At 44.5% G+C, this 41,619-nt stretch carries 40 protein-coding genes (1 of these 40 cut by a window edge); 15 read left to right on the top strand and 25 right to left on the bottom strand.

Annotated features, from left to right (window positions below):
• The 5 genes from NI455_RS09300 to NI455_RS09280 form a co-directional block, all read right to left on the bottom strand.
• On the bottom strand, positions 1–90 hold a 90-nt coding region (locus NI455_RS09300), incomplete at its 3' end, for a GTP-binding protein (RefSeq protein ID WP_072292276.1).
• Between the two features lie 92 nt (positions 91–182).
• Positions 183–2,318 (bottom strand): elongation factor G, encoded by a 2,136-nt coding sequence (gene fusA, locus NI455_RS09295; RefSeq protein WP_005251123.1) that lies wholly within the window; start codon positions 2,316–2,318, stop codon positions 183–185.
• Positions 2,319–2,446: 128 nt separating this feature from the next.
• On the bottom strand, positions 2,447–2,917 hold the full coding sequence (rpsG, locus tag NI455_RS09290; protein ID WP_004279240.1) for a 30S ribosomal protein S7: 471 nt from the start codon (positions 2,915–2,917) through the stop codon (positions 2,447–2,449).
• Positions 2,918–3,097: 180 nt separating this feature from the next.
• A complete protein-coding gene (rpsL, locus tag NI455_RS09285) occupies positions 3,098–3,472 on the bottom strand; it encodes a 30S ribosomal protein S12 (RefSeq protein WP_002050319.1) in 375 nt (124 codons plus the stop codon).
• Between the two features lie 156 nt (positions 3,473–3,628).
• A complete protein-coding gene (locus NI455_RS09280; protein ID WP_253113789.1) occupies positions 3,629–5,113 on the bottom strand; it encodes an EcsC family protein in 1,485 nt (494 codons plus the stop codon).
• Between the two features lie 273 nt (positions 5,114–5,386).
• Between NI455_RS09280 and NI455_RS09275 the strand changes: the two genes are divergently transcribed.
• Together NI455_RS09275 and NI455_RS09270 are read left to right on the top strand one after the other, a co-directional pair.
• Complete coding sequence (locus tag NI455_RS09275; RefSeq protein ID WP_004730606.1) at positions 5,387–6,616, top strand: beta-ketoacyl synthase N-terminal-like domain-containing protein; 1,230 nt, start codon at positions 5,387–5,389, stop codon at positions 6,614–6,616.
• A gap of 23 nt (positions 6,617–6,639) precedes the next feature.
• Positions 6,640–7,092 carry a CopD family protein gene (locus NI455_RS09270; RefSeq protein ID WP_004279237.1) on the top strand — a complete coding sequence of 151 codons (453 nt, stop codon included), beginning with the start codon at positions 6,640–6,642 and terminating at the stop codon, positions 7,090–7,092.
• 57 nt (positions 7,093–7,149) lie between these two features.
• Here NI455_RS09270 and NI455_RS09265 read toward each other — a convergent pair whose 3' ends face one another.
• The 4 genes from NI455_RS09265 to NI455_RS09250 form a co-directional block, all read right to left on the bottom strand.
• The gene (locus tag NI455_RS09265) at positions 7,150–8,580 is read right to left on the bottom strand and encodes an amino acid permease (protein ID WP_253113784.1); all 1,431 of its coding nucleotides are present in this window, start codon (positions 8,578–8,580) and stop codon (positions 7,150–7,152) included.
• Positions 8,581–8,749: 169 nt separating this feature from the next.
• Entirely contained in the window at positions 8,750–9,115 is a 366-nt protein-coding gene (locus NI455_RS09260; protein WP_253113781.1) for a RidA family protein, read from the bottom strand.
• A gap of 48 nt (positions 9,116–9,163) precedes the next feature.
• Positions 9,164–10,276 (bottom strand): alanine racemase, encoded by a 1,113-nt coding sequence (gene alr / locus NI455_RS09255; RefSeq protein ID WP_253113778.1) that lies wholly within the window; start codon positions 10,274–10,276, stop codon positions 9,164–9,166.
• 34 nt (positions 10,277–10,310) lie between these two features.
• Positions 10,311–11,570: a D-amino acid dehydrogenase gene (locus tag NI455_RS09250; protein ID WP_004646103.1), complete on the bottom strand. Its 1,260-nt coding sequence runs from the start codon at positions 11,568–11,570 to the stop codon at positions 10,311–10,313.
• Between the two features lie 140 nt (positions 11,571–11,710).
• Between NI455_RS09250 and NI455_RS09245 the strand changes: the two genes are divergently transcribed.
• The gene (locus NI455_RS09245) at positions 11,711–12,178 is read left to right on the top strand and encodes an Lrp/AsnC ligand binding domain-containing protein (protein ID WP_004279232.1); all 468 of its coding nucleotides are present in this window, start codon (positions 11,711–11,713) and stop codon (positions 12,176–12,178) included.
• A gap of 87 nt (positions 12,179–12,265) precedes the next feature.
• Here the strand turns inward: NI455_RS09245 and lysM are convergent, their stop codons facing one another.
• From lysM to NI455_RS09215, 6 genes are all read right to left on the bottom strand, one after another.
• Positions 12,266–12,760, bottom strand: a complete 495-nt coding sequence (gene lysM, locus NI455_RS09240) for a peptidoglycan-binding protein LysM (RefSeq protein WP_191112326.1) — start codon at positions 12,758–12,760, stop codon at positions 12,266–12,268.
• A 185-nt stretch (positions 12,761–12,945) separates the two neighbouring features.
• Positions 12,946–13,182, bottom strand: coding sequence for an acyl carrier protein (acpP, locus tag NI455_RS09235; RefSeq protein WP_004646101.1), 237 nt, complete (start codon positions 13,180–13,182; stop codon positions 12,946–12,948).
• An 83-nt stretch (positions 13,183–13,265) separates the two neighbouring features.
• Positions 13,266–14,000, bottom strand: a complete 735-nt coding sequence (gene fabG, locus NI455_RS09230) for a 3-oxoacyl-ACP reductase FabG (protein ID WP_004279229.1) — start codon at positions 13,998–14,000, stop codon at positions 13,266–13,268.
• Positions 13,997–14,983, bottom strand: a complete 987-nt coding sequence (gene fabD, locus NI455_RS09225; protein WP_253113775.1) for an ACP S-malonyltransferase — start codon at positions 14,981–14,983, stop codon at positions 13,997–13,999. Before fabD ends, fabG begins: the two co-directional genes overlap by 4 nt.
• A 223-nt stretch (positions 14,984–15,206) precedes the next feature.
• Positions 15,207–15,389, bottom strand: coding sequence for a 50S ribosomal protein L32 (rpmF, locus tag NI455_RS09220; RefSeq protein ID WP_004279227.1), 183 nt, complete (start codon positions 15,387–15,389; stop codon positions 15,207–15,209).
• A 77-nt stretch (positions 15,390–15,466) separates the two neighbouring features.
• Complete coding sequence (locus NI455_RS09215) at positions 15,467–16,024, bottom strand: YceD family protein (RefSeq protein ID WP_004279226.1); 558 nt, start codon at positions 16,022–16,024, stop codon at positions 15,467–15,469.
• 97 nt (positions 16,025–16,121) lie between these two features.
• Between NI455_RS09215 and NI455_RS09210 the strand changes: the two genes are divergently transcribed.
• The 3 genes from NI455_RS09210 to NI455_RS09200 all read left to right on the top strand — a co-directional run bounded on the left by NI455_RS09210 (position 16,122) and on the right by NI455_RS09200 (position 17,819).
• Entirely contained in the window at positions 16,122–16,784 is a 663-nt protein-coding gene (locus NI455_RS09210; protein ID WP_144724282.1) for an elongation factor P hydroxylase, read from the top strand.
• 87 nt (positions 16,785–16,871) lie between these two features.
• On the top strand, positions 16,872–17,489 hold the full coding sequence (locus tag NI455_RS09205) for an L-threonylcarbamoyladenylate synthase (RefSeq protein WP_004646095.1): 618 nt from the start codon (positions 16,872–16,874) through the stop codon (positions 17,487–17,489).
• Positions 17,490–17,534: 45 nt separating this feature from the next.
• On the top strand, positions 17,535–17,819 hold the full coding sequence (locus NI455_RS09200; RefSeq protein ID WP_153566864.1) for a hypothetical protein: 285 nt from the start codon (positions 17,535–17,537) through the stop codon (positions 17,817–17,819).
• Between the two features lie 81 nt (positions 17,820–17,900).
• Here NI455_RS09200 and NI455_RS09195 read toward each other — a convergent pair whose 3' ends face one another.
• On the bottom strand, positions 17,901–18,380 hold the full coding sequence (locus NI455_RS09195; protein WP_253113772.1) for a hypothetical protein: 480 nt from the start codon (positions 18,378–18,380) through the stop codon (positions 17,901–17,903).
• Positions 18,381–18,883: 503 nt separating this feature from the next.
• Here NI455_RS09195 and NI455_RS09190 point away from each other — a divergent pair.
• Genes NI455_RS09190 through rluB form a run of 3 tightly spaced genes read left to right on the top strand, consistent with a single transcriptional unit; the run spans position 18,884 to position 21,359 of the window.
• Positions 18,884–19,678 carry a segregation and condensation protein A gene (locus NI455_RS09190; protein ID WP_253113769.1) on the top strand — a complete coding sequence of 265 codons (795 nt, stop codon included), beginning with the start codon at positions 18,884–18,886 and terminating at the stop codon, positions 19,676–19,678.
• Entirely contained in the window at positions 19,675–20,265 is a 591-nt protein-coding gene (gene scpB / locus NI455_RS09185; RefSeq protein WP_180087408.1) for an SMC-Scp complex subunit ScpB, read from the top strand. Before NI455_RS09190 ends, scpB begins: the two co-directional genes overlap by 4 nt.
• A 41-nt stretch (positions 20,266–20,306) precedes the next feature.
• A complete protein-coding gene (gene rluB / locus NI455_RS09180) occupies positions 20,307–21,359 on the top strand; it encodes a 23S rRNA pseudouridine(2605) synthase RluB (protein WP_005107723.1) in 1,053 nt (350 codons plus the stop codon).
• Between the two features lie 55 nt (positions 21,360–21,414).
• Here the strand turns inward: rluB and NI455_RS09175 are convergent, their stop codons facing one another.
• Genes NI455_RS09175 through NI455_RS09150 form a run of 6 tightly spaced genes read right to left on the bottom strand, consistent with a single transcriptional unit; the run spans position 21,415 to position 30,881 of the window.
• Complete coding sequence (locus NI455_RS09175; protein WP_253113764.1) at positions 21,415–23,151, bottom strand: ABC transporter ATP-binding protein; 1,737 nt, start codon at positions 23,149–23,151, stop codon at positions 21,415–21,417.
• Between the two features lie 10 nt (positions 23,152–23,161).
• Positions 23,162–24,313, bottom strand: a complete 1,152-nt coding sequence (locus NI455_RS09170) for an ABC transporter permease (RefSeq protein ID WP_253113759.1) — start codon at positions 24,311–24,313, stop codon at positions 23,162–23,164.
• Between the two features lie 7 nt (positions 24,314–24,320).
• On the bottom strand, positions 24,321–25,259 hold the full coding sequence (locus tag NI455_RS09165) for an ABC transporter permease (protein WP_004279216.1): 939 nt from the start codon (positions 25,257–25,259) through the stop codon (positions 24,321–24,323).
• A 12-nt stretch (positions 25,260–25,271) separates the two neighbouring features.
• On the bottom strand, positions 25,272–27,278 hold the full coding sequence (locus NI455_RS09160; RefSeq protein ID WP_253113756.1) for a M3 family metallopeptidase: 2,007 nt from the start codon (positions 27,276–27,278) through the stop codon (positions 25,272–25,274).
• A 20-nt stretch (positions 27,279–27,298) separates the two neighbouring features.
• Positions 27,299–29,101: an ABC transporter substrate-binding protein gene (locus NI455_RS09155; RefSeq protein WP_253113754.1), complete on the bottom strand. Its 1,803-nt coding sequence runs from the start codon at positions 29,099–29,101 to the stop codon at positions 27,299–27,301.
• Between the two features lie 22 nt (positions 29,102–29,123).
• Positions 29,124–30,881: an ABC transporter substrate-binding protein gene (locus NI455_RS09150; RefSeq protein WP_253113798.1), complete on the bottom strand. Its 1,758-nt coding sequence runs from the start codon at positions 30,879–30,881 to the stop codon at positions 29,124–29,126.
• Positions 30,882–31,607: 726 nt separating this feature from the next.
• Between NI455_RS09150 and NI455_RS09145 the strand changes: the two genes are divergently transcribed.
• The 5 genes from NI455_RS09145 to NI455_RS09125 all read left to right on the top strand — a co-directional run bounded on the left by NI455_RS09145 (position 31,608) and on the right by NI455_RS09125 (position 36,940).
• Positions 31,608–34,274, top strand: a complete 2,667-nt coding sequence (locus NI455_RS09145; RefSeq protein WP_253113751.1) for a TonB-dependent receptor — start codon at positions 31,608–31,610, stop codon at positions 34,272–34,274.
• A gap of 148 nt (positions 34,275–34,422) precedes the next feature.
• Complete coding sequence (locus tag NI455_RS09140; protein ID WP_253113748.1) at positions 34,423–35,124, top strand: energy transducer TonB; 702 nt, start codon at positions 34,423–34,425, stop codon at positions 35,122–35,124.
• A gap of 36 nt (positions 35,125–35,160) precedes the next feature.
• On the top strand, positions 35,161–36,060 hold the full coding sequence (locus NI455_RS09135) for a MotA/TolQ/ExbB proton channel family protein (RefSeq protein WP_253113744.1): 900 nt from the start codon (positions 35,161–35,163) through the stop codon (positions 36,058–36,060).
• A 16-nt stretch (positions 36,061–36,076) separates the two neighbouring features.
• On the top strand, positions 36,077–36,502 hold the full coding sequence (locus NI455_RS09130) for an ExbD/TolR family protein (protein WP_005247138.1): 426 nt from the start codon (positions 36,077–36,079) through the stop codon (positions 36,500–36,502).
• 21 nt (positions 36,503–36,523) lie between these two features.
• On the top strand, positions 36,524–36,940 hold the full coding sequence (locus NI455_RS09125; RefSeq protein WP_004279208.1) for an ExbD/TolR family protein: 417 nt from the start codon (positions 36,524–36,526) through the stop codon (positions 36,938–36,940).
• Positions 36,941–36,995: 55 nt separating this feature from the next.
• Here NI455_RS09125 and ftn read toward each other — a convergent pair whose 3' ends face one another.
• Positions 36,996–37,460, bottom strand: a complete 465-nt coding sequence (ftn, locus tag NI455_RS09120; protein ID WP_004279207.1) for a heteropolymeric bacterioferritin subunit Ftn — start codon at positions 37,458–37,460, stop codon at positions 36,996–36,998.
• Positions 37,461–37,802: 342 nt separating this feature from the next.
• Here ftn and NI455_RS09115 point away from each other — a divergent pair, with 342 nt between their 5' ends.
• Complete coding sequence (locus NI455_RS09115; protein ID WP_253113741.1) at positions 37,803–38,870, top strand: SDR family oxidoreductase; 1,068 nt, start codon at positions 37,803–37,805, stop codon at positions 38,868–38,870.
• Between the two features lie 70 nt (positions 38,871–38,940).
• On the opposite strand, the gene ligA is transcribed toward NI455_RS09115, so the two are convergent.
• Positions 38,941–40,980, bottom strand: a complete 2,040-nt coding sequence (gene ligA, locus NI455_RS09110; protein ID WP_253113737.1) for an NAD-dependent DNA ligase LigA — start codon at positions 40,978–40,980, stop codon at positions 38,941–38,943.
• 109 nt (positions 40,981–41,089) lie between these two features.
• On the bottom strand, positions 41,090–41,619 hold the 3' portion of the coding sequence (locus NI455_RS09105; protein WP_253113733.1) for a cell division protein ZipA C-terminal FtsZ-binding domain-containing protein. The gene runs 436 nt beyond the window's last position; 530 of the gene's 966 nt are visible here — the last part of the coding sequence; the start codon falls outside the window, past its right edge; its stop codon occupies positions 41,090–41,092.

Genomic DNA, 41,619 nt, shown 5'->3' with positions numbered 1-41,619 from the left:
AGCTGTTAAAGTTGTTTTACCATGGTCAACGTGACCAATTGTGCCCACGTTAACGTGTGGCTTATTACGTTCAAACTTAGCCTTAGCCATGAGATCTTCCTTTTTAAACTACTCATGCAGGATCACTGCATGAGCACTTGGGTTTAACTATGAATTAGTTTGGGCTTATAGTAATCGAAAGATTACTCGTCGTCACCTTTTTTACCGCCAGATTGGAACTTAGAAATGATGCCTTCAGCCACGTTACGTGGAGTTTCAGCATATTTAGCAAATTCCATAGAGTAAGTCGCACGACCTTGAGACATAGAACGCATATGAGTTGCGTAACCAAACATCTCAGCCAATGGAACTTCAGCACGAATGGCTTTAGTACCACCAGGAAGATCGTCCATACCCTGAACCATACCACGACGACGGTTTAAGTCACCCATGATATCGCCCATGTAGTCTTCTGGAGTTTCTACTTCAACTTTCATGATCGGTTCAAGAAGGATAGGATCCGCTTTCATGAAACCATCACGGAAGGCATAAGAACCCGCCATTTTGAACGACAATTCGTCAGAGTCGACGTCATGGTAAGAACCATCAAACAATGTCGCTTTAATGCCAACTACTGGGTAGCCAGCCAAAACGCCATTCTTCATACGTTCTTGAATACCTTTGTCAACCGCGCCGAAGAATTCTTTAGGTACAACACCACCTACAACTTCTTCAACGAATTCGTAATCTTTTTCAGATTCAGGATCCATCGGTTCTAAACGTACGTATACGTGACCGAATTTACCTTTACCACCTGTTTGACGTACGAATTTACCTTCTTGCTCAACAGACTTTTTGATCGTTTCACGGTAAGAAACCATTGGCTTACCAATGTTCGCTTCAACACCGAATTCACGCTTCATACGGTCAACAATGATGTCAAGGTGAAGCTCACCCATACCAGCAATAATCGTTTGACCAGATTCTTCGTCTGTACGAACGCGGAATGATGGATCTTCTTTCGCCAAACGACCTAAAGCAACAGACATTTTTTCTTGGTCAGCTTTAGTTTTAGGCTCAACTGCAAGTGCAATTACTGGCTCTGGGAATTCCATACGCTCTAGTGTAATGATGTGGTTTTCATCACATAATGTATCACCAGTAGTCGTATCTTTAAGACCTACACATGCCGCGATGTCGCCCGCACGAATTTCTTCGATGTCATGACGATCGTTTGCGTGCATCTGTACGATACGGCCAACACGCTCACGCTTCATTTTTACTGGGTTATAACACGGGCTACCCGCTTTAAGAACACCAGAATAAACACGTACGAACGTTAAGTTACCAACGAATTTGTCGTTCATGATTTTGAACGCTAACGCAGCAAACGGTGCTTCGTCAGACGCTTCACGAGAACCTTCAGACTCAGCTTTGTCATCAAGGATACCCTTGATCGCTTCAACGTCAGTCGGTGCTGGCAAGAATTCAATTACTGCATCCAACATACGTTGAACACCTTTGTTCTTGAACGCTGAACCACAAAGCATTGGTTGGATTTCGTTCGCTAATGTACGCTTACGGATACCGCCAACGATTTCTTCTTTAGTAAGCTCTTCGCCTTCTAGGTACTTGTCCATGAGTTCTTCTGATGCTTCCGCAGCAGCTTCAACCATGTTAGTACGCCATTCTTGAGCTAGCTCAAGTAATTCAGCAGGGATTTCGCCATATTCGAACTTCATACCTTGAGATGCTTCATCCCAGATAATCGCTTTCATTTCGATTAGGTCAACAACACCCTGGAAGTTTTCTTCTGCACCAATTGGAACAACGATTGGCACTGGATTACCGCCAAGACGTGTTTTAACTTGTTCAACTGCACGGAAGAAGTTCGCGCCAGTACGGTCCATTTTGTTAACGAACGCAATACGTGGAACTTTATATTTATTTGCTTGACGCCATACAGTTTCTGACTGCGGCTGAACACCACCTACAGCACAGTAAACCATGCACGCACCGTCAAGAACACGCATAGAACGCTCAACTTCGATCGTGAAGTCAACGTGTCCCGGGGTGTCAATTACGTTAATACGGTGTTGTTCGAACTGGTTGCCCATACCTTTCCAGAAGCATGTTACAGCTGCTGAGGTAATGGTAATACCGCGTTCTTGCTCTTGTTCCATCCAGTCCGTAGTTGCCGAACCTTCGTGAGTTTCACCAAGTTTATGGCTCTCACCTGTGTAGAACAAAATACGTTCAGAAGTGGTTGTCTTACCTGCGTCGATGTGCGCAGAAATACCAATGTTACGGTAACGAGAAATTGGGGTTTGACGTGCCATGATTTCTAGCATTCCTAAATTTTGTTGTTTAAAACAGGACGCTTTAAGCTGCATAGCAACTTAAAGCGCTTTGGTGACAGAACCATGACGGTCTTGTCACCCTCCTGAATAGGGCCTGTTTTATCTGCTTAGAAACGGTAGTGAGAGAATGCTTTGTTGGCTTCAGCCATACGGTGCACATCTTCACGTTTCTTAACCGCAGCGCCTTTGCCTTCAGATGCATCAAGCAACTCGCCAGCAAGACGTAAAGCCATAGTTTTTTCAGAACGCTTAGCAGCAGCATCTACTAACCAACGCATCGCTAGAGCAGTACGACGGGATGGGCGTACTTCCATAGGAACTTGGTATGTAGCACCACCAACACGGCGTGCTTTTACTTCGACCATAGGACGAACTTTTTCAAGAGTAGTCTCAAAAAATTCAACTGGGTCTACTTTAGATTTTTCTTGAACGCGGTCTAAAGCACCGTAAACGATACTTTCAGCAATAGATTTTTTACCATCTTGCATTACGTGGTTCATGAATTTAGCGATTGTTTGGCTGCTGAACTTAGGATCCGGAAGGATTTCACGAGCAGCGACTACGCGACGTCTTGGCATTTTAAACTACCTATAAAGATGACACTTCAGGTTTATCCAGCATGAGTACAAAGTGTCATGTACTACTCGCTGGCCTTACTATACGTCGCTTGGAATTTTCACAAAATTAATGCAGAAATCAGACAAGCGAGACGATAAAGGATTGCGGTTCTACGTTCTTAAAATTTAATTCTTAACGAATTATTTCTTAGGACGTTTAGTACCGTATTTAGAACGAGACTGGTTACGATCTTTAACACCAGCACAGTCTAAAGAACCACGAACGGTATGGTAACGTACACCTGGTAAGTCTTTAACACGACCACCACGGATAAGAACAACACTGTGCTCTTGTAGGTTATGGCCTTCACCACCGATGTAGCTAGAAACTTCGAAACCTGAAGTTAAGCGAACACGGCAAACTTTACGCATTGCTGAGTTAGGTTTTTTAGGTGTAGTTGTGTAAACACGTGTACAAACACCACGGCGCTGTGGACAAGCCTTCAACGCAGGAACTTTAGATTTTTCAACTAAAGTCGTACGACCCTTGCGGATCAACTGATTTGTTGTTGCCATTTGGCAATTCTCCCGTTAATAAAAAGCCCCAAAAAACTACTACTTTTTGAGGGCATGCAATTGTAATTCAAGATGCAAAATTGGTCAACCTACTCAAGCCAAGCAAATGCCGTTTCTCACGACATTTGCTTGCTTTTATTTACCTTCAAAATTCGCTTATTTTTTTGAATTTTTACCAGCTTTTTTGGTCACGTCTTGAGCTTCAGATTTAGTTTCCGAGTTTTCTTGATCCTCTGCACCCTGCTGTGAAGTCTCTGTAGCAGCTTCCGCCTCGTCAGCAGCTTCTGGATGCAGTTCAGCTTCGATTTCCGGATCAAATGAAGTTTTGGATAAAGCCGGTTGTTGCGACTGCTTATCTGCCGCAGGTTCAACCAACTCATCGTTGAGTGCCTCCAGCCCTTCACTCACCTTTTCATCTTTCTTCACTTCTGCTTCTTCAGAGCTTAGATCATTCTGCTCTTTTTTGACCAGCTTGACTTGGGTAATCGTGTTATTGCCTTCAATCGCAATATCTTTATCCATGATCAGATTATCTTTCGCAGGCTCAACTTCGTGAGAGGCACCATTTAGGAGTTTCGGAGTTGCCTGTTGCAACAAACTGACTGCTTTTTCATAGGCAGCATAAGGAGACAATTGCGAATCCTGATGCTGAATCAGGTATTGGCGTGCATGCGAGAATGCTTCCTGAGCTTTCTGATTTACATCCTCGACAAAACGATGGCTATATACAGCACCAATACCAGCACTCGCCAGAGGCGTCAGTTTGGTTAATCGCTCCAGAATCGAAATTTTTGGCAGATGATTCATCCATTCCCATTTAGCCTCTCCCTCATGACGACTTAACCATTGCTTGATGGCGCTGACATCATTATCAGAACCTAGCATAGCTTGGAGCTGGGAGATATCATGAGTTTTAAGCGTATTACTTAAAGCTTTTAAACCTAATAATAAGGTTTGCTTTTCCGCAATCAGGCTCAAGTCAATCTGTCTAAAGATATGCTGGACGATTTCCTGATCATCTTCTTTACTCAGGTCAAAACCATAAGAGCGACCGACTTGATAAATGGTACGCAATGCCATCAGTAAAGAAGCGGGAATATCGATCGCGGTACCAAGCATCCCTGAAGCCCCACTTACTGCCCCCTGAACCGTCGCAATCCATTTGTTTTGTTCACCCAAAGCCTGTGAAATTCGCTTGGATCGATCGACGTCCTGAGTGAGTTCCTCTAAATCTTTCGCTCCCGCTTCATTCAGAATGGCATCAACCGAACTGGTTTGATTACTAAATTGATTCAGACGATCATAAAAGTAGTTAGACACTTTTTCGGTTAAATCGGGAGAAACAAAATGCGCGACATTATTCACGGTATTAAAACGGCGTCCGAGAAGTTGGCGCGATACATTTGGAAGATGCTCGCGAAGCATTTGCTGAGGATTGTCATATTTTTTAGCTGAAAAAGCGCTTTTCGTCTTCGCCGAACCATCAATCACCTGATCGGAGCTGGAAGGCTTCAGTGCTTTAGTCACCGAATCCGGCGCAACATGATTCAATAAATCCAATCCGGTTGAACTGAACTTTTTCGCCACTCCAAAGGCATTCGAAATCAGACCATTAGATTGTTTATTATTAGCATTTACCATTTTTTACCTCAGCATTCATGTGCTTGTATTTGGTATAAATACTAGGTGTAGTCAGCGTTTATCTCAACTTTATTCTGTTTCATTTAGTAAAACCCCTACACGCCGACTCACAAAGTCAACCGACTGTCACACGGCATAACATTTGCCATAAGATTTCAAAAGTCTTTCTGCTATCATGTTCCCCATCATGAAATAAGGCTAAGCGCTGCATTGGGCGATTTTAAAACCCAGATATCTGCCGCTGAGCATAGAGCAAACTATAAGGATCTGTAGATGAAACGTGTTGTCATCACTGGCATGGGTATTAACTCATGTATTGGTAATACATTAGAGGATGTAAACCATTCTTTACAAAACGGGATTTCAGGAACACGTTTTAATCCGACTTATGCTGAACTCAATTTCAAAAGTCATGTCAGTGCTGCAGCCGAGCAGGATTTTGACGGGATCGACCGCAAACTGAAACGCTTTATGGGCGTATGTGCGATGTATGCATATAACTCAGCTCTTGCTGCAGTGGAACATGCCGGTTTAAAAGTTGAAGATCTAGCTGGCAACCCACGCTATGGTATTGCAGGTGGTTCAGGTGGCGGTTCAACTGCTTCCGTTATTGAAATGAACGAATTATTGCAAACCAAAGGTGCGCGTAAAGTTGGTCCTTTCTTTGTACCACGTAATATGACCAATACCATTACGGCCAACGTGGGTGTCGCTTTTAAACTGCAAGGTGTGGCACATACCATTACCAGCGCATGTGCAACCTCTGCGGATGCGATTGGTTATGCCTACAACCTGATTCAACTCGGCAAACAGGATTTAATGCTGGCAGGTGGCGGTGAAGAAGATCACTGGTCACAAAGCTTGTTGTTTGATGCGATGGGCGCACTTTGCTCTAAATACAATGACAGCCCTGAAACAGCATCACGCCCTTATTCTGCAGACCGTGACGGTTTCGTGATTGCCGGTGGTGGTGGTTTTGTGATCCTTGAGTCTTTGGAACATGCGCAAGCGCGTGGCGCAAATATCTTAGCTGAAGTGGTTGGTTATGCTGCAAACAGTGATGGTGCTGATATGGTTGCACCATCTGGTGAAGGTGCAACACGTTGCGTACTGATGGCTTTAGAAGAAGCCAAACAACACGGTGTCGATAAAATTGACTATGTAAATACACATGGTACTTCTACTCCAGCGGGTGACATCACAGAACTTAAAGCAATGGAACGTGCTTTCGGTGAAGGTCAGGTTCCTCCACTCAGCTCAACCAAGTCAATGACGGGTCACAGTCTTGGTGCTGCTGGTGTTCAGGAAGCGATTTATTCGGTTCTGATGATGCAAAATGACTTTATTGCTCCAAACATCAACGTGACCGAGCTGGATGAAGGCGCGAAACCGTTTGATATCGTGCTTGAAAAACGTGACGCAAAATTGAATACTGTGATGAGTAACAGTTTCGGTTTCGGCGGCGTAAATGCTTGTCTCATTTTCAAAAAATGGGAAGGCTAAGCTGCCCAATTTAGGGTGACTTGATGGATGCTCCTTCTGATGCTTTCTTGTGGGTAAAAGCATTACATATTATTGCAGTGGTTTGCTGGTTCGCGGCTTTGTTCTACTTGCCACGGCTGTATGTTTACCATGCCATGAGCGAAGATGCCGTCAGTCATCAACGCTTTGAAGTCATGGAACGTAAGCTGTACCGTGGCATCATGTGGCCAGCCATGTTGGCTACCTTGATTACGGCGCACTTTTTGGTGGATTGGGGTGATGCAACGCGTCACTATCATGAAGCCTTATGGTTTTACCTTAAAGTCGGCCTGGTCGGTTTATTGGTGATTTACCATCTAGTGTGTGGTTATTACCGCAAGAAGCTGATTGATAATGCACATTACAAGTCACACAAGTTTTGGCGTTATTTTAATGAGATGCCAACCCTGATCTTATTTGCCGTGGTGATTTTAGTGGTAGTTAAACCTACTTTCTAATTCACCTGCGCAATCAAAAAATCCCCGATCAGTCGGGGATTTTTTATGTCTGAATATTTAAGGATTACCACGCTGACGCATACGTGGCTTATACAGCAGACGATAGGTCACTGCCAGAATAATCAACCATAAAGGACTGATCATCAGAGCCTTTAAGGTATCGGGTTCCAGACTTAAAATAATCAAGGCGAATAACAGGAATGCCAATATCACATAAGACATCCACACTCCACCCGGCATTTTAAAGGTCGAGGCGGCATGCTTTTGCGGTTGCTGCTTACGGTAACGGATGTAGCACACCATAATGATGCTCCAGATACTAATAAACAGGATCACACACAGCGAACTTGCCAGAGTAAAGGCTTCCATGGTGTTTGGCACAAAATACTGAAATGCTGCCCCCAACATAATAAAAGCACAGGAGAAAAATAACCCTGTGGCTGGTACAGCTCTGCTAGATAACCGCGCCAAAGCTTGAGGTGCTTGTCCGTCACGTGCCAGACCAAACAACATACGGCTGGTCGAGAATACGCCACTGTTCATAGAGGACATCACTGACGACAACACCACCAGGTTCATGATAATGGCTGAAGTTGGAATACCGGCATACAGGAACAAACTCACAAAAGGACTTTGATCCGCAGGAATCAGATGCCACGGTGTGACCGACATGATCATCAGCAATGACAATACATAGAACAGAATGATCCGCGTAGGAATAGCGTTGACCGCTTTGGGTAAATTCTTTTCCGGATCTTTGGTTTCTGCCGCCATGGTGCCGAGCAGTTCCACCCCGACAAAGGCAAACATGGCAATCTGGAAACCTGCCAGAAAACCGGTAAAGCCTTTGGGAAATAATCCACCACCATGTGCCCAGACATTACTAAAGCTGGCGACAGCGCCACTCGGTGCCTGAAAACCGCTAAACACCATATAACCACCGACAAAGATCAAACCGAGAATGGCTAAAATCTTGATTAGCGCAAACCAGAATTCAATCTCACCAAACAGTTTTACCGTGACCAGATTAATCGCAAGAATAAACAGCACACAGCCAACACTAATCATCGCCTGCCCCATCGGGGTAAAAGCCATGCCTTCGGGCAGCCAGAAACTCAGATAGTTAATAATCGCCGCGAGATCAGCAATCCCTACCAGCACCCAACCCAGCCAGTACGACCAGCCAATATAATAGCCAGCACCTGGCCCGATCAAGTCATGGGCCATATCAATAAAGGATTTGTAATGCAGATTGGATAGCAGCATTTCACCCAACGCACGCATCAGGAAGAAGAACATGCCACCAATGATCATATAAATGATCAAAATTGAAGGGCCTGCCAGGGAGATGGTCTTTCCCGATCCCATAAACAGGCCGGTACCGATACAGCCACCAATGGCGATTAACTGCAAATGTCGGTTAGAGAGTTTTCGTTGCAACTCATGCGGCGACGATTTTACGTCTTCTGTGCCCGGGGTGGTTTTCATTTTTACATCCTTTTTAATCTTTACAACAGCATCAAGCTGAATTTACAACGTTCAGTCCTCGAACGCTTATTATGACATTTTCATACTTTTTACTGCGCTGTTCAGTGAGATTTACTGCACTAAAACGACTTAAATGATTGCAGGGGAGATTTCAACATTAAAAATTAAATTAAGCTCGAGCTGCAATGACTGTAATTTCAATCAGCCAGTCCGGATTAACCAAGTCTGCCTGAATCGTGGCACGTGCCGGCGTGCCATGGCCTTGTAGCCACTCCACCCAAAGCTGGTTTACGGTTTGAAAATCATCCAGATTTTTCACGAACAGCTGTGCAGAAAGCAGCTGGCTTTTATCGGTATTTGCCAATGTGAGCAATTCCTCAATTTTTGCAAAGACTTCCAGTGTTTGTCCGCGTACATCCAGATCCCTGCTATTCGGCACCTGACCTGAGAGATAGACGGTTTGATGATGAATCGTCACTGCACTCATGATGTGATTGCTGTTGAGTCGCTGAATAGCTGTATTGTCCTGTGTCATGCTGATCTTCCTTGTTTGGGATGTTTCAATAAAATTTAAATTAAAAATTTAAGCGTCAATCTGAAAATTAACCCGAGCGGTCACCGCACACATTAGCTCATAGCCGATGGTGCCTGAACTGGCCGCCACTTCATCAATCGGCAAAGTCACACCTTGGGAAGATTGTCCCCAAAGTACCACTTCACTGCCCACATTCGCCTGCGGCAGCGCAGTCAGATCTACGGCCAGCATATCCATACTGACCCGACCCAATGTCTGTGTTTTCATTGAGTCGACCAGCACAGGTGTACCCGTCACCGAGAGGCGTTGATAACCATCCGCATAGCCACAGGCCACAATGCCGATCCGCATATCCTGCGTGGCAATAAATTTGGAGCCATAGCCAATGCTCTGACCTGCCTGGATCGTTTGAATGGCAATAATTTCACTGCGCAAGCTCATGCTCGGTTGCAGATTCCAGTCTTGAATCGTGTGTGTTGGATAATCTGGTGAACTGCCATACAGCATGATGCCGCTACGTACAATGTCTGAATGAAGGGATTGATGATGCCGCAGAATGGCTGCACTATTGCTGAGTGAGGTTTTACCCTCAAGTTCCTGAATGGTCTGGCTAAAAATCAGATTTTGATGCTGAATTCCGTCCTTCCCAAAACGCTGACCATCCGCATCGGAGAAATGGGTCATATGGGTTATAGAACGAACAGTGTTCAGCTGATGCAGCTCCTGCCAGATCTCTGCATATTGCTGCGGCTCGAAACCCAGACGGTTCATGCCGCTGTTCATTTTCAAAAACACATCAAACTGTGCGCCCGGCGCTATTTCGGCAAACTGTTTCAGCCATTGCACTTGATGTCGGGAATGAATGGCAAAGCTCATTTCATGCTTCGCACATTCGAATAAATCCTCGAAAGCAAAAACACCTTCGAGCAACATTAGCGGCTTCTTGCACCCAAGCGCACGTAGCCTCGTGCCCTCTTCAATATCCAGAAAGGCAAAACCGTCTGCACCTTTAAGTCCAGCATAGACCCGTTCAATCCCGTGCCCATAGGCATTGGCCTTGACCACAGCAAATACCTGACTATTGGGCATACATTGGCGCGCCACACTTAAATTATGCGCAAGCGCCTGTTGATGGATAATTGCAGTAATGGGACGTGGCATACATTCCTCCTTGAATATTCCGCCTCAGATAGCCTTAGGCAGCTTGGTGATAGCGCGCCAATGACAGACCTTCAGTGCTAATTTCAGGATCACGGGCCAAGACCAGATCGCTGATTAATTTCCCTGAACCACAAGCCATGGTCCAGCCTAGCGTGCCATGCCCAGTATTCAGGAACAGGTTTTTAAAGCGGGTTTTTCCAATAATTGGCGTACTGTCTGGGGTCATTGGACGCAAGCCTGTCCAGAAACTGGCCTGATTCATATCGCCCCCCGGGAATAAATCTCGGGTCACCATTTCCAGCGTGCCGCGACGGTCTTCATTCAGACCCAGGTTAAAACCACTCAGTTCTGCCATACCACCGACGCGAATACGCTGGTCAAAACGAGTAATTGCTATTTTGTAGGTTTCATCTAGCACGGTAGATTGCGGTGCATAGGCCGGATCTAAAATAGGAATCGTCAATGAATAACCTTTTACTGGATATACCGGCAAATTCAGCTCAAGCGGTTTAAGGAAATCACGTGAATAACTGCCGAAGGCCAAGACATATTTATCTGCCGTGAGCACCTGACCATTGACCAGAACACCTTTGATCTGGTCACCTTCTACAATCAGCTTTTCAACGTTTTGATTAAACTTAAACTCTACACCCATCCCTTTGGCATGCTCTGCCAAAGCATTGGTAAACAGATAGCAGTCACCCGTTTCATCATTGGGTAAATGCAGACCACCCACCAGTTTATCTTTAGCCTGTGCCAATGCCGGTTCTACACGCGCCAGTCCATCGCGGTCCAGCAGTTCAAACTCCACTCCGGTTTCTTTCAGAACTTCAATATCGCGCTGAACTGCATCCAGCTGTGCATCTTTACGGAAAATCTGCAAAGTGCCTTTCGATCGGTTCTCATAAGAGATGCCAATATCCCGGCGCAAATTACGCAAACAGTCACGGCTGTATTCAGCCACACGCACCATACGTTCTTTATTGACTGCATAATGCTGGGCATTACAGTTTTTCAGCATTTGTGCCATCCACTGCAATTGCCACAAGCTGCCATCGACATTAATCGCCAACGGTGCATGATGCTGGAACATCCATTTGACCGCCTTAAACGGAATACCTGGTGCGGCCCAAGGGGTCGAGTATCCTGGAGAAATCTGCCCAGCATTACCGAAGCTGGTTTCTTGCGCCGGACCTGCCTGACGATCCAGCACAGTCACGGTTGCTCCCTGCTGCGCCAGATAGTAAGCGCTTGCCACACCAATCACACCACTACCCAAAACTAATACGCGCATTACCTTAACCCTCAAACATCTTTTCAGTTTATTTCACTAGTATATTTTTGCTTTAATAGTTAAATTCACTATATTCATACTGTATATTCAGTGAAATAAATATTTTTTCGGGCAGAATTAAAAAAAAGAGGGAAATATTGATGCGCAAATTAGACCGCATTGACCGCATGATTCTGGATATCCTGCAACGCGATGGCCGGATTGCCATTAGTGAACTTGCAGCACGCGTCAATCTATCGACCACGCCCTGTTCAGAGCGGGTAAAACGGCTAGAGCGCGAAGGCATCATCATGGGCTATTACGCCCGTTTAAATCCGGAAATGCTGGAGCGCAGCCTGCTGGTTTTTCTGGAAATCAAGCTCTCCGCCAAATCAGGAGATGTCTTTGATCAGGTGGCTCGTAATCTGACTGAGATTCCAGAAGTCCTGGAATGCCATTTAATTTCCGGTGATTTTGATTATCTGGTCAAAGCACGTTTAAAAGAAATGAGTGCTTATCGCCGTTTACTGGGGGATTTACTGAAAAAACTGCCCGCTTCTGCATCTTCACATAGTTATGTAGTGATGGAAGAAGTCAAAGAAAGTTTATATCTGGACTTGGGTATTTAATGATTTTGAATTTCTAAAGCTACCAGCAAAAACAACAAAGCCCCAAACGGGGCTTTGAGATTGAACATTGATTGGACTTATTAAACCTTAAGCAGGAATACGGAGTACCTGTCCCGGGAAAATATCATCAGCATCTTTGAGCAATGGGCGATTGGCCTCAAAGATCTTATTGTACTGATTGGCATCACCATAAAATTCTTTCGAGATTTTTGACAAGCTATCCCCCGATTTTACCGTATAGAATTTGCTTTCCGGTTCAGGGCTGCTGACCGTAAGCTGATCATCCACTTTGGCCACATGATCAATATTCCCCACCGCCAGAATAATTTTTTCACGATCGGCCTGACTTTGCACCTGACCTCTGACCGTGGCCAGATCCGAGGCTGAATTATAACTGATGGATAAACCAGTGATCGGAAGGCCCAGACTTTTCACATGGCCGAGTAATTTATTTGCCACTTCCTGAGCAGAAGGCTCCGCAGGTTGTGCTGCAGCCGGCGTTGTCGTTGTAGGTGCAGCCTGTGGTTCCGCAGCAGCTGTATTCTTCTTACCGATACCTTTTACAAAATCAAAAAGACCCATAGCGGACTCCATTCTTGTTGTTAATGTCACATCACTCTTATTTTTATAATGAAAACTCTAGAGAGATAGTTAGTCATTGGTGACAGAAAGGTAATGAATTGTAAAACCTCCATTCATGTGAAAAGCAGACACAAAAAAACCACCTCTAGGGTGGTCTTTATGTTCAGCAAAGCTGAAATCGGCGATTAACCTAGTTTCTTAGAAACGTAGTCAATTGCAGATTGAACAGTTGTGATTTCGTTAGAATCTTCATCAGGAATCGTGATGTCGAAATCATTTTCGAAAGACATAACAAGTTCAACTAGATCTAGAGAATCTGCACCTAAGTCATCCATGAAAGATGCTTCGTTTTTAATCTCTTCGATTTTGATACCAAGTTGTTCTGCAACTGCTTGCTTAACACGTTGTTCGATATCGCTCACAGGAATTCTCCTCATTGCTTGTGGCGTTTTTAATGCCGTTAGTTTAATTGAATCTAAAAAATTTGGAAAGTTTATACTTGAGCTTAGCTCATGTATAAGCCCCCATTTACATGCATAACTGTACCAGTAATGTAACTGGCTTTATCCGAAGCCAAGAAACTTACGGCATTTGCGATATCTTGTGGATCACCTAAACGGTTTAATGCCACCTGCTCAGTCATCTTTTTACGAATTTCTTCGCTTAGCTGCTCAGTCATTTCAGTCGCAATAAAACCTGGTGCTACCGAGTTTACGGTAATCTGACGGCTACCCATTTCTTTGGCAAGGCTACGGCTAAATGCTTCAATACCTGCTTTGGCAGCAGAATAGTTGGCCTGACCCGGGTTGGCAAAGTGTGCCACCACAGAACTGATGTTGATGATGCGACCGAAACGCGCCTTGGTCATGCCTTTGAGTACGCGCTTAGACAAACGGTAAACTGCTTTCAGGTGAATATTTAAAATATCATCCCAGTCATCTTCAGACATACGCAGCAGCAAATTGTCTTTGGTAATACCGGCATTATTGACCAACGCAAGGACTGGACCATAGTTCTGTTCGATGTCCGTTACCAGCCCATCAATCGCTGCACCGTCACGTACATCTAGTACTCTTCCAGCACCATTTTCAGCAAACTGTGCAGATAATTTTTCCGCACCTGCTTCAGACGTTGCAGTACCTATGACAAAATAACCGTCTTGAATCAACTGTTGTGCGATCGCAGCACCAATACCACGACTTGCACCTGTTACCAGAGCAACTTTACGTTCCTGTGTCATGCACTTTTCCCTTCTGCCGCCAATACGGTGTTTAATGCATCTTCCAGACGAGATTGACTGTCCAGTGGAAGTGCTTTTTGAATATTCGGCAAGCGTTTCGCCAAGTTGGTCAATACATTACCCGGACCACATTCTACGATGTACTCAACACCTTCATCTTGAAGGAATTGTAAGGTTTTAGTCCATTGTACCGACTCATAAAGTTGCGCGGTCAACGCCTGACGCAATTCATCTACACTGGTTGCCGCTTGCGCGCCTACATTTTGTAATACAGGAATGCGTGGTAGCTCAATGGCGGTTTGTTCCAATGCCGGAGCAAACTGTTCAGCAGCAGGTTTCATTAATGAACAATGCGATGGAACCGATACTGGCAATGCAATGGCTTTTCCGCCGTTTTCTTTGGCCAATGCCATCACTGCTTCAACGCGATCTTTATTGCCTGCAACGACTACTTGCCCTTGCGCATTATAGTTCGCTGCTTCGACAGAGCCTTCGCCTGCTGCAGTTGCTTGTGCACACAGCTCAATCACTTTGGCATCGTCCAGACCCAAAATGGCAGCCATCGCGCCTACACCCTGAGGTACTGCAGTCTGCATGAGTTTGCCACGCAGGTTCACCAGCTTCACAGCATCACCCAGGCTTAAAGCACCCGATGCGACCAGTGCGCTATATTCACCCAGTGAATGGCCTGCCAGATATTTCGGTGCTACACCGCCAGATTCCAACCACACGCGCCATAAGGCAATACTTGCAGTCAGCAATACCGGCTGGGTAAATTCAGTTTGATCCAGACCTTCGCCACTTTGCGCAATCTGCCACAGATCAAAACTGACGGCTTCAGATGCTTCTGCAAATGTCTCGCGAATACTCGCAAACTGTTCTGCAAGCTCAGCCAGCATACCGGCTTTTTGTGAGCCCTGACCCGGAAACACAAATGCAGTTTTTGTTGCGGGTGCTGCTTGTTCGAGTGGTGTAGCAGACATAATAAAATCCTTTCATTCAAGAGGTGTGCTTCTTCAATCCTAACAAGAAGACTGACCAATAAGACCACCTAAATCATTGTGGAGCGCAATTTAGCATGTAATTTTGCTGGCGGTAATTGCCAAATACAACAAAAAACCGATACCACTAAAAATCAAAGACAAAAAAAAGGGAGCTAAATGCTCCCATTTTTTCTACTAAGCTTGACGCTTAATACATCACCAATTATTCAGCAGATGCTTTAGCGAATAATTGACGACCACGGTAGATACCATCTTTAGATACGTGGTGACGACGGTGAGTCTCGCCAGTAGCTTGGTCTACAGTTAATGCATTCTCGGTTAAAGCGTCATGTGAACGGCGCATGTCACGGCGAGAGCGACTTTTACGGTTTTGCTGAACGGCCATGATGGCTCCTTACAAAGATCGAAAAAATGGATCAGAACAAATTCGATTGTCTTATACACAAGAGTATAACACAAAAATTAGTTAAGTTTACCCTTCAAAGCAGCCAAAACTTCAAACGGGTTGTCCCGTTTTTCTTCAGCCACTTCTTCTACGGCAGGTTGATGCTTATGTTCACAAAACTCATGTTTAGGAGACAACGGCATCAACAATAACAGTTCATCTTCTATCAGCGCGAGTAAATCAGCGGTCGCTGGTGCATCATAATCACCTTTGGTCGTTGCTTCACTTTCACCTAGGACGATGAAATCAGCATCCTCATCCAAGCGCTCTATCAGTGACTCATCATCCACAAGTGCCAAATGGAACGATGAAACCAGTTCAATTTCTACAGTTTCCAGACAACGCTGGCATTCCATAGGAACTTTTGTTTCAACGTGACCATCTAGCCATGCAATACGATGATAGGCATCCATTGATAGCTTACAGTCTATGTTAATCAATTGATCATCAATTGATCCAACAGCTTCACGAGCGATACGAACAAAGCGGGATAAAGGCAGTTGACCTGACCATTTAAAGCCCTGTTCAGCCCATTTAAACGGCTCAATCTGTGCCGGAAAGGTATTTGCTGACATAATTAAGGCGGCAATTCTACAAATTCATCAGTACTCTGTCAAAGATTAAGATACAATTTTGTACTTATTTCGACAGACCATTTGGGTAACTCAAGTCATGCATCTGTTGCAGCCGCAAACAGAAGTGAATGTTTCATCACTCGTTAGCACAATTCCAAGCCTTGATTCTGACAGTTCAACACAACAAGTGCAACTCTCGCCATGGGCGAATTTATCGTCAGAAGCGCAGCAAGTGGACTGGCTCATCTTACACTTTAATCACTGGTTTTCCCATTTAAATGTCACTTTAGTGCGCGGCGAATTTGAACCAGAATATTTCCCTGTAAGCGTAGACCGTCCTGCCCGGATCCAGTTTGCCCATGGTTTCTTTAATAGCGCTTTGCATGAAATCAGCCACTGGACCATTGCCGGAGACAAACGCCGCCTGCTGCCTGATCTGGGTTACTGGTATGCCCCGGATGGGCGGACCCGTGAACAGCAGGCTTTATTTGAACAGGTGGAAATCAAGCCACAGGCAATTGAATGGATGTTTGCCCAGGCTTTTGGCCGTAAATTCCGGGTTTCTTTGGACAATCTGACTGGCGACGGCGGTGATGGCGCCAGCTTTAAAGATAATGTCTACGCTCAAGTACAGGCTTATTTTAATGGTACAGCCAAACTTCCACGTGATGCAGCGCGCTTTATCCAATGTATCTGTATCTGCATCAGAGGTGGCAAAAGTTTACAATCTGATGAATTTATACGTGAAATGCTTGATTAAATTACACAAATCTACCTTTTTTATGATTGCCAGATCTTGCCTGAGCGCCACATAATAAGCCATCAGCCCAAGCTTGGAGTAGTCTCTATGCTGCATTTACGCGTACACCCAGACAATCCGCAACCCCGCTTAATCAGTCAGGCAGTGGAACGTATCCGTGCGGGTGATGTGGTGGTCTATCCCACTGATGCGGCCTATGCGATTGGTTGCCAGATTGGGAACAAGAGTGCCATGGAGCGGATTGCGCAAATTCGTGGTCTGGGCCCAAAGCATCAATATGCGATTCTGTGCTGTGATTTGTCCGATATTGCCACTTATGCCAAGGTGGACAATGCCATGTACCGTTTGCTGAAAAATAATACACCGGCTATTACGACCTTTATTTTACCTGCGACCAGCGAAGTCCCGCGTCGGTTGATGCATCCCAAGAAAAAAACCATTGGTCTGCGCATTCCAAATAATCCGGTGTGTCAAATGTTACTGAAAGAACTCGGTGAACCGCTGTTGACCTCTACCCTGATTTTACCGGGTCAGACTGACCCACTCGATGATCCTTATGATATTGAAATGCAGCTGGGCAAACGCATTGATGTTTTTGTAGATAGTGGTTTAGGCACCTTGAGCACGACCTCTATTGTAGATTTATCTGGTGATCATCCAGAAGTGATTCGTCGTGGTATGGGAGATGTCAGCGCCTTTGAATAAATGAGGTCTGAGAATTTCCTACAAACATTGAAGGAGTCAGAATAAATGGATTTATTTTACTTGCTCCTGAATCAGCATGAATTTTCTGTACAGGATTTGATCTATGCAGAACTGCCTTGGACACTGCAATCCAAGGCAGCCCTGGTCGAAGCACATCCTTCTCCCCATCTCACTATAAATATTGATCATACTGAGTACCAATTTTTCCTGACGTTGGCTCTAGTGAGACAGTTGTTGCAGATCTATTCAAACCAGAACGTATGCCTGGCAGAGACTTGCCAACGTATCATTGAATTTGCGACCAAGGAATACAATCATTCCTCACCATGAAAATCTAAAACAGCATATGGTGAGAGGTTGCAGTTTTATTCTTTTCAATTCGACAGGTATGCAGTGGCTGGCAAAGACAGTTTAAGAATCCGAAGCACGTTCATAATGACGAACCGCAATGAAATTTGGACATTGCGATAGCTTCTGTTCATGATGCATGAGCTCTTCACCCAGTTTATTTTTCAGATACACATGAAAAATAATCTGATCTTCTTCCAATACATTGAGCATCGCTGTACGCGCCTTGGGTTCCATGACTTTAAAGGAATTGATTGACTCACAAGACATGGCTTGCATATCCAGTTTAATCCGCTCATCCAGCTGGTCGCCCTCATAGGCCATATGCCGCATGTAAAAACGGATATTCGGATATTGGTCCAGCACACTAAAATCCATTTTCATGGCCTGCATGACAGGTCGGGCCTGTTCTGCAAAAGCTGAAAATCCGCCTGATTTCAGTCCTGTGCGTGCTTCATCTTCAAGCTGCATAATCTGATATTTGGGATAAGCCCAAAATCCCCCGAATGCGATCATCCCAATAACAACCAGAATAAGTGGCATGCTTTCTTCACCTTTTTATTGATTTTTGTGATTCTTGACTATTTTTCGAGAGTATAGCGGTATTTTTGACCAAAAATTATAGGAAAATATTTTATTAATACTTATTAATTTTATGTTTTTTAATGGGAAATCCGTTTAAAAATCATTCAATATCTGCCAGCTAGCTTATTTCCTCTTCTGATGAGAATCACTGTATTGATCGGGTTTTTAAGTGAGTCAACTGGCATCATCTACCAGATATGCTTAATTATGAGAATCAATTTAACGTAAAAATCACTACATCATTTCCTGCCCGGTTCTGCCATTCTTCTCGTTACTATTTTTAAATCGCAGAGAAATTCCATTATTTTTTTAAGTTTTTATGGCTTTGACGGCTTATTTAATTTATTTAAAGTTACTTTTCCAGTACAATGACAACGCTTAATCCTGTGCTTTTCTTTCGATCAGATACCGAAAATCAAGCCTTTGCATGCCTTTGAAAATTCGCGTGGCCTATAATTGTAATGACTCAAATTATCCATAACACTATGGAATCTGCTCCGCACATTCGGGTTCTGGATGAATGGCAGGATACAATTCCAGAGGATCTGTACATTCCTCCAGCGGCATTTGAAATCTTATTAGAACATTTTGAAGGCCCACTCGACTTTTTAATTTACCTGATTCAAAAAAACGGTTTTGACTTGTTACAGGTCGATATCGCGCCAATTGCAGCACAGTATTTGTCTTATATGGACGCGATGAAATCTCTGAACATCGAGCTGACGGCCGACTATATGGTGATGGCAGCCTTACTGGCAGATCTGAAATCGCGTTTGCTATTACCGAAACCGAAAAGCCTGGCTACACTTGAACAGGATCCAAAACAAGAACTGATTGACCGTTTAGAAAATTATTTAAGAATTAAACAGGCAGCAGAACGTCTCGGTCAGATGCCAATTCTGGAACGAGACACTTTCACCACCAACGTCAGTCTGGGAGACATCCAGCAGCCGAATGAAGGCTATTCAAGCGATTTATTGCGTGATGCCTTGCTTTGTATATTTAACCGTCCTGAACCGGTGATTCATCAGGTGCAACAGGAACCGGTACTGTTAGAGGAACGGATTGCCTATATTGAAAGTCGTATTGAAACTGGCGCAGTGCTCAGTTTTAAGGACTTGTTAAAACCGAGCCAAGGCCGTATGGGTATGGTGGTGACCTTTATGGCAGTGCTGGAACTAACCAGACAACAAAAAATTCAGATTATTGCTACAGGTATTGAAGCCCCGCTCGCAATTCAAGGAGCCAGTCAATGACACTCGATCAAAATACGCTGTTATCTGCAGAAGATAATCTGCATGAAGTCCTGATGCAGCTTGAAGCCATTATTTTTGCCAGTGACACTGCGGTTTCATTGGCTCGTCTGAAAGAAGCTTTTCAGGATCGCTATAGCAAACAGGAATTACGTCAGTATTTACAACAACTTTCCATGCTGATGCATGGCCGTTCGATCGAACTGATTGAAACAGCACAAGGTTATCGTTTTCAAGTACGTGCAAAATATCGTAATATTATTGCACAGACCTGGCCAGAGCGACCGGCTCGCTTGTCGCCTTCATTACTGGAGACACTTGCGGTGATTGCTTATCACCAGCCAGTGACTCGAGCGGATATTGAACAGATTCGTGGTGTAACGAATAACAGTCAAAACTTGCGTACGCTGTTTGACTGGAACTGGATTAAAGAGTCCGGATTTCGTGAACTCCCTGGAAGACCTGCGTTGTTAATGACAACGCCACAATTTTTAAATGCGTTTGGCCTGAATAGTTTGGGCCAATTGCCTCCCCTGCAGGATGCCAAGGAAGCTTTTATGGCCCTCGATGCGAATGCACCGAAGTCATAAATAGGTGAACTGTTGATAATTATTTCTAAGGTTATGCTGTCATGAGTGAAAAGTTGCAAAAGGTGCTTGCACGCGTTGGTTTGGGTTCTCGCCGTTATATGGAAGAAGTCATTGCCGCGGGTCGTGTAAGTGTCAACGGGCAAATTGCCCAAGTGGGTGAACGAATCGAACCAGGTGATGAGCTTCGCATCGATGGTCGTAAAGTTGCCTTCCAGATTGAAGACGAAATCCGTCGTCGTGTCATTATTTACTACAAGCCTGAAGGCGAGATCTGCTCACGTAGCGATCCTGAAAACCGTCCGACTGTATTTGAACAGCTGCCTGCTATTCCGGGCGATCGCTGGGTAATGGTGGGTCGTCTGGATATTAACTCGACCGGTCTGCTTTTATTCACAAATGATGGTGAACTTGCGAATCGCTTGATGCACCCATCGAATGAAATCGAACGTGAATATGCAGTTCGTGTCATGGGTGAAGTTACACCACAAATTCGTAACAACATGCTCAAAGGCGTGGTGTTAGACGATGGTCCGGCAAAATTCGAATCTTTCTCTGAACTCGGTGGTGACGGGATCAACCGTTGGTTCCAGGTGGTAGTAAAAGAAGGTCGTAACCGTGAAGTACGTCGTATCTTTGAATCACAAGGCCTGAAAGTCAGCCGTCTACTGCGTACCCGTTATGGTACTGTGATTTTGCCACGCGAACTGCGTACCGGTCGCTGGATTGAACTGGATAAAAACGATATCGACAACCTGACCAAAGCTGTGGAATTAAAGCCACGTCAAGGTACAGGCTTGTTTGGTATGGCGAAACGCCGTAACGAGCGTATGCAGGACAAACCGATGGCTGCACGCCGTGGTGGTTTCTTGCGTCAGCAACGTCGTGACAGCGATGAGCAACCACAAAATAATACTGGCCGTGAACGCCGTGATGACAATGCTTATGGTCGTCGTGACAGAGCTGAAAACCAGAATGGCACTCAGTTTGTACGTCGTGAAAACCGTCCTGATCAAGGTTTCGGCCGCCGTGAAGAGCGTGATGAAAATGCGCCGCGCCGTCCATATGGCGTCAACAAAGGCTTTAAAAAGTTTTAATTAAGATAAATAAAAAAGTCAGGCACATTGCCTGACTTTTTTTATGCCTTATGCATCAGGCACTTTGTGGAATCCCTTGCGGAATGGCACCGAGTAAACGCTTGGTATATTCATGCTGTGGAGATTGATACAATTCATCTGAATTGGCGATTTCCACCAATTCACCATGATTCAGCACCATGGTCTGATCAGAAATATATTTCACTACCGACAAATCATGCGAAATAAAGATATAGCTCAGACCAAATTCATCCTGTAAATCTTGCAGTAAATTCAATACCTGCGCCTGTACTGACACATCCAGCGCCGAAACCGATTCATCACAGATTAAAATCTCGGGTTTTAAGGTCAGGCAGCGTGCAATTGCAATCCGCTGACGCTGACCACCAGAAAACTCATGCGGGTAACGATAAAAAGCCTGTGCAGGCAAGCTGACCCGCTCCAGCAGGTCTAAAGCCATTTGTTTGCGTTCAGCATCATCCTGACCAATCTTGTGAATCTGCATCGGTTCCATCAGGATTTGTCCAACAGTAAAACGTGGATTCAGCGAAGCATAGGGATTCTGGAAAATGATCTGGATTTTACGTTGATACTGGGTAAATTCCTGTTCCGACATGTCCAAAATGTCCCGGCCCTGAAACAGTGCCTTACCGCCCGTAGACTGTTGCAGACGCATCAGCAACAAACCGATGGTGGTTTTACCCGAACCGGATTCCCCGACCAACCCCAAGGTTTTTCCTTTGGCCAGTTGGAAAGAGACTCCTTTTACTGCCTGAAATTCATCTTTGCCAAACAGTCCTTTACGACTATAAAAAGATTTTTTCAGATCCCGTACATCCAGAATAATTTCCTCTCCGCCCTTTAGTCCACGTGAACGTTGCGGAAGCTGAGTATTCAGACGGATATCTTCCAGCCAGGTTGAACCATCCTGTTTCATAAAATCGCTGATCATCGGTAAACGTAACGGACGTTGCGACAATTGTGGACGGCAGTGTAACAAGGCTTTGGTATACATGTCCTGAGGCCGGTCCAGCACCTCCCGAACCGGACCCTGTTCACGGATTTCCCCATGGCGCATCACAATCACCTGATCGGCAATTTCACCAACCAATGCCAAATCATGGGTAATAAACAGCATCGACATCTGACGACGCTGACGCAGCGATTCCAACAAGTCCAGAATCTGCTTTTGAATAGTCACATCCAGAGCGGTGGTCGGTTCATCTGCAATCAACAGTTTCGGTTCACAGGCAATAGCCATGGCAATCATGACCCGTTGCTGCTGTCCACCGGAAAGCTGCCCCGGATAGGCATCAATTTTAGTTTCTGGCGCAGGGATCCCCACTTCTTTGAGGAGCTCCAGGGTACGTTGCCGCGCCTGTTTTTTATTCATGCCTAAATGTAGTTGCAGGATTTCTGCAATCTGCATGCCTACCGTAAATACCGGATTTAGCGAAGACATTGGCTCCTGAAAAATCATGGCAATGTCTTTGCCGCACATCTTGCGCATTTCACGGGTTTTAAGCTTGAGCAGGTTTTTCCCTTCAAAGATGATCTGGCTATCTTCTGAAATACGTGCGCTTTCTGCTGGAAGCAGACCCATAGTGGCGAGGGAAGTAACCGACTTGCCACTCCCCGATTCACCGACCAGTGCGACCGTGGTATTGGCCGGAATCTCGAAAGAAACCCCTTTTACGGTTTCAATATATTCTTTATTTTCAGCTTTAAAACTGACTCGCAGATTTTCTACGCGAAGTAGCGCAGGTGCTGTGCTTGGATTGATTTCAGACATCGTTGCGCTCCTATTTCAGTTTTGGATCTAATGCATCACGGAGTGCATCGGTAAACATCGAGAAAGCAGTCACCAATACCGCCATGGCGATTGAGGCTGCCGCCAGTTGCCACCATTTACCCAAAATCAGCTCGCTTTGCGCTTCATTTAGCATACTGCCCCATGACACTACTCCGATAGGCACACCGAAACCAAGGAAGCTCAAAATGACTTCAGACTTGATAAATGCCACCACCAGAATAGACATCTGTACCAGGGCAATATGGCTGACATTGGGAAAAATATGGACAAACATACGACGCATATTACTCACGCCAATCGCCTTGGCAGCCAGCACATATTCACGTGCTGTATGTTTCATGTATTCGGCACGAACCAAACGGAAGACCCCGGTCCAGCCAGTCAGACCTAAAATCAGGATGATTGATAAAATACCTTTCTGCTGTAACACTGCGGCAATCGCCAAAACCAGCAACAGATAGGGAATCGAGGTAAAGATATTATAAAACCAGTTGAGGATATCATCGACCCAGCCACCAAAGTAACCTGCTATTGCACCCAGTGCAGTCCCAATCAGTACAGCGACAAAGGCTGCAATCAGTCCAACCAGAATCGAGGTTTCAGCCCCCTTGATGGTTTTCTGTAAAACATCCTGACCCCATTTATCGGCGCCAAAAACCAGACTTTGCTTGAGTTCACCACTTTCATCCATCAGCTGGCCGCCGAGCTCCTGATTAATGGCCTTCATGTCTTCTGCCAGCGGATCGACCACGCCATAATAATCGATGCCCGCACCAGCACCCTGCTCAGCAGCAATTTCAGCATTCAATTCAGCAATGACATCTTTTAAAGGATCAACTGGATTGACCGGTACAGCAACAGATTCTGTACCCTGTTCTGCATCAGATCCAGCCGGAACTGGCGCTGCACTGATAAAACTCGGCGGTGCATAGCTGACCGCTACTTCTTTATTCCAGTCTTTGGCAATCAGGCCGCTCATTGACAGTACCAGCAGCAGCAGATAAAACAGCACCACATACAGGGAAAACATGGCAATCCGGTCACGTTTCAAACGGCGCATGGCCAGTTGCCATAAGCCTGTTGAAGCCGATTCAGGTGCTGCTTCAGCCGCTTGTTCTTTTTTAAATATCGCACTCAGCATAATTCACCTACTTCAACTGTACACGCGGATCGACCCATTTATAGATCAGATCGGCGATCAGGTTGAATATCATGGTCGCAGCAGCGACATAGACCGTAATGGCTTTAATCACAGGAAAATCGGAACGTTCTACCGCAATAATAACTTCACGGCCAATTCCCGGAATACCAAAAAAACGTTCGATCAGGAAAGCACCGATCAGCAGTGCCGGAAGTCCTGCCATCACATCGGTAATAATCGGAATCGAAGCATTGCGCAAGACATGCACGCCCATGATACGGTTTTCACCCAGGCCTTTGGCACGCGCAGTACGTACATAGTCCTGATTGACTTCATCCAGTACAAAACTACGATACAGGCGTAGTGTTGGTGCGATACTTACCACCAACATAATCAGCACAGGTAACAAGGCATATTTAAAAAGATTATCGGCAAAATTATCGCTCCAGCCCTGTACCGGAAACCAGCTCAATTCATAAGCCAGGAAATACTGGAACACGATGATGTATACCAGAATACTGATCGACATACCGATCGTACACAGCATCATGATCATGCGATCAGTCAAAGAACCACGAACCGAAGCCACCCCCAAAGCCAAAATGATAGAAATAATAGTTTGCAGAATGGTCAGTGGAATCAAAATGGTCAGTGAGGGCCCCAAACGGGTAGTGATAATCTGTGCCACCGACTCCCCGGTGCTCCAGCTCACCCCATAATCAAAGGTTAAAATCTGCTTGATAAAGATCCAGAGTTGTACGTAATACGGTTGATCCACACCCAGTTGCTGACGGATGTTTTCAATCTGTTCCGCATTGGCCATTTTACCGGCCAGAATATAGGCAGGGTCTCCGCCTACCCAGTTAAACAGCAGGAATATCAGCAAAATCACCCCGAGCATGGTCGGGATCATTTGCCAAAGCCGTCGAATAATATATGCCAGCATCGCTTGTCTTCCTTAATTTTTTCCAGAGATTTCATTAAAGAAAGCTTTGCTGTCCGGATCACGACCCAAGAAGTCTTTCACCATTTGCTCGCCATGCTTTTGACCACCTTGAGCCAGGACCGTATTGCGATAATGCGCACCGACTTTCTTGTCCATCAGCTGATCACCAAAGGATGAAAGCATATCCAGGGCAATGACCTCAGACCACATATAGCTGTAGTAACCTGCCTGATAGCCGCCCATTAGATGCCCGAACTGTCCCGGGAACTGCTGACCGCTGACATAACCCAAGGCAGTTTTACCTTCCATATCCTGCCAGAGTTTTAAAGGCTCAATGTTTTTTGCATCTTTACCATGCAAGGCCATATCATATTGGGCATATAAAGCCTGACGGGCATAATGCAGGCCTCGGCCGTAATTCTTCACATTCTTTAAGCGCTCGGTCATGGCAGCATCCACGCGAGGACATGCCGGCTCACAGTAATCCGCTACTTTTGACAAGGTTTCCAGACGGCGTGCCCACTCTTCATACATCTGTGACGGCGCTTCAACAAAGTCACGCTCTACCGAGGTACCAGACTGTTCTGTATAGCGGGTTTTCGATAGAATCCCGTGCAAGGCATGACCCATTTCATGCACAAAGGTTTCCAGTTCGTTGCTATTCAAGCCCTTACGGTTAAAATTGGTCACCAATACCGATACTGGACGACGCTGATTCAGGGTACTGCCACCATAAGCTCCCCAGACAGCTGCATGCCCATATTTGCCTTCACGCGGGTATTTATCGACATATAATCCGCCCAGGAATTCGCCCGTAGCCTTGTCATGTACCGCATAATATTCCACTTCATCATGCCAGGCCTTGACTTTTACCGGCTTGAACTCAATGCCATAGAGTTCCGAAGAAATAGCGAATAACCATTTTTGCGATGCTTCTGTCGGGAAATAGTCCCGCAATTTTTCCTGGTCGACCTTGTATTTGGCCTGACGCAGTTTTTCACTCCAGTAACCCTGATTCCAGCGGGAAATTTCTGCTTTCTCTACTGGAACTTTTAAAGTCTCAGCCTTAAACTGGCGTAATTGTTCTACATCCTGCTTTTCTAGAGGTGCGACTTTGGCATAAACCTCATCTAGAAAACCGTTCACTGCTTCCGGAGTTTTGGCCATGCGGAATTCAAGCGCAGAATGGGCATAGCTTTCCTTGTCAAAAAGTTGTGCCATTTCATAACGCAGATCAATGGCTTTTTTCATGAATTGCAGGTTTTGTTCGGTCCCGCGACGCGTGTAAGCGGTCTGGTAACGTTTGCGTGCTTCATCACTTTCTGCCAGCTCCATAAAAGGCTGGTATTCCGGATAATCAAAGCCCAGCAGATAATTGCCCTTTTCATTTTTCTTTAAATTTGCGATGTAACTTTCTGGCAGGCCTTTCATTTCAGCTGGAGTAAATTCAACTTTTTCAGGGTTATCCCGCACATTTTTAGAAAAGTCCTGCCCCAGTTTGGTACTTTCTTCAATAATTTCTTTCAGTCGTTTCTGTTTTTCTGCACTGAGTTGCACCCCGGTGTTCTCAAACTGCTCCAGAATATCTTCTAAAAATTTCTGATCAATCGGATCACTGGCTTTCAGTTTTTTGAACTGTTCATACAGTTTAGGATTCTGATACAGGGTGGTCTGGTATTTGCTGATTTTAAGTTCACAGTCATCGGCTGCCTGACGCAATGCAGGATCCGGATCGACATTGCTATAGAGTCCTACTGCTGCACCGAAATCCCGGGCTTTGGCATGTAATTCATCCCATTCAGCCAGATAGGGCCCCGCCTTGGCTTTATCTTTAATTTTCTTATTTTCAAATATCTGGATATCTTTTTGCATGGAAGCCAGACTGGCATCACATAAAGACGGAATTTCTGCAGCCTTGAATAATGGCAGCAGCTGTACTTGGGTATCTGCCGCTACACCTTGATATCCCCCCATTATCATTAAACATAAGGTACTTAATTTTAAAGATTTTGATTTCATATTCATCTCCAGATTTTTTCTTACTTTTTCGTATTAATATCGATATACATCCATTCTGAAGACAGAATCGGATGGGACTTATGTCCAATAATTTGGGGTTGGGTCAAAGCGTTACGGTAGGTGCTATAGAGCATCAGGGTCGGCATGTTGACTTCCAGAATCCTGGTCATTTTGCGGTAGAGCAGATCACGCTCCGGTCCAGGCGGCATGCTCTGGGTTTGTTCGTATAGACGGTCGAATTCAGGATGCTTGAAACAGGCATTGTTGGTGACATTGATATTCTTGCCATAGAACAACTGCATAAAGTTGTCAGCATCCGGATAATCGGCAATCCATGCAGAACTCTTAAACATGGTTTTACATTGCTTTTCCAGCTTGATGCCTTCAGCGAATGGCATGGCCTTACTGGTCAGCTGAATATGGATACTGTCCAGGGTCTTTTTCCAGAATTCACCCTGCTGCTGGCCCCGACTGGTATTCCCAGTAATCAGTTCAATCACCAGAGGTTTACCTTCAGGCGTTTTCCGCCAGCCATCTGCACCGATCTTGTAGTTATAGCGGTCGAGCAACATGTTGGCTGCTTTGACTGAATAGGGAATACTGCTTTTATAGGACGGTGAATAGCCTGCTACTCCTGGGGGGATAGGCATGTGCAGTTTTGCTCCATCTCCCTTAAGTAATACATTGATCATGTTTTCTACAGAAAATGCCATCGCCATGGCACGACGTAAGGCAATTTTTTCTGGCGTGAAACCACCCACGACCGGGTTTTGCATATTCCAGTAATGGTAGCTAATGGAGGGCTCTAAAATACGTGACAGCTTCACTCCCTGCTGAGCCAGCTCAGGCTTTAATTTGTCACCATCGAGGGCCTGTACGACGATATCGCCCTCAATTTCGAGCAGGTCCAGTTCATTTTTCTTAAATGCCAGCATCCGGGATTGCGCTTCTTCAATAACACGCACATCAATAGTGCCGATTTGAGGCATTTTTTTGCCCTGCATGGCTTTTACAATGGCCTGATCTTCTGCACCACTGGCTTTAAAGTCCCAGACAAAACCACGATAAGCTGGATTTGGTTTTAAGATAATCCGTGAGCCTGGTGTCCAACGGCTGAGCACATAAGGGCCAGTTCCCACTGGCCTATTCATGACCCAACCCGCCTTGTCTTTATATTTTTCAATCACTTCACGAGCTACTGCAGCGGCAGGTCCATGTGCCAGCAACATCGGAAAGTTCTGATCCGGATTATTCAGCTTGAGTACCAAGGTATAGCGATCTGGAGTCTGAATACCTTCAAATAGATTTTCATAGACTTTGCCATTTTTTTTCGCCATGGCTGTCCATGCTTCCAGCCCTTTGATCCGACCATCCAGCAACCAGCTATTTGGTGAATTAAGTTTTGGATCTAAGAGACGCTTTAGAGAATAGGCATAGTCATAGGCGGTCAGTTCACGTTTTTTACCGCCAAAGACCGGATCATCTGCAAAGTAAATGCCCTTTTTAACTTTAATGGTATAAGTCAAACCGTCTGCACTGACTTGAGGCATATCTACCGCAGTCAATGGCACCAGTTTCGCTGGTGAGGCCAGATAATCATAGGTATATAAGGTTTCGAAAATTGCCGAGTTAATCTTGGCCGAATAACGGTCATGGATATAACCGGGATCGAAACCGGTTTCAGCCGCAGGAAAGACCGTTTTTAAGACTTTATTCGGATTGGCAGGATTGGCAGCCCATGTGGGTGCAGCACCTGCCATCATTAAACTGGCCATTAAAACCCCACTGGCCAGCTTTTTTAAAGTGTTTGTATTCACATTCATACTGGTTCTTAATCTTCTCAAGTTATTTTTTAACAGGTTCAATATCCAGATATTGCCAAACTGCCCTGGTCACCGGATGTGCCTTAAAGCCCTGTACCTGTGGGTGAATCAGCCAGTTGCGTACCCGGGTATTGTGCAAAATCCATGGATTATCGGCCTCCATCTGGCGGTTCATCTGCTCATAATATGGAGTACGTTGCTGAGGCGGCAGTTTCATCGCAGTTTGATACAGCGCGTCATAGGCTTTAGAGGTATAGCAGCTCAGGTTACCTTGCTGGGCATTTGGGCCATACAGCAATTGGGCAAAGTTTTCCCCTTCCGGATAATCTGCAATCCAGGCGCCACCCCACATCATATGTTTGCACTGGGTGGCTTCTTTTAAATTGTCGGCAAAGTTACTGACTTTAAATTCAACTTTTACTCCGATTGCATCCAGGTTCTTTTTCCATAGTTCCGCAGAAATGACGGAAGAACTTGAGCTGGTCGAGTTCATTTTCAGAACCAATGGTTTGCCATCAGGCAAGGTACGATAACCATCGGCGCCTTTCTTGTAGCCAAAACGATCGAGCAGTTTATTGGCGAGTAATGGGTTATAGGCAATACTGCTTCTATAATTCGGGTTATATCCGCCCACGCCTTCAGGAAGAATCATTTCAGCTTTAACAGCATGCCCCTTATATAGCTGCTGGATGGCCTCTTTCTGGTTATAGGACAAGGCAATGGCACGGCGTAGTGCAATTTTTTCCAGTGAGTCTCCACCAATCACCGGATCACGCATATTCATGATGGTATAGGTGATTTCCGGTTCTTTATTCGGATAATGCAGGATGCCTTTTTTCTTGTATTCACTTTTCAGCTGCTTATTTTCCAGTGCCTGTTCAGCGCCACTTGCAGTCAGTTTGTCATAGTCTAATTGTCCAGATTTTAAAGCCAGCCAACGTGATTGTTCTTCTTCAATGATACTGATCTTGACCTTGCCGATTTGCGGCATCTGCTTGCCTTGCATGGCTTTAACAATCCGTTGATCCCACTCTGAACCATCCCCCTTAAAGTTCCAGACAAAACCGCGATAATTTGGATTAGCGGTTAACTCAATGCGGCTACGCGGCACATATTTGTGTAATTGGTATGCCCCTGTTCCGACTGGGTGCTGACCTACCCGATCGCCATAATGTTCGATGACTTCGCGTGCAGTGCCAGCAAAAGCGACATAGGCCAGAATGTAAGGAAAGTTCAGGTCTGAACGGGTCAGGGTAATTTGTAAGGTATATTTATCTAGGGCTTTTAAACCGGCAATCGGAGCATCATAGTTAAATTTGCCCGTTTTTTTGGCCTGCTGGATAATTTGATCTGCGCCAAGAATTTTGCCTTCGATAAAAGAAAAAGAAGGCGAATGGTTTTTCGGATCCATCACCCTTTGCATGGAATAAATATAATCCCGGGCAACCAGTTCACGCTTCTTGCCCTGAAAGGCTGGATCCGGACTGAAATAAATTCCTGGCTTGATTTTAAAGGTATAAACTTTGCCATCCTGTTCAACGACGGGTAAAGACTCGGCGGTATTTGGGGCCAAAATTGCAGGCCGGGCCAGATAGTCATAACGCAACAAAGACTCGAAAATGGCCTCAGCCACGCTACCACTATAAAAATTATAGGTTTTGACCATATCAAAACCGTCATCAGGTGCTTCGAAAGCCAGGTTTAAAACTTTATCCGGATGTGCAGATGATTTTGCCCAGGCAGTTTGCCCCGAGCTCATAGCCAAGGCCAAAATCGTCATGCTAAAAAGTGCTGATTTCAAATTTTTACCTATTCTTTATCTTGAAGTTTTATTGCTATAGGAAGTTTTAAATACATCATCCCATATTTGCTTCAATGGATGGGTCAAAGCTGGACAGATGGAATAAACTGAACAAAGCGAATTTCATGCCATCCTTGCAAAAAATAGGGATTTCTTCCTGTTTTTAACTGAAAAAAGTTTATTTTTATTAATTATTTAAAACATTATGAATAACATAATATTTTCCATGAATCATTAATTAAATTTTTATCCTCAAAATTCTTACTGAAGTTCATTTCGCACAAAAATAACTCAACCCTGTTTCATCTTATTGCACTATTGTATACCTTTAGGTAAACAATAAATAAACACAAGTACTTGTATTATAAATAATTTATTTTAAAAAAATATTATATATTTTATGTAAAAATTATGCACCATGATTAAACTTTATTCAATTTCTCTTTCAGTTTTAGATTCCTTTCTTATTCATTAAATATTTATTTTTTACTTTCTCATGGTTTCGTATAGAGACTTTCTTCAGATTTTAAACCCTCCTCTCTTAATATTTCTTCATCAGAACTTAGTACTCCTCCAAAAAAATCAAATTAAATATAATTTTTTCAATCACTTAATATTTTTTAAAATTAATAATTTATAAGTTGGCATTCGCTTTGCTTAAGTCCTCCCAGCACTACTTCACATAACAAAAGGGTGAAAATTACGATGAAAAAAAACAAATTGGTCGGATCTATGGGGGCTCCAACCGTTGGCAAGACAATACTCAAGTTAAGTACGCTTACCTTAAGTATGATGTGCTTGTCTTTGGCACATGCAGCCGATGAACCAGAAAACTCTGCCGCTCAACCTACCAAGGTTCAAAAAGTGACAGTGACAGGTTCATCTATTAAAGGAGTAGCTGCACAAAGTGCATCTCCTATTACTGTGCTTAAAGTCGAAGATCTGGTGAATCAGGGGGTCACCACGGTTGAAGAAGCCATTAATAAAGTAAGTGCTAACCAAGCTGGTTTTGCTGTTTCTCAAAATATTGGTAAAAGTAATACTTCAGGTTCTTCTGCCAACCTGCGTGGGATTGGTACTGATAAGACCTTAGTTTTATTAAATGGGCGTCGTTTGGCTAACAGCCCATTTAGTACTTCTGAAGTTAACCTGAATATTATTCCGCTCGCGATGGTTGAGCGAATCGAGATTCTGCGTGATGGTGCTTCTGCAGTATATGGTGCAGATGCAATTGCCGGCGTAATTAACTTTATTATCAAAAAGGAATACCAAGGTTTCGGTATTTCTGGTGGACTGCAAGCACCTGAAGAAAAGAATGGCGACAAATATGATGTCTCTATTTTCGGTGGTTATGGTGATCTGGATGAACAAGGTTTCAACGTTTACGGTGTAGTAGATTATCGTACTTCTGACATGATCATGGCCAAAGATCGTAAAGTCAGCCGTCGTGGTGGTTTAATTCCAGAGTTGAACATGGCGATCGGTTCAAGTGCCGGCTTCCCTGCCAACCTTTTAGATTCAGGTGTAGGTGTAGTTAACCCTTATATCAATCAAAACTGTAATAATGCACCAAATATGTTTGTATCTGGTACACGTTGCCTGTTAAACACTCAAGCACTCATTGGTATTACTCCAGAAGAAGAAACTTTTTCAGCTCTAGGTAAAGGTACCTTCAAATTAACCGATTCATTAAATGCGATTGCTGAATATATTTATACTGAAAGTAAAGTAAAAACCTCGATAGCACCTGATGTATGGGGAGGTAGTCTTTCTATTCCAAATACCAGCAAATATTATCCAGGCAACGGCATTACACCAGACATCACTGGTCTGGTAGATCCAAGAGCAGCACTTTATTTACGTTCACAATCAGGTAACCGTGTTTCTCAATCAGAAAATGAATCAAACCGCTTTTTTGCAGGGATTGAAGGTGAAGTCTACGGTTGGGATGTAAATGGTGGCGTTACTTATGCCAAAAGTGAAGCAACTGATAATTTCGTCAGTGGTTACCTGAATCAAAGTTTGGTTCAAGCCGCACTTAATGATGGCACCTTAAACCCATTTGGTCCTCAGGCCGCTGCAGATGCTGGGAAATGGTCTACTTTTGATGTGGCAGGCCCAACAAATATGGCAAGTCTGGATTCTACCACTATAGATTTCACCGTCAGCCGTCCAATCTATGAACTACCTGCAGGTGAAGTTGGATTTGCCTTGGGTGGTAGCTACACCACTCAGGACTGGGAAGCCAAGGTGAATGCCGATCTTGTTCGCCAGGTTCCAGGTTCTGGTATTGATCCAAATAAACCGTCAAGTTCAGGTGACCGTGATATTACTGCGGTGTTTACTGAATTACATGTACCGATCTTGCCGACTCTAGAAGCTCAACTTGCGGCACGTTATGATGACTATAGTGACTTTGGTGATACTTTCAATCCAAAAGTATCCCTACGTTGGGAACCGGTTAAAGAGTTAATGTTCCGTAGTTCTTATAGTACTGGATTCCGTGCCCCAAGTATGTGGGAAATCAACTCTTTACAAAGTGAAACCAATACTAGCACTAACTTCAATAACCCACGTTTTTGTGATGCTAACGGTCAACCGACCAGCACCCAATTTGCAGACCAATGTGGTATGCAGTTCAAGCGTAAACAAGGTGGTAACCCAGACTTACAGCCAGAAGAATCAACCTCTTTTACAGCCGGATTCGTATATGAACCAATCAAGAATCTGGTATTCACCGCTGATTACTACAATATTGACATTGAAGGTTTAGTCAGCTCAGTTACTCCTAATGACATTTTTAATGACCTTGATCGCTATGGCAATCTGATCGTTTACGCTCCAGATGGTCGTATCCAGTATTTAAATACAACTCTACAAAATATGGGTGGATTAAAAACTGAAGGGATTGACCTCAGCCTGAACTACTTAAGCCCAATGACAGCAACAGGCCGTTTTGGTTTTGGGATTGATGGTACCTATGTCATCAAAATGGATGAGCAAGAAGAACCAAACGGTGAATGGGAAGGGCTCGTCGGCATCTATGATGATCCTGCAGTCGTCCGCTGGAGACATATTGCCAATATCAACTGGTCTTATGAAGACTGGAAAATGAGACTAGAACAACAATATATCCGTGGTTATGAAGACTTTTCTCAAGAACGTGATGTAAGTGCCTATACGCTTTATAACTTTGCAGGCACCTATAGCGGATTCAAGAATTTAGAGCTAACTGCAGGTATTCGCAACATGTTTGATGCAGAACCACCTGCTTCTGATGCAACCAACAATGCTCAATATGGCTATGACCCTCGTCACGGTGATCCAATGGGCCGTACCTACTTCCTACGTGGTACTTATAAATTCTTTTAATTAATTACTTCGCAAACACTGCTGCCAAGCGGTGTTTGCGGTTTTCCCCGTTTAATTTTAGCCAAACAAAAAATAATGCTGCCTGTAACTAAAAAAATTTTCTCATCAGTGCACTATTTCCTGTTTGTCTTAAATTCTAGGAGTCATGATGGGCACAAAGTTTGAAGACTTAGAAAAAAACTCCGCCAAAAAACTGACTGGTATTGGGGTCGTTGTTTTTTTGCATATCCTGGTTGGCCTGGTACTCATGGCTGGTATGGCAAAAGACATTATTAAACCAACGGAACAGCCAGTTGAGCTAATGATTATTCAAGATATTAAGCCGCCTGAACCTGAGCCACCAAAAGAAACACCACCTGAACCACCAAAAATCGTGGAAAAAGTAGCACAAGTGCCTGAGGTGAAACCGGTTGAAAAAGTCGTTCCTGTACAGAAAACACTTCCAACACCAACCCAACCGACAACTGTTGCAGTACCTACTCCCGTTGCAGCGAGTCCTTCACCAAGTCCGGTAGCAGCACCGGCTCCAGTAGTCGCAGCCGCTCCAGCCCCAGCTCCTCCACCCGCTGGCGTAACTCGTGGTGTTTCACAAGGTGAAGCAGGTTGTAAACGCCCAGACTATCCACGTGATGCACTGATGAATGAAGAACAAGGTGAAGTCTTGATCTCTGTATATATAAATACCACCGGCAAGGTCCAGGATGCCAAAGTGAAAAAGTCGAGCGGTAGTCGTGCGCTGGATCGTGCAGCATCCAAGGCCTTCAGCTTATGTACTTTCAAGCCGGCAATGAAAAATGGCGAACCGCAAGAATCTTGGTATGACATTCCATATGAATTTGTCCTTGACTAACAGATACAACAGATAAAGAAAAAAATCAGGAGATCCATGATGAAAAAATCACTAAAACCTTTAAAAAATATGACTGCTGCTGGTCTGATTGCCATGAGCACTTTATTACCTCTGCAAACAGTTTTTGCAGAACAGTCCGCTACCCCCAATACCAGTGCTGTCACTGAAACAGTGGTAACAACACCTGCAACAGCGGCTACACCGACCCCGCCACCACTGCCTGCTGAAGCTAGCGATGAAAAAGCTGGATACAATCCTTATGGCCTAGAAGCCATGTGGAAAGAAGGTGATATTGTTTCTAAAATCACTTTGTTTATTCTGGTGGTCATGTCGATCGGTACCTGGTACATCATGATCAGCAAATGTTTACAGCAAAGTAAGATCCGTAAGCAAGCCAAGGAAGCTGAACACCAATTCTGGGAATCATCTTCTCTAGATAATGCAACCGAGAATCTGGATGAAGCCAGCGTCTACCGTTTTATTGCGGAAAAAGGTATCAAGTCAACCAAAAATCATGGTGGCACATTACTTGAGCGTATTGATTTCAATACCTGGGTCACCATTTCGATTTCCCGTGCAATCGACAAAATCCAGAACCATCTGAGTGGTGGCCTGGCCTTCCTTGCGACAGTCGGTTCTACCGCACCTTTCGTTGGACTTTTCGGTACGGTTTGGGGGATTTACCATGCACTGACTGCCATTGGTGTTTCAGGTCAGGCTTCGATTGATAAAGTAGCAGGTCCAGTGGGTGAAGCACTGATTATGACAGCTATCGGTCTGGCCGTAGCAGTACCTGCAGTACTTGGCTACAACTGGTTGACTCGCCGTAATAAAGCGGTCATGGAAGAAGTCCGTACTTTTGGTTCTGATTTACACGCAGTATTACTCAGCGGTGAAATTACAACCAATAATCCTGTTAATCGTGACGTGAAGTAAGAGTGAGGCATCAGCCATGGGAATGATGGTCAATTCAAACGACAGCGATGATGAGGTAATTGGAACCATTAATACCACCCCTTTGGTTGATATTATGCTGGTTCTGCTCATTATCTTCCTGATTACTGTACCGGTTGCCATTCATACCGTACCTGTCGATCTGCCCGAAGAAAGAAATGTACTGTATGAAACCAAGCCAGAAAATGTTCAGCTGGCTGTCAATAAAACTGGCGATATTTTCTGGAACGAAATTTATATTGCAGATAAAACAGTTTTACTGAGCCGTTTACAGGCAGAAGCACAGAAACGTCCGCAGCCTGAAGTGCATATTCGTGGTGATCAGTTAACACCTTATGAAGCAATTGATCAGGTGATTAGTACCACCCAACAGGCCGGTATTGGCAAAATTGCTTTTGTCACCACTCCGCCCGCTACACCTTAAGCACAAAGAAGGATTAAGTTTATGGGTATGAATGTTGGTTCAAATCAAGACGATGATGTGATGTTAGATGTCAACATGACCCCATTGATTGATGTCATGCTGGTCTTGCTGATTATGTTTATTATCACAATTCCTTTGCCGAATAACTCGATTAATATCGATCTACCGAATGGAACGCCTCCTGTAACCGATGAAAAACCGCCTGAGCTGGTGGAATTACGTCTGGATGCACAAGGTAAGATTTTCTGGAATGAACAGCCGGTAGCAAATACCCAAGCTCTGGAAAACTTATTCAAGACAGTAGCGCAAAAAGCGGATCAGGATCAGATTAAAATCAAGGCGGATCGTGCCACTGAATATAAACATATCGCTATGGTCATGGCGGCAGCTCAAAGGCTGGAGGTCAAAAAAATTGGCATTATGAGTAATAACAACTAAGTATTTTCAAGATATAAAAAACCCAGCATGTGCTGGGTTTTTTATTCATCCGGTTTTACATCTGTGACTGAATATAATTTTGCAGACCAATCAGTTCGATTAAGCGCAATTGTTTTTCTAACCAGTAAGTATGGTCTTCTTCGGTATCCGACATTTGCTGGCGTAACATATCACGGCTGATATAGTCACCTTTCTCTTCGCACAGTTTGATGCCCTGCGCCAGTTTTTCCCGCACATGATATTCAAGTTTTAGATCGGCTTTCAGGCAGCTCACCACATCCTCGCCAATCTCAACGTCATCGCGCTGCATGTTTGGCGTTCCTTCAAGGAACAGAACACGACGGATAATCGCATCCGCATGCTGGGACTCTTCTTGCATTTCGTGATCGATACGTTCAAAGATTTTGGTCAATCCCCAATCTTCATACATACGAGAGTGAATCAAGTATTGGTCACGAGCAGCCAGTTCGCCACCGATCAACATATTTAAATAATCTACGACTTCTGGATTTCCGCGCATTTGAATAACTCCCTACCTGTATTTTGCTATTATGGCGAAAAGCAATTGAATTTGCAAAGCTTAACCATGGTTAAATATTTGATTTTTATATAATTAAAATGAGAAGTACTTGCATTTACACTTTGTTCTTAATGAAATCCCATTTATAAAACAACACTTTGCACTTTCATTACGCTTGGCAATAACCTAAAACTGGCGAATAAACACATGCGTTAAAATTTGTAAATCTTAATTTTGACCAGACAGATTCATTCTTTTTGTATAAACATCACTGCATTGGCGTACTTCATGCTTAAATTTCGCTTATCATTCACACAAATTTAAAACAACAACGGTTCCGATATGACACATCCACAAACAACAGCGCCTGTTCTGGTTACCGGTGCATCGGGTTATATTGCCAGCTGGGTCATCCAGAAATTACTCACGCAAGGCTATACCGTACATGCCACGGTGCGTGACCTGAATAAAAGTAAAAGCTTTGCCCATTTAGAAAAAATTGCCGACAGCACGCCGGGAACTCTCAAGTTATTTCAGGCCAATTTATTAAGCCCAGGCTCTTTTGATCATGCTATGCAAGGTTGTGAAATTGTCTTTCATATGGCCTCGCCTTTTGTGGTCACCAATTATAAAGATGCAGTCAAAGATATTATTGAACCTGCGGTGTTAGGCACTGAAAATGTACTGAATAGTGTCAATCAGACTGAATCAGTGAAACGCGTGATCGTCACATCGAGTATCGCATCCACCTATGGCGATGCCATTGATATTCTACAGACTGAAAATAACAGTTTTGATGAATCACATTGGAATACCACCAGTTCGGCCACACATCAGCCTTATCCTTATTCCAAAGTCATGGCAGAGCGCAAAGCCTGGGAAATGGCTGAAGCACAGGATCGCTGGGATCTGGTCTGTATCAATCCGGCACTGGTTTTTGGTCAATCCTTAACGCCAAATACCCAATCCGGTAGTGTAGAAGTCCTGCAACAGTTTGCCAACGGCATGACTTTGCTTGGTGTCCCGCCGATGTGGAATGGCGTCGTCGATGTTCAGGATGTCGCTGAAGCGCATATCCGTGCGGCGTTTAATCCAGAAGTGCATGGCCGTTATATCATTTGTAGTGAAAGCTTGAGCCTGCTGGAAATGGGCCAAATTCTACGGGCATATTTTGGCAATAAGTTTCCGTTCCCGCGCAATCAATTGCCGAAGGCAGCTTTCAAAATGTTCGGACCTGTAGCAGGTTTTAGCCGCAAATTTGTAGAGCTAAATATGGGTTATCCAATTTTCTTTAATGCCCAGAAAAGTAAAAATGAGCTCGGTATTGAGTATCGTCCGGTGAAAGAAAGTCTGGTTGAACATTTCCAGCAGCTACTCGATGATGGTGTTGTGAAAAAATATATTCCTTAATCTTTTTATGCAAAAAGCCACCCGAAGGTGGCTTTTTTAACTCTTATTCTTTCATGAAATGTGCAGAGATTTAGGCTTCAAGCTGACCATAGTCTTGCATCAAGCCAATAAACTGTTGTTCATTGATCACTGGAATACCAAGTTTTTCTGCTTTATCCAGTTTTGAGCCAGCTTTTTCACCCGCAACCACACATTTGGTTTTGCTGGATACACTGCCACTGACTCGTGCACCTAAGGCTTGCAATAACTGGGTTGCATCATCTCGTCCCATACTGCTTAAAGTCCCGGTGACCACCCAGCTTTCGCCGTTTAACGGCTGACGAGTCGGTGCGATCGGTGCATCCCAGTGAATACCGGCAGCCAGTAAACGATCCAGAACTTCCAGATTATGCGGTGCCTGAAAGAAATCCAGAATCCATTCCGCAGTGATATCACCTACATCCGGAGTTTTCTTTAAAGCCTCCAGATCGGCCTGACGCAAGGCATCCAGCGTCTGGAAAGTATTGGCCAGCATCCGCGCCGTAGTTTCACCCACCCCACGAATACCGAGTGCATAGATAAAAGCAGCCAGTGTGGTCTTTTTACTGTTTTCAATGGCATCCAAAAGATTCTGAACCGATTTGGCCCCCATCTTTTCAATACCTAGCAAAGTCTCACGATGTTCATGCAGATGGTAAATATCTGAGACATCTTTCAGAAGATTCAGATGCAGCAACGATTCTGCCCAACGGTCACCCAAGCCTTCAATATCCATGGCTTTACGTGAGACAAAGTGACGAATGGCCTCAATACGCTGTGCGGCACAATACAGCCCACCGGAACACCGTGCCAAGGCTTCGCCTTCCGGCATGACCACGGGTGAATCACAGACTGGACATTGTTCAGGTAAATGCACTTGGACTGCATCAACCGGGCGAAATTCCGGCCAGACTTTTTCCACCTTAGGAATTACATCGCCACTACGATAAACACTGACCGTATCACCAATGCGTACATCCAGACGGTGAATTTCACCAATATTGTGCAGGGTTACATTGGAAACAGTTACTCCGCCGACAGCGACCGGATTTAAACGCGCAACCGGCGTCAATGTTCCAGTACGACCCACTTGCCAATTAATATTTTCTACCGTAGTCAGTGCAGCAACGGCCGGAAATTTATAGGCAGTAGCCCAGCGTGGCTCGCGACTCAGGAAACCAAGCTGTTGCTGCTGTTTCAGATCATTGACCTTAATCACCATGCCATCGATTTCGACACTGAGACTGGCACGCTCATCAATGATCTGTTCGTAGACCTTTTGCACGTCCTGAATACTGTCACAGATAAAGTGACGCTCGCCAACCGCAAAACCGAACTGATGTAACCATTCCAGACTGGCGGACATAGTGGTTTGTCCATGATGCGGCACGCACTGAGCAATCCCATAAGCATAAAAAGCCAATGGCCGCGAGGCAGCAATATTCGGGTCCAGCTGACGCAAACTTCCTGCCGCAGCATTACGCGGATTAGCAAAGGTCTTTTCACCTTTGGCGGCATTGGCAGCATTCAATTTTTCAAAACCGGATTTCGGCATCAACACTTCGCCGCGGACTTCCAACAAATCGGGAATGATGCCATTCACCGGAGATAAAAGTTTCGGCAGGTTGCGAATGGTTCTGACATTCTGGGTGATGTCTTCACCGGTTTCCCCATCGCCGCGTGTCACCCCACGCGTCAGTACGCCATGCTCATACCAGAGTGAAATGGCCAGACCATCAAATTTCAGTTCCACATCATATTCAATTTTTTGATTTGGCAAACGTTCTTCAATACGGCGGGCAAAAGCCAGCAGATCTTCCTGATTAAAGACATTACCCAATGACAGCATCGGCACGGCGTGTGTTACGGTCACAAATTTTGAAAGCACCTGTCCACCGACTTTATCGGTCGGGCTATCGGACTGGATCAGATCAGGATATTGTTGTTCTAGGGCTCTAAGCTGATGAAAGAGCTGATCATATTCACTGTCTTCAATGCTCGGTTGATCCATCACATAATAAGCATGGTTATGCTTGGCAAGCAGTTGAATCAGTTGACGCATTTGCGCAATGACAGTGGCATCTTGGGTCATAATTTCACCATAAAAAAGGGCGGAAAATCCGCCCTGTAGAATATTCAGCTTTTGGCTATTATAAAAATTGCAGTCTACAGATTCAACTTGGAGATTGAACAAAGCAGCCTTAAACTTCCGTGCCTTGTCCAGCACGATAATCAATCGCCTGATGGCGCCAGAATTCACGTAATTGTGGAGTAAATTCCTGCTGGTTCTGGTCATAGACCAGACCATCGACTTCACGTGCAATCAAACGTGAAATACTGTCCATGGTATCAAACGCATTTTGTACATCGCTATGCGGTAAAGCCAGGAAGAATGCCAGACCTTTTACTTCCTGAGTCGACAGGGTTTCCAGATCAAAGCCTTCCATCCCAGTATCAGTCATTTGCAATACCGAAAACAGCAGTTTTGAACCATCTTCACTATAACGGTGGAAACAGGCCAATTCACCATAACGCAGGCCATATTTCAATAAAACCTTCAAGGTTTTATCACCCGAAAGTACACGGCCTTGCGGATAGATATGCAAAGAAATAATGGTTTCAGCATTGGACAAAGCACTTTCTTCATCCACTATTTTTTGCTCATGCAGATGTGCATCCAGAATACTGCTTTCATCATTAAATTCAGAAATTTCTGCTTTTTCGATGTTGC

This window comes from Acinetobacter lwoffii (assembly GCF_024129435.1).
Classification (GTDB): domain Bacteria; phylum Pseudomonadota; class Gammaproteobacteria; order Pseudomonadales; family Moraxellaceae; genus Acinetobacter; species Acinetobacter lwoffii_F.
The sequence above is the reverse complement of the archived record's forward strand: the minus strand, read 5'-3'. Positions and strand labels throughout refer to the sequence as shown.

Coding starts and splice junctions, on each gene's coding strand:
- NI455_RS09160 (WP_253113756.1), bottom strand. CDS start 27,278: ATGAAATCAAAATCTTTAAAATTAAGTACCTTATGTTTAATGATAATG.
- alr (WP_253113778.1), bottom strand. CDS start 10,276: ATGCCACGTCCCATTACTGCAATTATCCATCAACAGGCGCTTGCGCAT.
- NI455_RS09275 (WP_004730606.1), top strand. CDS start 5,387: ATGAAACGTGTTGTCATCACTGGCATGGGTATTAACTCATGTATTGGT.
- ftn (WP_004279207.1), bottom strand. CDS start 37,460: ATGCGCGGAAATCCAGAAGTCGTAGATTATTTAAATATGTTGATCGGT.
- lysM (WP_191112326.1), bottom strand. CDS start 12,760: ATGGGTCTTTTTGATTTTGTAAAAGGTATCGGTAAGAAGAATACAGCT.
- fusA (WP_005251123.1), bottom strand. CDS start 2,318: ATGGCACGTCAAACCCCAATTTCTCGTTACCGTAACATTGGTATTTCT.
- NI455_RS09175 (WP_253113764.1), bottom strand. CDS start 23,151: ATGTCTGAAATCAATCCAAGCACAGCACCTGCGCTACTTCGCGTAGAA.
- NI455_RS09125 (WP_004279208.1), top strand. CDS start 36,524: ATGGGTATGAATGTTGGTTCAAATCAAGACGATGATGTGATGTTAGAT.
- NI455_RS09145 (WP_253113751.1), top strand. CDS start 31,608: ATGAAAAAAAACAAATTGGTCGGATCTATGGGGGCTCCAACCGTTGGC.
- fabD (WP_253113775.1), bottom strand. CDS start 14,983: ATGTCTGCTACACCACTCGAACAAGCAGCACCCGCAACAAAAACTGCA.
- NI455_RS09170 (WP_253113759.1), bottom strand. CDS start 24,313: ATGCTGAGTGCGATATTTAAAAAAGAACAAGCGGCTGAAGCAGCACCT.
- NI455_RS09210 (WP_144724282.1), top strand. CDS start 16,122: ATGCATCTGTTGCAGCCGCAAACAGAAGTGAATGTTTCATCACTCGTT.
- ligA (WP_253113737.1), bottom strand. CDS start 40,980: ATGACCCAAGATGCCACTGTCATTGCGCAAATGCGTCAACTGATTCAA.
- rpmF (WP_004279227.1), bottom strand. CDS start 15,389: ATGGCCGTTCAGCAAAACCGTAAAAGTCGCTCTCGCCGTGACATGCGC.
- NI455_RS09250 (WP_004646103.1), bottom strand. CDS start 11,570: ATGCGCGTATTAGTTTTGGGTAGTGGTGTGATTGGTGTGGCAAGCGCT.
- NI455_RS09115 (WP_253113741.1), top strand. CDS start 37,803: ATGACACATCCACAAACAACAGCGCCTGTTCTGGTTACCGGTGCATCG.
- scpB (WP_180087408.1), top strand. CDS start 19,675: ATGACACTCGATCAAAATACGCTGTTATCTGCAGAAGATAATCTGCAT.
- NI455_RS09190 (WP_253113769.1), top strand. CDS start 18,884: ATGACTCAAATTATCCATAACACTATGGAATCTGCTCCGCACATTCGG.
- NI455_RS09140 (WP_253113748.1), top strand. CDS start 34,423: ATGGGCACAAAGTTTGAAGACTTAGAAAAAAACTCCGCCAAAAAACTG.
- rpsL (WP_002050319.1), bottom strand. CDS start 3,472: ATGGCAACAACAAATCAGTTGATCCGCAAGGGTCGTACGACTTTAGTT.
- NI455_RS09265 (WP_253113784.1), bottom strand. CDS start 8,580: ATGAAAACCACCCCGGGCACAGAAGACGTAAAATCGTCGCCGCATGAG.
- rpsG (WP_004279240.1), bottom strand. CDS start 2,917: ATGCCAAGACGTCGCGTAGTCGCTGCTCGTGAAATCCTTCCGGATCCT.
- NI455_RS09260 (WP_253113781.1), bottom strand. CDS start 9,115: ATGACACAGGACAATACAGCTATTCAGCGACTCAACAGCAATCACATC.
- NI455_RS09130 (WP_005247138.1), top strand. CDS start 36,077: ATGGGAATGATGGTCAATTCAAACGACAGCGATGATGAGGTAATTGGA.
- NI455_RS09270 (WP_004279237.1), top strand. CDS start 6,640: ATGGATGCTCCTTCTGATGCTTTCTTGTGGGTAAAAGCATTACATATT.
- fabG (WP_004279229.1), bottom strand. CDS start 14,000: ATGACACAGGAACGTAAAGTTGCTCTGGTAACAGGTGCAAGTCGTGGT.
- NI455_RS09205 (WP_004646095.1), top strand. CDS start 16,872: ATGCTGCATTTACGCGTACACCCAGACAATCCGCAACCCCGCTTAATC.
- NI455_RS09135 (WP_253113744.1), top strand. CDS start 35,161: ATGATGAAAAAATCACTAAAACCTTTAAAAAATATGACTGCTGCTGGT.
- NI455_RS09280 (WP_253113789.1), bottom strand. CDS start 5,113: ATGGTAAATGCTAATAATAAACAATCTAATGGTCTGATTTCGAATGCC.
- NI455_RS09195 (WP_253113772.1), bottom strand. CDS start 18,380: ATGCCACTTATTCTGGTTGTTATTGGGATGATCGCATTCGGGGGATTT.
- NI455_RS09155 (WP_253113754.1), bottom strand. CDS start 29,101: ATGAATGTGAATACAAACACTTTAAAAAAGCTGGCCAGTGGGGTTTTA.
- NI455_RS09150 (WP_253113798.1), bottom strand. CDS start 30,881: ATGACGATTTTGGCCTTGGCTATGAGCTCGGGGCAAACTGCCTGGGCA.
- NI455_RS09200 (WP_153566864.1), top strand. CDS start 17,535: ATGGATTTATTTTACTTGCTCCTGAATCAGCATGAATTTTCTGTACAG.
- NI455_RS09165 (WP_004279216.1), bottom strand. CDS start 25,259: ATGCTGGCATATATTATTCGACGGCTTTGGCAAATGATCCCGACCATG.
- NI455_RS09215 (WP_004279226.1), bottom strand. CDS start 16,024: ATGTCAGCAAATACCTTTCCGGCACAGATTGAGCCGTTTAAATGGGCT.
- rluB (WP_005107723.1), top strand. CDS start 20,307: ATGAGTGAAAAGTTGCAAAAGGTGCTTGCACGCGTTGGTTTGGGTTCT.
- NI455_RS09245 (WP_004279232.1), top strand. CDS start 11,711: ATGCGCAAATTAGACCGCATTGACCGCATGATTCTGGATATCCTGCAA.